This window comes from Dyadobacter psychrotolerans (assembly GCF_004349265.1).
In the GTDB taxonomy this organism is placed as follows: domain Bacteria; phylum Bacteroidota; class Bacteroidia; order Cytophagales; family Spirosomataceae; genus Dyadobacter; species Dyadobacter psychrotolerans.
Genome location: NZ_SMFL01000001.1, coordinates 749,730 through 807,400, shown reverse-complemented (window position 1 = coordinate 807,400; position 57,671 = coordinate 749,730). Strand labels below are relative to the sequence as shown.

At 41.1% G+C, this 57,671-nt stretch carries 47 protein-coding genes and 1 riboswitch (2 of these 48 cut by a window edge); of the genes, 27 read left to right on the top strand and 20 right to left on the bottom strand.

Annotated elements, in window-relative coordinates:
- The 4 genes from E0F88_RS03390 to E0F88_RS03375 form a co-directional block, all read right to left on the bottom strand.
- Positions 1–41: the beginning of a PQQ-dependent sugar dehydrogenase gene (locus E0F88_RS03390; protein WP_131956651.1), read on the bottom strand. Its footprint begins 1,141 nt before the window's first position; only the first 41 of its 1,182 coding nucleotides appear in the window; its start codon is at positions 39–41; its stop codon lies off the left edge, out of view.
- A gap of 81 nt (positions 42–122) precedes the next feature.
- Entirely contained in the window at positions 123–1,136 is a 1,014-nt protein-coding gene (locus tag E0F88_RS03385) for an aldo/keto reductase (protein ID WP_131956649.1), read from the bottom strand.
- Positions 1,137–1,282: 146 nt separating this feature from the next.
- The gene (locus E0F88_RS03380; protein ID WP_131956647.1) at positions 1,283–3,565 is read right to left on the bottom strand and encodes a GH92 family glycosyl hydrolase; all 2,283 of its coding nucleotides are present in this window, start codon (positions 3,563–3,565) and stop codon (positions 1,283–1,285) included.
- A 169-nt stretch (positions 3,566–3,734) separates the two neighbouring features.
- Positions 3,735–3,935 carry a hypothetical protein gene (locus E0F88_RS03375; RefSeq protein ID WP_131956645.1) on the bottom strand — a complete coding sequence of 67 codons (201 nt, stop codon included), beginning with the start codon at positions 3,933–3,935 and terminating at the stop codon, positions 3,735–3,737.
- Positions 3,936–4,178: 243 nt separating this feature from the next.
- On the opposite strand from E0F88_RS03375, the gene hslU reads away from it, so the two are divergent.
- On the top strand, positions 4,179–5,576 hold the full coding sequence (hslU, locus tag E0F88_RS03370; RefSeq protein WP_131956643.1) for an ATP-dependent protease ATPase subunit HslU: 1,398 nt from the start codon (positions 4,179–4,181) through the stop codon (positions 5,574–5,576).
- A gap of 65 nt (positions 5,577–5,641) precedes the next feature.
- Here hslU and E0F88_RS03365 read toward each other — a convergent pair whose 3' ends face one another.
- The 4 genes from E0F88_RS03365 to fmt are packed head-to-tail and all read right to left on the bottom strand — an operon-like array spanning position 5,642 to position 9,246.
- The gene (locus tag E0F88_RS03365; protein WP_131956641.1) at positions 5,642–6,640 is read right to left on the bottom strand and encodes a phosphotransferase enzyme family protein; all 999 of its coding nucleotides are present in this window, start codon (positions 6,638–6,640) and stop codon (positions 5,642–5,644) included.
- Positions 6,641–6,653: 13 nt separating this feature from the next.
- A complete protein-coding gene (locus E0F88_RS03360; protein WP_131956639.1) occupies positions 6,654–7,745 on the bottom strand; it encodes an alpha/beta hydrolase in 1,092 nt (363 codons plus the stop codon).
- Positions 7,746–7,793: 48 nt separating this feature from the next.
- The gene (locus tag E0F88_RS03355) at positions 7,794–8,291 is read right to left on the bottom strand and encodes a dihydrofolate reductase (protein WP_131956637.1); all 498 of its coding nucleotides are present in this window, start codon (positions 8,289–8,291) and stop codon (positions 7,794–7,796) included.
- 34 nt (positions 8,292–8,325) lie between these two features.
- The gene (fmt, locus tag E0F88_RS03350; RefSeq protein WP_229213660.1) at positions 8,326–9,246 is read right to left on the bottom strand and encodes a methionyl-tRNA formyltransferase; all 921 of its coding nucleotides are present in this window, start codon (positions 9,244–9,246) and stop codon (positions 8,326–8,328) included.
- 229 nt (positions 9,247–9,475) lie between these two features.
- Here fmt and greA point away from each other — a divergent pair, with 229 nt between their 5' ends.
- From greA to E0F88_RS03325, 5 genes are all read left to right on the top strand, one after another.
- Positions 9,476–9,955 (top strand): transcription elongation factor GreA, encoded by a 480-nt coding sequence (greA, locus tag E0F88_RS03345; protein ID WP_131956635.1) that lies wholly within the window; start codon positions 9,476–9,478, stop codon positions 9,953–9,955.
- A gap of 100 nt (positions 9,956–10,055) precedes the next feature.
- Positions 10,056–10,379 (top strand): hypothetical protein, encoded by a 324-nt coding sequence (locus E0F88_RS03340; protein ID WP_131956633.1) that lies wholly within the window; start codon positions 10,056–10,058, stop codon positions 10,377–10,379.
- Between the two features lie 96 nt (positions 10,380–10,475).
- Positions 10,476–11,546: a M42 family metallopeptidase gene (locus E0F88_RS03335; protein ID WP_131956631.1), complete on the top strand. Its 1,071-nt coding sequence runs from the start codon at positions 10,476–10,478 to the stop codon at positions 11,544–11,546.
- A gap of 208 nt (positions 11,547–11,754) precedes the next feature.
- Positions 11,755–12,804 carry a PA0069 family radical SAM protein gene (locus E0F88_RS03330; RefSeq protein WP_131956630.1) on the top strand — a complete coding sequence of 350 codons (1,050 nt, stop codon included), beginning with the start codon at positions 11,755–11,757 and terminating at the stop codon, positions 12,802–12,804.
- Between the two features lie 96 nt (positions 12,805–12,900).
- Entirely contained in the window at positions 12,901–14,166 is a 1,266-nt protein-coding gene (locus E0F88_RS03325; protein WP_131956628.1) for an exo-beta-N-acetylmuramidase NamZ family protein, read from the top strand.
- 9 nt (positions 14,167–14,175) lie between these two features.
- Here E0F88_RS03325 and E0F88_RS03320 read toward each other — a convergent pair whose 3' ends face one another.
- Entirely contained in the window at positions 14,176–14,934 is a 759-nt protein-coding gene (locus tag E0F88_RS03320; RefSeq protein ID WP_131956626.1) for a LytR/AlgR family response regulator transcription factor, read from the bottom strand.
- Positions 14,935–15,254: 320 nt separating this feature from the next.
- Positions 15,255–16,040, bottom strand: coding sequence for a phosphatidylinositol-specific phospholipase C/glycerophosphodiester phosphodiesterase family protein (locus E0F88_RS03315; RefSeq protein WP_131956625.1), 786 nt, complete (start codon positions 16,038–16,040; stop codon positions 15,255–15,257).
- Between the two features lie 268 nt (positions 16,041–16,308).
- Between E0F88_RS03315 and E0F88_RS03310 the strand changes: the two genes are divergently transcribed.
- A complete protein-coding gene (locus E0F88_RS03310; RefSeq protein WP_131956624.1) occupies positions 16,309–18,003 on the top strand; it encodes an amino acid permease in 1,695 nt (564 codons plus the stop codon).
- 48 nt (positions 18,004–18,051) lie between these two features.
- Here the strand turns inward: E0F88_RS03310 and E0F88_RS03305 are convergent, their stop codons facing one another.
- Complete coding sequence (locus tag E0F88_RS03305) at positions 18,052–18,504, bottom strand: hypothetical protein (protein ID WP_131956622.1); 453 nt, start codon at positions 18,502–18,504, stop codon at positions 18,052–18,054.
- A gap of 209 nt (positions 18,505–18,713) precedes the next feature.
- Between E0F88_RS03305 and E0F88_RS03300 the strand changes: the two genes are divergently transcribed.
- The gene (locus E0F88_RS03300) at positions 18,714–20,129 is read left to right on the top strand and encodes a DUF1800 domain-containing protein (protein WP_131956620.1); all 1,416 of its coding nucleotides are present in this window, start codon (positions 18,714–18,716) and stop codon (positions 20,127–20,129) included.
- Positions 20,130–20,141: 12 nt separating this feature from the next.
- Positions 20,142–21,341 (top strand): DUF1501 domain-containing protein, encoded by a 1,200-nt coding sequence (locus E0F88_RS03295; RefSeq protein WP_131956618.1) that lies wholly within the window; start codon positions 20,142–20,144, stop codon positions 21,339–21,341.
- Positions 21,342–21,356: 15 nt separating this feature from the next.
- Here the strand turns inward: E0F88_RS03295 and E0F88_RS03290 are convergent, their stop codons facing one another.
- A complete protein-coding gene (locus E0F88_RS03290) occupies positions 21,357–22,697 on the bottom strand; it encodes a sensor histidine kinase (protein WP_131956616.1) in 1,341 nt (446 codons plus the stop codon).
- Between the two features lie 15 nt (positions 22,698–22,712).
- Entirely contained in the window at positions 22,713–23,384 is a 672-nt protein-coding gene (gene hxpB, locus E0F88_RS03285) for a hexitol phosphatase HxpB (RefSeq protein WP_131956614.1), read from the bottom strand.
- Between the two features lie 49 nt (positions 23,385–23,433).
- Positions 23,434–23,529: riboswitch (TPP riboswitch) on the top strand.
- A gap of 92 nt (positions 23,530–23,621) precedes the next feature.
- On the opposite strand from hxpB, the gene thiM reads away from it, so the two are divergent.
- The 6 genes from thiM (at position 23,622) to E0F88_RS03255 (ending at position 27,591) form a co-directional block, all read left to right on the top strand.
- Positions 23,622–24,413 (top strand): hydroxyethylthiazole kinase, encoded by a 792-nt coding sequence (gene thiM, locus E0F88_RS03280; RefSeq protein ID WP_131956612.1) that lies wholly within the window; start codon positions 23,622–23,624, stop codon positions 24,411–24,413.
- Positions 24,410–25,057 (top strand): thiamine phosphate synthase, encoded by a 648-nt coding sequence (gene thiE / locus E0F88_RS03275; protein ID WP_131956610.1) that lies wholly within the window; start codon positions 24,410–24,412, stop codon positions 25,055–25,057. The genes thiM and thiE overlap by 4 nt, the downstream gene beginning before the upstream one ends.
- Positions 25,054–25,875 (top strand): bifunctional hydroxymethylpyrimidine kinase/phosphomethylpyrimidine kinase, encoded by an 822-nt coding sequence (gene thiD / locus E0F88_RS03270; RefSeq protein ID WP_131956608.1) that lies wholly within the window; start codon positions 25,054–25,056, stop codon positions 25,873–25,875. The genes thiE and thiD overlap by 4 nt, the downstream gene beginning before the upstream one ends.
- Positions 25,872–26,522, top strand: coding sequence for a thiaminase II (gene tenA, locus E0F88_RS03265; RefSeq protein ID WP_131956606.1), 651 nt, complete (start codon positions 25,872–25,874; stop codon positions 26,520–26,522). Before thiD ends, tenA begins: the two co-directional genes overlap by 4 nt.
- Positions 26,523–26,669: 147 nt before the next feature.
- Positions 26,670–26,951, top strand: coding sequence for a 2TM domain-containing protein (locus tag E0F88_RS03260; protein WP_131956604.1), 282 nt, complete (start codon positions 26,670–26,672; stop codon positions 26,949–26,951).
- Between the two features lie 139 nt (positions 26,952–27,090).
- Entirely contained in the window at positions 27,091–27,591 is a 501-nt protein-coding gene (locus tag E0F88_RS03255; RefSeq protein ID WP_131956602.1) for a pyridoxamine 5'-phosphate oxidase family protein, read from the top strand.
- Between the two features lie 74 nt (positions 27,592–27,665).
- Here E0F88_RS03255 and E0F88_RS03250 read toward each other — a convergent pair whose 3' ends face one another.
- Positions 27,666–28,205 carry a YciE/YciF ferroxidase family protein gene (locus E0F88_RS03250; RefSeq protein ID WP_131956600.1) on the bottom strand — a complete coding sequence of 180 codons (540 nt, stop codon included), beginning with the start codon at positions 28,203–28,205 and terminating at the stop codon, positions 27,666–27,668.
- A gap of 250 nt (positions 28,206–28,455) precedes the next feature.
- Between E0F88_RS03250 and E0F88_RS03245 the strand changes: the two genes are divergently transcribed.
- On the top strand, positions 28,456–29,370 hold the full coding sequence (locus E0F88_RS03245; RefSeq protein WP_165939979.1) for an LEA type 2 family protein: 915 nt from the start codon (positions 28,456–28,458) through the stop codon (positions 29,368–29,370).
- Positions 29,371–29,603: 233 nt separating this feature from the next.
- Entirely contained in the window at positions 29,604–32,753 is a 3,150-nt protein-coding gene (locus E0F88_RS03240; protein WP_165939978.1) for a sensor histidine kinase, read from the top strand.
- 20 nt (positions 32,754–32,773) lie between these two features.
- Here the strand turns inward: E0F88_RS03240 and E0F88_RS03235 are convergent, their stop codons facing one another.
- The 3 genes from E0F88_RS03235 to tnpA form a co-directional block, all read right to left on the bottom strand.
- Positions 32,774–34,711, bottom strand: coding sequence for a glycoside hydrolase family 127 protein (locus E0F88_RS03235; protein WP_131956594.1), 1,938 nt, complete (start codon positions 34,709–34,711; stop codon positions 32,774–32,776).
- Between the two features lie 148 nt (positions 34,712–34,859).
- Positions 34,860–36,236, bottom strand: a complete 1,377-nt coding sequence (locus tag E0F88_RS03230; protein ID WP_131956592.1) for a sigma-54-dependent transcriptional regulator — start codon at positions 36,234–36,236, stop codon at positions 34,860–34,862.
- Between the two features lie 4 nt (positions 36,237–36,240).
- Positions 36,241–36,687 carry an IS200/IS605 family transposase gene (tnpA, locus tag E0F88_RS03225; RefSeq protein ID WP_131956590.1) on the bottom strand — a complete coding sequence of 149 codons (447 nt, stop codon included), beginning with the start codon at positions 36,685–36,687 and terminating at the stop codon, positions 36,241–36,243.
- Positions 36,688–38,092: 1,405 nt separating this feature from the next.
- Between tnpA and E0F88_RS03220 the strand changes: the two genes are divergently transcribed.
- Complete coding sequence (locus E0F88_RS03220) at positions 38,093–39,340, top strand: efflux RND transporter periplasmic adaptor subunit (protein WP_131956588.1); 1,248 nt, start codon at positions 38,093–38,095, stop codon at positions 39,338–39,340.
- A gap of 59 nt (positions 39,341–39,399) precedes the next feature.
- On the opposite strand, the gene E0F88_RS03215 is transcribed toward E0F88_RS03220, so the two are convergent.
- Positions 39,400–39,756 carry a four helix bundle protein gene (locus E0F88_RS03215; RefSeq protein ID WP_131956586.1) on the bottom strand — a complete coding sequence of 119 codons (357 nt, stop codon included), beginning with the start codon at positions 39,754–39,756 and terminating at the stop codon, positions 39,400–39,402.
- Positions 39,757–39,886: 130 nt separating this feature from the next.
- Here E0F88_RS03215 and E0F88_RS03210 point away from each other — a divergent pair, with 130 nt between their 5' ends.
- The 7 genes from E0F88_RS03210 to E0F88_RS03180 all read left to right on the top strand — a co-directional run bounded on the left by E0F88_RS03210 (position 39,887) and on the right by E0F88_RS03180 (position 52,437).
- A complete protein-coding gene (locus tag E0F88_RS03210; protein ID WP_131956584.1) occupies positions 39,887–40,564 on the top strand; it encodes an ABC transporter ATP-binding protein in 678 nt (225 codons plus the stop codon).
- A 153-nt stretch (positions 40,565–40,717) separates the two neighbouring features.
- Entirely contained in the window at positions 40,718–41,293 is a 576-nt protein-coding gene (locus E0F88_RS03205; protein ID WP_131956582.1) for a lipoprotein 17-related variable surface protein, read from the top strand.
- Between the two features lie 124 nt (positions 41,294–41,417).
- The gene (locus tag E0F88_RS03200) at positions 41,418–43,847 is read left to right on the top strand and encodes an ABC transporter permease (RefSeq protein WP_131956580.1); all 2,430 of its coding nucleotides are present in this window, start codon (positions 41,418–41,420) and stop codon (positions 43,845–43,847) included.
- Positions 43,848–43,937: 90 nt separating this feature from the next.
- On the top strand, positions 43,938–46,361 hold the full coding sequence (locus tag E0F88_RS03195; protein WP_131956578.1) for an ABC transporter permease: 2,424 nt from the start codon (positions 43,938–43,940) through the stop codon (positions 46,359–46,361).
- Between the two features lie 55 nt (positions 46,362–46,416).
- Positions 46,417–47,094 (top strand): hypothetical protein, encoded by a 678-nt coding sequence (locus E0F88_RS03190; RefSeq protein ID WP_131956576.1) that lies wholly within the window; start codon positions 46,417–46,419, stop codon positions 47,092–47,094.
- Between the two features lie 10 nt (positions 47,095–47,104).
- Positions 47,105–49,483, top strand: a complete 2,379-nt coding sequence (locus E0F88_RS03185; protein WP_131956574.1) for an ABC transporter permease — start codon at positions 47,105–47,107, stop codon at positions 49,481–49,483.
- A gap of 497 nt (positions 49,484–49,980) precedes the next feature.
- Positions 49,981–52,437 carry an ABC transporter permease gene (locus E0F88_RS03180; protein WP_131956572.1) on the top strand — a complete coding sequence of 819 codons (2,457 nt, stop codon included), beginning with the start codon at positions 49,981–49,983 and terminating at the stop codon, positions 52,435–52,437.
- 2 nt (positions 52,438–52,439) lie between these two features.
- On the opposite strand, the gene E0F88_RS03175 is transcribed toward E0F88_RS03180, so the two are convergent.
- Positions 52,440–52,823, bottom strand: a complete 384-nt coding sequence (locus E0F88_RS03175) for a type II toxin-antitoxin system VapC family toxin (protein WP_131956570.1) — start codon at positions 52,821–52,823, stop codon at positions 52,440–52,442.
- The gene (gene vapB, locus E0F88_RS03170; RefSeq protein WP_220466209.1) at positions 52,823–53,128 is read right to left on the bottom strand and encodes a type II toxin-antitoxin system VapB family antitoxin; all 306 of its coding nucleotides are present in this window, start codon (positions 53,126–53,128) and stop codon (positions 52,823–52,825) included. Before vapB ends, E0F88_RS03175 begins: the two co-directional genes overlap by 1 nt.
- Positions 53,129–53,266: 138 nt before the next feature.
- On the opposite strand from vapB, the gene E0F88_RS03165 reads away from it, so the two are divergent.
- Both E0F88_RS03165 and E0F88_RS03160 read left to right on the top strand, forming a co-directional pair.
- Positions 53,267–55,687: an ABC transporter permease gene (locus E0F88_RS03165; RefSeq protein WP_131956568.1), complete on the top strand. Its 2,421-nt coding sequence runs from the start codon at positions 53,267–53,269 to the stop codon at positions 55,685–55,687.
- 37 nt (positions 55,688–55,724) lie between these two features.
- A protein-coding gene (locus E0F88_RS03160; RefSeq protein WP_131956566.1) for an ABC transporter permease crosses the window boundary here: on the top strand, positions 55,725–57,671 show its 5' portion. Its footprint extends 468 nt past the window's final position; 1,947 of the gene's 2,415 nt are visible here — the first part of the coding sequence; it begins with the start codon at positions 55,725–55,727; its stop codon lies beyond the right edge, outside the window.

The following is a 57,671-nucleotide window of genomic DNA, read 5'->3' as shown; positions in this document are numbered from 1 at the left end:
ACAGGAAGGCTCTTATTTAGCAATGTAATGTTGTTCTTCATGAAATCAAGGTGAGTGAAAAGTTGGTTTAAGTTGTAGACTCAAAGGTAATAAAAAGAAAGAGGTAGCTGTGCTACCTCTCCTTATTTAACCAGTTCCAATTTATTTAAATGCTCTGTTATCAGATTAATTTCCTCTGTGCTTAGATCGATGTCCATCGCAGCAGCATTTTGAAGGGCCTGTTTAGCGTCTCTGGCACCAACCAGCGCAATGGTAATTCCGGGCTGCTCAACTGTCCAGCGTAAAACAAGCTGTCCCAATGTGGCATTTTTCTCCTCTGCGATTGGTTTAATTTTGTCCAGGAATTCGTTAACCAGTTTCAGGTTTTCATCCTTGTAAAAATAAAGTGAGGCGCGGTGGTCATCAGCTCCAAATTTATATCCGGGCTTCATTTTTCCGGTTAGTAAGCCACGTTCCAGCGGACTGTATGCCAAAATTGCTTTTTCGTGTTCCAGGCAGTAGGGAATAGTATCCTTTTCTATATCCCGTTTTACCATACTATATGGAACCTGATCAGAAACCAGATTGATGTATTTGGATGCTTCACGCATCAGGTCAGCGCTATAATTACAAACACCGGCATAACGAATTTTTCCTTGTTTGATCAGTTCGGAAACAGCACCCATTGTTTCCTCAATAGGTGTAGTTTTATCGTGCCAATGAATTTGGTAAAGGTCAATGTAATCCGTGCCTAGTCTTTTGAGACTGTCTTCACATTCCTTTATAATACTCTCTTTTCCGGCGTACTTGTAGATATCAATGTTGTTACCGGCATTGTCCTTACTGTGCATGGCAAGATCACCTTTCTTAAGATCCCAGCGCATTCCATATTTGGTAAGAATCTGAACCTTATCGCGTGGGATATCCCTAATTGCCTCACCTACAATCTCTTCACTAAGTCCCTGTCCGTAAACGGGGGCAGTGTCAATTGAAGTTACACCCGCATGGTACGACTCCTGAATTGCTTTTACGGCCTCACTTCTTTCTGTTCCACCCCACATCCATCCACCTGCGGCCCATGCACCAAAGGTTACGACCGATAGTTGGAGATCTTTATGTTCCGGATGATCTGAATTTCCTATTTTTCTGTAAATCATATATGTAGCTTTTTGCTAATAGCACTAGGCTTTTAACTAGTTTGTGAGATGAATATGAGTTCAATAATTATGCCAACTTATCGAAGTAAAACTTACTTTGATAAGTTGGCATAATTTAAGGAAAGCTAATGGCTAATCGCCAAAAGCTACTTACTCAATGAAAACGGCGCATTCTCAGGCTTAACACCCCAGGTTTTTGATGGCTGACTTGCCAGATTAAACTGAATAGTTCCGCCTTTCAAAATATCTGCGTGTTCAAGATAGGTTTGTCCGTAAGGTTTTCCATTCATTGCTGCAGACTGGATGTACAAATTTTTATCACTCGTTGCCGGTGCCTGAACAACAAATTTCTTTCCGTTTTCAAGGGTGATGGTTGCTTTTTTGAAAAGCGGGGAGCCAATTACATACTGTGTAGTACCTGGTGTTACCGGGTAAAAACCCAATGATGAAAACACATACCAGGCGGAGGTTTGACCGTTGTCTTCGTCACCGCAATAGCCATCAGGAGCGGCCTGATACAATTTGCGCATCACTTCCCGCGACCAGTATTGCGCTTTCGAAGGCGCTCCTGCATAATTGTAGAGATAAATCATGTGCTGGATCGGCTGGTTTCCATGCGCATAATTTCCCATGTTCATGATCTGCATTTCCCGTATTTCGTGAATCGGGAAACCATAATAGCTGTCATCAAAAATCGGAGGCAGCGTAAATACGGTATCCAGTTTCTGAACAAATGCTTCCCTTCCGCCGACCAGTCCTATCAAACCTTTAACATCCTGAAAAACCGACCAGGTATAGTGAATGCTGTTTCCCTCGGTAAATGCATCTCCCCATTTGAAAGGATTAAATGGGGTCTGGAACTTGCCATCTTTATTCTTTCCGCGCATCCATTTTGTTTCAGGGTCAAAAATGTTGCGATAATTCTGGCTGCGTTTCAGGTAAAGGTCCACTTCTTTCTGTGGCTTTTTAAGTTCTTTTGCCAGTTGAGAAATACAAAAATCAGCATAAGCATATTCCAACGTCCTGGCAGCATTTTCATTTACCTTAACATCATAGGGAACATATCCAAGTTCATTATAATATTCGTGTCCAAAACGGCCTACTGAACTGACAGGGCCGGCATTTTCCGTATTTTTAATGATTGCTTCGTAAAGTTTATTGATATCATAACCACGGATTCCTTTTACATAGGAATCCGCAATCAATGAAGCTGAGTTCGATCCGATCATACAATCGCGGTGACCGGGACTTGCCCATTCTGGTAAATACCCGCTTTCGTCATATGCATTGGCAAGTCCTTCCATGATATGCGAATTCAGGGTCGGGTACATCAGAGTAAAAAATGGAAAAACAGCACGGAATGTGTCCCAGAAGCCATTGTCTGTGAACATATAACCCGGTCGCACTTCACCATTGTAGGGGCTGTAATGCACGATTTTGTTACTTGCATCAAATTCGTAAAACTTTCTTGGGAAAAGAAGAACTCTATAAAGGCAGGAATAAAATGTCCGTATCTGATCCGGGTTATCACCTTCCACTTTTATTTTTGAAAGTTCATCATTCCAGGCTTTACGGCCTTTTTCACGTGTTGTGTCAAAAGTGTCAGAAGCAAGTTCACGTTTCAGATTTAGCTCTGCCTGTTCGGGACTTATAAAAGAGGATGCCACTTTCAGTCCAACCTGTTCTCCTTTTTTTGTTTTAAAACCAATAACTGCGCCGACATGATTTGCTTTTAATTCAAGCGTGTCTTTTGCTAAGGTCTTTCCGTGAAAGGCGGAAGAAAATGTGAAAGCTTTATCAAAAACCAAAACAAAGTAATTCTTAAAATTGGCCGGAACGCCACCGCTGTTTTTGGTGGTGTAACCGATGATCTTTCTTTCAGCCGGAATAATTTTCACATAGGAGCCTTTGTCAAAAGCATCCAATAAAACATAAGATTCATTTGATTCGGGAAAAGTAAAGCGGAATTGTGCGGCACGTTCAGTAGGCGCAATTTCGGTGGTGACATCGTAGTCAGCCAGATATACCTTGTAGTAATTTGGCTTTGCAACTTCCGCCTTATGTGAGAACCAACTTGCACGGCTTTCTTCATCAATTTTTAATTTTCCGGTCATCGGTAAAATAGAAAATTGCCCATAATCATTGATCCAGGGACTAGGCTGATGGGTTTGTTTAAAACCTCTGATTTTTTCGGCATCATACATATAACTCCATCCGTCGCCCATTTTACCGGTTTGAGGCATCCAAAAGTTCATGCCCCATGGCATGGCTATGGCAGGATAAGTATTTCCGGAAGAGAGGCTGAACTTAGACTGTGTTCCCATCAAAGGATTTACATAGTCAACCAGATTCGTTTCGGGAGTTAACGATTGGGCCGAAAGCTGGCAGCCTGAAATAATAAGGAAAAGGCAGTAAAGAATTTTTTTCATTTTTTTTGGTTAATTCTCTGGATATGGAAGTCTGCGGCAGGAATTAACGACGTCCTGCATTAAACTAAATGCAAGTTAGTAAAAGATTTACTGTGCAAGCTTTGAGGGATATTGTTAAGGAACGATAAGAAGGTGGGTGGTTTGTTGCTTAGGGGCTAACTGGCTAGTATTATAAGCCGTTATCCTTACGGACTTTCCTGACGAAGGTTTCAGTTACTCCAGCAAAGTTTGCTATTTCAGAAATGGAGAATTTTCCGGATAAAAGAAGTTTCGTTACAACTTCATAACTTCTTTTATCGGCACCCTTTTCAATTCCTTCTTGCAGAGCTTCTTCTCTGGTTAGCATTTTAACGGTTTCGATGATTGCCATAGTGACCTGGTTTCCGGTTAGCGACGCAACTTCCTTATCAAAGTTATTATTTATTACGTAAGTATAATAATACTACCTCGCCTGACATTTTGTGCAGGCATAGTTCTTTCTTACTTTGCAGCAGGGTATATACGGAGGAATAATTGATAAAGTAACTAACAAGTCTTTGTCAGGAGATTATGGCCTTATTTTTGGAGATGTACCTTTAAAATAAAATTATAAGCCAAGTTTTTATAAATCACAATGACCGAACACTTAAATCGCTTAACTCCACGCCAGATTGTTTTTGAACTGGATCAATACATTATCGGACAAAATGACGCAAAACGGAATGTTGCCATTGCATTGCGTAACAGATGGAGGCGAATGAACAGTCCTGAGGATATTCAGAAGGAAATTATTCCAAACAATATATTAATGATCGGCGCGACCGGGGTAGGTAAAACCGAAATAGCACGCAGACTTGCTAAAATTGCTGATGCTCCTTTTGTGAAAGTTGAGGCATCCAAATTTACCGAGGTAGGTTACGTGGGCCGCGATGTAGAAAGTATGGTTCGTGACCTTGTCGAGCAGGCGGTTGCCATGGTGCGCACCCAGAAAAAAGAGGATGTAAAAATTAAGGCGGAACAGGCTGTTGAGGACATTATCCTTGATGCCCTGATTCCTCCTGTACATGGAGCCGGTATCAAAGTTCGCAGCGAAAATGCTTTGGATGATAACACAATGCCGGAAGATGACGGAGAGCTTAACCAGCGTACTCGTGAGCGTTTTCGTGAAAAAATCAGAAATGGTGAATTGGACAGCAGAAAAATTGAGATTGAAGTTCAGCAAAATCAGGCTCCGAATGTGGGGATGATTGGTGGAGCAATGGACGATGTTTCCATGATGAATATTCAGGAAATGATCGGAAACATGATGCCTAAGCGCGGGAAAAAACGCAAAGTTACTGTTGGCGAAGCCAAGAAGCTTTTACTTGACGAAGAAGCATCAAAGCTGATCGATATGGACGAGGTGAAACTGGAAGCCATTCAGAAAGCAGAAAACCTGGGAATTATTTTTATTGATGAAATCGATAAAGTCGCCTCCAGCCGGTCGGGTGGCGGCAGCGGGCCGGATGTAAGTCGCGAAGGTGTACAACGGGACTTGCTTCCAATCGTTGAAGGGAGTGCTGTAAATACCAAACACGGGGTGATCAATACGGATCATATTCTGTTTATCGCAGCCGGTGCTTTTCATGTTGCAAAACCTTCCGATCTGATTCCCGAATTACAGGGACGTTTCCCAATTCGTGTGGAGTTAAACAGTTTGACGGAGTCAGACTTTTATCAAATTTTGAAAACGCCCAAAAATGCTTTGACAAAACAATACGAAGCCATGATGGAGGCTGAAGGCGTGGAACTGGTTTTTGAAGATGGAGCACTTCGGGAAATGGCCAGAATAGCTTTTGAAGTAAACAGTGAGGTTGAAAATATCGGGGCCCGCCGTCTGCAAACGGTGATGAGTTTGTTACTGAACGATTTTATGTTTGATATTCCTGATGTAATCGGCCCGGATTCTCACATTGCAGTTACAGCAGAAATGGTGAGCGAAAAGCTTTCACACCTGATCAAAAACAGAGATCTGAGTCAATACATTTTGTAAGTATTAGCGGCATTAACGCAAAATAAAAAGCGCAATGGGTTACAGTGAAATGTGTCTGTTGCGCTTTAGAATTTACAATATTTTTCTACCCAGCTGCGTATCCAGCCCATTCGTTCTTTTTTGAATCTGAGCGTGTAAAATGTGTTCGACCAGTCTTCAAAATGCAGTTGATAGAATTCAAGGAAAAACAACCAGAAGGCAAAACCCAGATAGGGGATAGCTGCAATTTCTGCCTCCGAAACGGGACGAATCTCCCGATAAGCGTTTAAAAATATTTCAAATTTTTGGTCTGCTTCTTCCTGTGTTTGCTTTTTGAAATGCACCTCAAAAAAATAATGCATGTAAAATGTCATTAAATCATTGGCCAGCAATCCCTTTCCTGCAAAATCGAAATCAAAAAAAGTAATATTGTCCTGCTCATCAAAATGGAAATTATGTGGCAGGAAATCGTAATGACAATATCCGTAACTGAATTTGGAAAGGTCAAACTGATTAATTTTGTCAAGCACTTTTTCTGTTGTGCTTTTTAGCCACTCATATTCTTCAGGTAATTCCTCAAACTCAGGCTGAATGTATTTTAACGGCTTAATTAGAGTTGTTTGTACATCGTAGGTTCTTCGTGGAAATTTCAGACTGACTTTGGAAGTAATATTATGAATAAGCGCCATTTCTCTTCCTATGGTTTTCAGTCTGCCATCGTAATAATCATGCGTTGGTTTTCCTGCTGCAAAACTAAACAGAATGCCATGTCTGACTCCTTCTGCTGCTTCAAAAGACTGGATCTGTCCGTGGTTTAAGTCGGAGATCGGATAGGAAATTTTGGCGTTTCGTTCCTTCAGGATATTAAGAAGTTCTGCTTCTGCCTTTATTTCATCCAGCTTCCTGTGCGAATCCCTGTACAGTTTAAAGATATATCTTTCATCACCATTTTGCAGCAAATAGGTGTCACTGACATTCCTGATCAGCAGCCGACATGTCAGATTTTCAAATCCATACGCCTGCTCAAGGTAACTTCCCAATGCACTTGATAAAAGCGTGGAATATTGCGTAGGAAAAACAGACATAATGCTCGGGTTTCTATTCGAAAAACAACCATTTTAAAGCGAGGGGAAATTCTTCACTCCAGCGCTTTTCATTATGCTTGCCTTTTGGATCGATGGAAGTGTTGATTTTTACACGGCTATATCCAAATCCTTGTCCACGCAGTGTTTCCTGAAGCTTGTTCACATTCGGGATCATATTGGCCCCCTCTTTACCACCAGCGTAGATATAAATCCTGGTCTCAAAAGGTTCGAAAAAGTGGATTGCGTCAAAATAGATACGCTGAGAAATCCACAGTGACGGTGAGAAAATCATCAAACGTCCAAAAACGTCAGGAAACATCAGGGCAGCGTAAATTGCAAGAAGTCCGCCCACAGAACTTCCGCCCATGCCTGTGTTCAGCCTGTCCGGTTTGGTACGGTATTCTTTGTCCACGAAAGGTTTCAGCGTGTCTTTTACAAAACGAAGAAATTGCAAACCCAGCCCTTTTCCCAGACGCGGATTGTCGTAAGGTGAAAATTCCTGAATACGCTCCTCTCCTGCGTGATCGATAGCAACGATAATCACATTGGCTTTATCTTCTCCTGCAAGCTTTGTTAAACTTTTGTCAATCTCCCAGTTGCCATAGGGAGAACCTTCGCCAAACAGATTTTGCGCATCGGTCATATAAAGAACGGGATAATGACGATCCGGGTTTTCGTAATAATCGTGTGGCAAAAGCATGTGCACACGCCTTTTTTTATTGAGTTGAGGTATTTCAAATGTTTCAGAAAGAACCTCAATAATGGGCGACAAACTTGCTTTTTCAGTGCTGTCGGTTTCCCAGCGGGTTACAAAATCCTTCACAATGCCTTCGTTAGGATCAATAACCCGGTTGCCCTGTGGCTGACCGTAATTGTCCAGTTCCATCTGATCCCAGCCACCTCGGGTGTACTTATATTCAAGCGGATAAGGAAGTTCTAAATCAGCCGGAAACTGAAAGCTATAATGTCCGACTGCGTCTTCCTCCATTTTATATTTTTCCAGATCAGGCAGCCATTTGCAAAAATTTCCGGTGATATATACCGGTCGTTTATCTGTTGGAGGAGTTTTTAATTCAATTCTTAATGTATCTATTGCTACTTGCATGCTTTCTTAGTCACTGACTTGGGTTATTCAGGCCGCAAATTTATGTTTTTAATCCCGCTTTCTTGCGTAATCAACGAAGTTAAATGTAAATTTATGTTTATCATCTGCCTGATGAACAGTGCGTTCTGTCTCAATCCATTCGTCAGGATTTGTAATATTAAAATAAGTATCTCCCGAAATAATTGTATTAACCTCTGTAATATAAAGACGGTCGGCCAATGCTAACGTTAAACTATATAGTTCTCCGCCTCCAATAATGAACGTTTCGTCCGTTTCCAGCTTTTCGGCTTCTTCCAATGCTTCCCGCACGGAATGGACAGCAATTACACCTTCCATAGAAAAATTCCGGTCGCGGGTTACAACGATCGAAGTTCTGCCGGGCAGCGGTTTTCCTATGGAATCAAATGTTTTTCTTCCCATAATGATAGGATGGCCAAAGGTGAGTTTCTTGAACCTTTTCAAGTCATCCGGGAGTCGCCAAAGTAACTGATTGTCTTTGCCGATTACTCTGTTTTCTGAGACTGCAACTATGATTGATATCAGCATTTATTGATGAAATTTGCCTTGAAAAAGTAATCAATTAGATTTTAGTGCCTCTTAAAAATTCTCCTGTCTCCATTCGTTTTTTACCTTCCAGCTGCAAGACTTTAACCGATAGCCAGCTATCAGAAGCACGGAAATACAAATAAGTTTTATTGTCAGTTTTATATTCTCCGGGTTGTGCATCACCTTCATCTGCAATGACTTCCGTTTTGAAAATTTTACAGGATAGTCCGTTTAACGTAGTCCAGGCAGCAGGGTAGGGTGAAAGTCCTCTTACGAAGTTGTGAATTTCGTACGCCGGTTTGGTCCAGTCTATCTCGCAGGTTTCACGGAAGATTTTTGGAGCAGATTTCAAAACGGGAGGTTCGTCCTGATCTTGCTGTGGATAATTTCCATTTTCGATTGCTTTAACGGTTTTTACAACCAGTTCGGCACCTTTCAGCATCAGTCTTTCATAGACACTTCCGGCATCATCATCTTCATGAATAGGTTCGGTATCTCTGAAAATTATTTTACCAGTATCAATTTCTTTTTCTATAAAAAATGTAGTCACGCCTGTTTCCGTTTCTCCGTTGATAACAGCCCAGTTAATCGGCGCGGCCCCGCGATACTGAGGAAGAAGGGAACCATGCAAATTGAAAGTGCCATAGGTTGGCATACTCCAGACAACTTCCGGCAGCATCCTGAAAGCAACTACAACCTGGAGGTCCGCTTTATAAGATTTTAACTCTTCAAGAAATTCAGGATTTTTTAGCTTTTCCGGCTGTAAAACAGGGATTCCCTGCTCTTCTGCATATATCTTTACGGGAGATGCAGTTTGCTTCTGCCCCCTTCCCGAAGGTTTGTCGGGCACGGTAATTACAGCAACTACATTAGAATTGCTTTCTACAAGACTTCTTAAACTTGGAACCGCAAATTCGGGCGTTCCCATAAAAATTATTCTCAGTCGTTTTGACATAGATTGTTAGCCCTTTTAATAAAAATGGTTGTTCCCATTTACAAATATTGTTATTTTTGTCGTTCTTACAGAAAAATATGACGAAGATTAAAATACATATCAGCCGAAAAGATAAGGTCTTCTAACCTGCTGCTACGAGTTATCAAATACTCTTGTAGAGCGGTCTTAGAGCCGTTCTTTTTTTTTATCAAAATTTCAAAAACAAAAGACTAATAAACAATTTAAGGTCATGGCTAAAATTTCATACTATACGGAAGAAGGATTAAATAAGCTGAAGAATGAGCTGAATGATATGAAAACCAAAGGCCGCACTGCCATTGCTGCACAAATTGCAGAAGCTCGTGATAAAGGAGATTTAAGCGAAAATGCAGAATACGATGCCGCCAAGGATGCTCAGGGAATGCACGAAATGAAGATTGCCAAGCTGGAAGAAATTATGTCCAATGCGCGGGTGATTGATGAGTCGTCCATTGATAATTCTCAGGTGGCTATTCTTTCTGTGGTTAAAATTAAAAATCGCAAAACCGGAATGGAAGTTGCCTATACACTCGTTTCGGAAGAAGAAGCAGATCTTAAAACCGGAAAAATTTCAATCGGATCTCCTATCGGAAAAGGCTTGCTTGGCAAAAAAGTTGGCGAAACCGCAGAAATAAAAGTGCCTGCCGGACTAATGGAATTCGAGGTTCTGGACATCGCCAGGTTTGCATAATAAATAATAGTTTAATTACTTGTGTTGGATTGTTAAATGGTAACATCATTTGGCAATCCAACATTTTCCTTTTAAGCCTGCAGCAATTTATGGCCGGATTATGAGATTCAAGGGTTTTGTACTGAACGTGTCCTTTCTTTGGGTAGAAGCCATGGCGCTTTTTCCCTTTGTTCTGGTAAAAAGAAAAAAACCGGGAACCGTTCTCATCAATCATGAATGTATCCATTTAAGGCAGCAATTGGAGATGGGCCTGATCCTTTTTTATATTTGGTACCTGGCCGAATATTTAATTCGTTTGATCAGATACCGAAGACATTATTTAGCATATCTTCATATTTCATTTGAACAGGAAGCTTACAGAAATGAAGCCAATTCGGAGTACCTGAGAAGCAGGAAATTCTGGTCGTTTTTGAAGTATGTTTGATTGAGAAGGAAGGAGTTAAGGAGTTAGAAAAGTAGGGAGTTAAGACATTAGAGAAATAGCGATTTAGTAATAGTGTAATCACTTTAAACAAACAGCATGTCAGATAAGAGCACAGAATTTCTTTATAAATATTTAAACAATGCATCGCCGACAGGTTTTGAGTCGACGGGTCAGCAGATCTGGCTGGATTATATCAAGCCCTATATTGAAGAACAGATTATTGATGTTTATGGAACAGCAGTAGGTGTTATCGGACCGGGACAGGAATACAAAGTTGTGATCGAAGCGCATTCGGATGAAATTTCCTGGTTTGTCAATTATATTTCTGACGATGGCTACATTCACGTTCGCCGCAACGGAGGTTCAGATGCAGCCATTGCTCCTTCCATGCGTGTGAATCTGCATACAGCAAAAGGTGTCGTTAAGGGCGTTTTTGGCTGGCCGGCAATACATGTTCGGGACACCGCCAAAGACCAGGTGCCGAAAGTACATGAGCTGTTTATAGACGTCGGCGCATCCAAAAAAGACGAGGTTTTTGAAATGGGCATCCATGTAGGAACTGTCGCTACTTTTGCCGACGGTCTGGATGAAATGAATGGCCGTTATTATGTTGGTCGTGCACTTGACAACCGCATGGGCGGATTCATGATCGCGGAAGTTGCGCGTATGCTGCATGAAAATAATGTCCGGCTTCCTTTTACGCTGTATGTTGTGAATGCAGTACAGGAAGAAATAGGCTTGCGCGGAGCAGAGATGATCTCCCGCCGTTTGAAACCGGATCTGGCTATTGTTACCGATGTAACACACGACACCCAGTCGCCGATGTACAACAAAAAAGAACAGGGGGATCTGAAAAGCGGTAATGGGCCTGTAATCTGTTACGGACCGGCGGTACAAAATAACCTCCGTGATTTACTGATTAAGGTTGCAGACGAAAAGAAAATTCCATTCCAGCGTCAGGCAGTAAGCCGGTCAACAGGTACGGATACTGATTCTTTTGCGTATTCAACAGAAGGAGTTGCCTCTGCATTAATTTCGCTTCCGCTGAAGTACATGCATACAACCGTTGAAATGGTTCATAAAGAAGACGTAAAAAACGTGATTCAGTTGATGTACGATGTTCTTTTATCGCTTAAAGGAGATGAGGATTTCAGGTATATAAAGTAGAGGTCAAGGGTTATGGGAACGGGGCATGGAGTTTTTTAACTTCGTGCCTTTTTTTGTTTAATATATTTGGCCAAAAGTTTAGTAGATTTTAAATGCTTCATTTATAAATGTTTAACAAAATTTAGATTAAAATTGTGATTTAAGGTATCATTATAAATAATAATTTTGTTATTTTTGGTATCATTAAACAGCAAAATTTCTTGTTTATATGGAAAGGGCCAGGGGAAGAGGAGCCGGAATCAATTCTCATAATAAGTTTCATAAACTCGAAACGGAATATACTTCTGAGGACTGGCAGCAGTGGGAAGATCCGGAAGTTAATCCCAAAACGCAGTTTATAGAAGAGCATTCTAAAACGCTGCTGAGTGTTTCGGATAGTCCGGATTTGCGCAATTATAATTCCATAAATCCATACCGTGGCTGTGAGCATGGATGTATCTACTGTTACGCGCGTAACTCTCATGAGTATTGGGGTTATTCCGCAGGTTTGGATTTTGAGACAAAAATTGTCGTCAAAAAGAATGCTCCTCAGCTTCTTGAAAAACTATTTAATTCAAAAAATTACAAACCGGTTTCCATCATGTTGTCGGGTAACACCGATTGTTATCAGCCTGGTGAGAAAAAGTACAGGTTAACACGTCAGTTATTAGAGATCTGTTTACGTTACAGAAATCCGGTAAGTATCTTAACCAAAAACGCATTAATACTTAGGGATCTGGATGTGCTGGAAAAGATGGCTAAACTGAATTTGGTTCATGCCGCCGTTTCAATTACTTCACTGAATGAAGATCTACGCCATGCATTGGAACCGCGAACTGTTACAGGAAAACGTCGATTACAGGTTGTAAAGTCTTTGCACGAAGCGGGCGTTCCCATGGGTATTATGACGGCACCAATTATTCCCGGGCTCAATGATCACGAAATTCCTTCCATTATAAAAGCTGCTGCCGAAAATGGTGCTGCCTGGGCAGGTTATACTGTGGTAAGACTGAATGGTTCCATCGCAGTTTTGTTTAAAGAATGGATTCACCACCACTTTCCTGACCGTGCTGAAAAAGTGCTGAATCAAATCGCTGAATGCCACGGAGGTAAACTGAATGATTCACGCTTCGGGCTTCGGATGAGCGGAGAGGGGAATTTTGCTGAGAATATACGCCAGCTTCACGATTTTGCCTGCCGGAAATATTTTGGAGAAAGAGAATTGACAAAGACAGATACTTCGCAATTTATGCGGGGCGGACAGCTGTCTATGTTTTGATATGCTTGCTAAGTTGCCGGGGATTTCACTAATTAGTACTAATATTTTACATTCGTAGCAATTCGTGTAATTCGCAGTTAAATTTTGCTTTTTCAAATGAAGACATATCTGGTATCCATTGTATTTCTGGCTTTTGTAAGCCTGCTTAATATAAATTGTGTGAGCTCTTCCTCTCACAAAAGTCCGGCAATTGGCTATGCCGACTCAATAAATACAGAAAAAGGCACTGCAAAAAAATCCATTATTACTGCTGCCGATCAGGTACCGGAGTATTTGGGTTATTTGAAAGGTAAACGAATCGGAATTCTTATCAATCAAACTTCTATCATTGGAAATAGACCAATGGTCGACAGTTTGGTAGCTTTGGGTGTTAACGTAGTGAGGATATTTGGCCCGGAACACGGCTTCCGCGGAACGGCAAGCAACGGCGATAAAGTAGGGGACAGCAAAGATCCAAACACCGGAATTCCTGCCATTTCACTTTATGGAAAACAAAAGAAACCTACAAAAGAGCAACTCGCAGATATTGATCTGATGATTTTCGATATACAGGATGTGGGCGCGCGCTTTTATACTTACATCAACACACTTGGACACATGATGGAAGCCTGTGCCGAAAATAATCTGGAAATGCTGGTTCTGGATCGCCCTAATCCCAATGGCTTTCTTATCGACGGCCCTATTCTGGACGACCATCTTCGTTCCGGAATTGGCATGTACCGCATACCAATCAGTCACGGATTAACGATTGCCGAATTTGCGCAAATGATAAACGGAGAAGGTTGGCTGCCGAATAAAATGAAATGTAAAATAAAGATCATTAAGATCGCAAATTACGATCACGATATGCCATATGTGCTGCCGGTAGCGCCTTCGCCAAACCTTAATACGCAGCAATCAGTAATGTTATATCCACACATTTGTTTTTTTGAAGGAACGATACTGAGCCAGGGAAGAGGTACCTACATGCCGTTCACCGTTTTGGGAGCTCCGTTACTAAAAGGTAAGTATGATTTCTCGTTTAAACCTCAGAGTATTAAAGGGATGAGCGAAACACCGCTTCATCAGGAAACAGAATGTTACGGACTGGATTTAAGAAAATTTGATACTTCTGTTTTTCACAAAACTAAACAGCTGAACCTGAAATGGATTATGGATTTGTACAAAGCCTATCCGGATAAAGCCCGTTTTTTTGACATGAGTCAAAGCAAACAAATGGGAAGTTTTGATAAACTGGCAGGATCTGAAAATCTTAAAAAACAAATTATTGCAGGAGCCTCGGAGGCAGATATAAGAAAAAGCTGGGAGCCGGGTTTGTCGGATTTTAAAGCAATGCGGAAAAAATATCTGCTGTATCCCTGAAAAATAAGTTCAGGAAAAAGTTTTGATCTTACTTAAAAGTTCGGTGCGGTTGTCTGAGGTAATCGGTATCTCAATGTCATCTATCATAACGTGGATATAGTTGATTGCTGTAATTGCATTCAGGTTAATTATGAACGACTTATGCACACGAAAAAACAGGTTGGGCGGTAGCTGGCTGATCATGTTTTTCATCGTTTCCCTGATCGTGTACTTCTTTTTAGTGGTATGCAGTTCCAGATAGTTATCATCGCTGCGGATGTATAACAGGTCCGCAAGCATGATTTTGGTAAACATGTGTTTTTCTTTGATAAAAAGCGCATCTTTAATTACCGTCGTATCGAGCTCATCCCGTTCGGTTTGAACAGCCGGTTCAGATAAATCCGGTTCTTCAAGTACGTTTCCTTCCTTAAAACTTTCAAATGCCAGTTTTACTGCTGTGTATACAGTAATTTTTTGAAAAGGCTTGTTTAAAAAGGCATTTGGAGAGGTTTTCAGTGCGGCATTCACAATAGCCATATCTTCATGGCTCGTAAGAAATAAAAAGGGGATATCGAGATTTTCTTTAATGTATTCACCCACATCAATTCCTGTTTGATAACCGTTCAGGTTAATATCCAAAATTGCGAGATCGTAAGAGTTGCTTTTAAGTAATTCTATGGCACTGGCATAGTCAGTTGCGACGTCATTTGCATTGTAACCGAAGCCGGTAAGTGTGAATTGTAGATGCTTAGCAATGATGTTTTCGTCTTCAACTATTAATATTTTCATTTCAACTCAGGTATTGAAGATTAGGAGTTTTGCCGAAACGCCTAAAGAAAGCTTGTTGGATTACAATAGAAATAAAATGTGATATTAGTTTTACGTACGTTATAAACGCAATTTAAGATTTTTTTATGCTAATATTTTTATAAAATTATTGCTACAATCGGATTTGGAATGAAATAGTAATATTTATACCTAATATGTTTATTAAATCGCAGTAATTGGCAAAATGGTTGCAAAAAACGGTGATTTATCTCAATCCGCTAGATTTCTTTCTACAAAAATAAATTTTAGTATGTACTACTATTTTTAGGATGGAAGCCAATTTATCTCGGTGCCGTTCTCAGGTAATCCCCAAGCTGCATCACTTTATCGGTATTCAAATAATCAGCTTTAAGGCTCATCATGGTTTTCCAGGTTTGAATATTATCGGGAGTGGCCCAAAACCTTACTTTCTTCCCAAGCTGATGTGTCTGTTCAATTACTTTGATAACAGCTTTTTTTTCTTTTTCCGGTAGGTCGCCTTCGCCGTTCCATTTGGAATACTTTTGAAATGCCTGACTTATAAGACCAATTCTTTTAAGCTGGTCCGGGGTATAGGTATTTTCAGGACGGCCGTCAAAGAAAATGAATGAAGGGTAACGGTCGAATGCTTCAGGAGATGGCGTGTTTCCGCTTACCACAATTTTAACAGGACCTTTCGGTGCCAGAATTTGCTCATAGGGATTTAATGTTGCCACAAGTGCTTCCAGAGTTTCCTCAGCAGGTGTTTTTAGGTCGATTAGAAGCTGAAGTGTCAAATCCTGCTGGGCGTAAATATTTCCTTTGTTCTTTTCGATTTGTGATAAAATAGGTTCAAGATACAATCTTTTAAATGTTCGGTCCGGAGTGATATCAACACGGTTATGTGCAGCATACAACGCGCCGTCTACCAAAAAAAGATCCGCTTCAATAGATCCAAATTGTTGTTCATAAGCCTCAAAAAACGGACGTTTTTGTTCGTAGTCGTTATGAGAATGTGCCTGGGCGGTCGTGTAGGCGGTGATTGTCTGGGCAGTTAAACTGTGGGTCCAGAGAAAAAATACCGATATGGAAATAAGGATAAATTTCATGGAAGTGGTGGTTTAAGATAGCGTTAGCAAAGTGTAAATATATCGTTTTAAAGAGGATTAAGGAAACAGATAACGCTTCAAAATGGCGCTGTTTGTTATTTTCGTTAATATCAAAATAAAATATTTATTTTATGTTTAAGTGTAAAATTATCTATTGGTTTTTTGTTTGAAATCAGACTATTTGTGGTTTTATGCAATGATGATTAAAGAATATTCTTATTTTCGCTGCTTAATTCATTAACGATGCCGATAAAACTTTAATCCCTGCATGAAAAAAAATACTTCGCTCTTTCGTAAAAAAACAGTTGATCAGATTCTAAATGATGCGAATTCCAGAGAGCATGGGGGATTAGCCAGAATATTAGGAGTAAGGGATTTGGTTTCACTCGGAATTGCCGCGATTGTAGGAGCCGGGATATTCAGTACAATCGGTTTGGCAAGTTACAATGGAGGTCCGGCAGTTTCCCTGCTGTTCATTTTTACCGCGATAGCCTGTGTTTTTACTGCTCTGTCTTACGCACAGTTTGCCAGTACGGTTCCGGTTTCCGGCAGTGCTTATACGTACGCCTATGTAGCCTTTGGTGAATTGTTCGCATGGATCATTGGCTGGGCACTTATTCTTGAATATGCAGTTTCTAATATGGTTGTCGCAATTTCCTGGTCTGAATATTTCACGAGTATGCTCAAAGGTTTTGGAATTGTGCTTCCCGGATGGCTGACGATGAATCCGGTTGCCGCTTCGGAGTCATTTCAAAAACTTCAGTCGGAAGGTGTTGCTGCCTTAACTACCTACGAAAAGATGGCTGCCCTGGCTTTTGAAACCGCGCCCAGACTCGGCGATATCCCAATCATTTTTAATCTTCCTGCCGGATTGGTTACCCTCTTGGTGACGGCACTTGTTTATGTAGGTATCCGTGAGTCGCGAACTGCGAGTAATATTATGGTTATTCTAAAAGTGGGCGTTGTGCTTTTGGTAATTTTTGCCGGTGCGTTTTATGTAAAACCGGAGAACTGGAGTCCCTTTGCTCCCAACGGAATGAAAGGCGTTTTAAGCGGAGTGGCCGCCGTGTTTTTCGCGTTTATTGGTTTTGATTCTATCTCTACCACCGCCGAGGAATGTAAAGATCCGCAGCGGGATATGCCAAAGGCTATGATTTACTGCCTTATCATTTGTACAGTACTTTATGTGTTAATCACGCTTGTCCTGACTGGTATGGTTAACTACAAAGAACTGAAAGTCAGTGATCCACTGGCATTTGTTTTTCAGAAAAACGGTCTTGACTTTATGGCCGGCGTTATTTCTGTCAGTTCGGTTATTGCGATTACGAGTGCATTGCTGGTTTATCAGCTAGGGCAGCCAAGAATTTGGATGACGATGAGCCGTGACGGACTTTTGTGGAAGAAATTTGCCAAAATTCACCCAAAATATCAGACTCCTTCTTTCGCAACGATTGTAACAGGTCTGGTTGTAGGTATCCCGGCTTTGTTCTTCAAAATGGACTTCTTTGTTGACCTTACCAGTGTTGGTACCTTTTTTGCCTTTATACTTGTTTGCGGAGGTGTTTTATACCTTGACCACACCGGAATTTCTGAGCGCTCAAAATTCAGGGTTCCCTATGTTAACGGCAATTTTCTGGTGGGTTTCGGTTTACTGGCAGCTATTGCGGGAATCATATTTTATGGCCAAAATGTTATCGTCGAATGGCAGGGGCTGTCTGTCGGGGAAATTTTTGAGCATAAACTGCTAACCATCATTTTCTGGATCACCTGGATCACGCTTTCTGTAATGAGCTTTAAATATAATTTTTCGCTCTTACCGGTCATGGGAATTCTTACGAATCTTTATTTAATGACCGAACTTGGTGCTTCTAACTGGTTTATTTTTGTAATCTGGCTCGCAATCGGTCTGGTTATTTATTTCAGTTATGGCTACAAGAAAAGTAAACTGGCCCAGGGAGAATAACAGTATACAGACTTTCCAAGTCTTCAAGACCTGGAAAGTCTAATCCCTTTACTGCTTAATTTTTTTAATCTGAAGAGAAATGGAATAATCCTGTTTCTTTTTGGTAGTGTCTGTTTTGGCAAAGGTGCTTACTGATTTTAAAATAAATCTGTACTGCTGCCCTGCAAAGCTCTGATCAAGAGAATCAATCACCCTAAACGAAGACTGCGAATTCCCTCCCCGGCAATCTCCAAGACACAGATTTACATGTTTTGAAATCTTCCCTTCTGTGCCTACACCATCCAGAGCAAGGTCCACCGTCGCATTTCCGGCCCAGACACAATTTACACCCTGGGGACAACGACTGTCTGTAATTTCAAAGAACGTCAGTGTAGAACGGGGTACATCATTTAAAACCACAACTTCTTTAAATTTTATCTCGTCCTCTTTTTTATCTATGGATGTACTTTGGCAGGAAATCAGTGCCGATGCCAAAACCAGAATAAGTGATAAATTTTTCATTTGTAATCTGTTTTTAAATAAGATGCAATAAGTGTGGTATTGGTTGTAATGGTGATAAATATCAACTTTCAGGCATTAATTTATAATTTAAACCGTTGTATTCCAATAGCCCGGAATAATTTTAGTGGTTTGTTAAAAGAAGCTGAATTAGTTCCATGCTGTAAACCTTGGCTTGTATAGATACGTCCATAATTACCAAAAGGATTGTTATGAAAGACTCGGAACCAGATAGTAAAATACTTCATCTCTACCGGCGTGCCGGCCTTAGCTCCCTGCCTGAGACAAAACGTACGCTGAAGCAAGCCATCGATCAGCTGTTTAAAAACAGTGAAAAATATACTCCGATACAATTAATATCTATTGCTGATAACATTTCTGCAAAACCCATCGAAGAGGTTTTGATGATGGGAGAGGCCGCAAAAGAGACGGCAAAACGTGAACGTGGAAGAGTTGAACGCGAGCGGGTCCGTGATTTAAACGTTGCCTGGGTGGAAATGATGGCAAAGGACAGCGGCGTACTACGGGAACACATGTCGCTATTCTGGCACGGGCACTTTGCATGTCGTTCGGAAGATCCGGTTTTTGTTCAGAATTATATCAATTCTATCCGTAAAAATGCACTTGGCAACTTCGGTGAAATGCTGATGGCTGTTTCGAAGGAAGCGGCAATGCTTCAATTTTTAAACAACCAGCAGAACCGGAAAAATAGCCCTAATGAAAATTTTGCACGCGAAGTGATGGAGCTTTTTACGCTGGGAAGGGGAAATTATACCGAGACAGATGTAAAGGAAGCAGCGAGATCATTTACAGGATGGGCATACAATTCTCTGGGCGAATTTGAATTCCGGGAAAAAGTACACGACCATGGTGTGAAAAATTTTCTTGGAAAACAGGGCGCTTTCGAAGGAACGGATATTATCAATTTTTTGCTTGAACAAAAACAAACGGCAAAATATGTAACTGCTAAAATTTACCGCTCATTTGTGAGTGAAATAGAGAATCAGGATAGAATCAACCAGTTATCTGAAGAGTTTTTTAAGTCGGGTTACAATATTAAAAATCTGATGTACAGGATTTTTACTTCTGAATGGTTTTATGAAGACTCTGTAAAAAATGCTTTGATTAAATCTCCCGTAGAGTTGATGGTGGGTATTCAACGTAATCTGGGAGCTACTTTTAATAATAAACAGTCAACACTTTATATACAAAGGGTACTGGGGCAGGAATTGTTTTATCCGCCCAACGTTGCAGGCTGGCCGGGCGGAAGAAACTGGATTGACAGTTCAAGTCTGATGTTTCGAATGCAGCTGCCAAATCTGATGATCGGCGAATCGGAGGTGAAGGTGAAACCCAAAGATAGTGGTGATGTTAATGACAAGGCAGTCAAACAGCAGGATAAAAATACAAAGGCAGATGTAAACTGGGACCGCTGGGTTGCCAGGTTTGAAAATGTAGCCGTGGACAAACTGCCTGGTGTAATCGCAGGTCAGTTGCTCGCAGAACAACCCAGCACAGAGGTTATTGAAATCGTTGCAAAACGTGCCGGATCAGAAACAGACCGCATAAAACAGATCAGAAAAATTACACTTACCATCATGGCACTGCCGGAGTATCAGGTTAGTTAAAACAGGGTTGATATGGACAGACGCGATTTTTTGAAACACTCGGCACTGGCAACGGCAGGAACCATGCTGATCCCCAGTTTTCTAAAAGCTCATCAATACAATCTCAACAACGAGAGTGGAAAAATCCTGGTGGTTATACAATTGTCCGGAGGGAATGACGGGCTGAATACAGTCATTCCATATCAAAACGACATTTATTATAAACAACGTCCCTCGTTGGCAGTTGAAAAAATTAAAGTGCTTTCATTAAATGATGAGATCGGGCTTAATCCGGCGTTGGAAGCACTTCGTGGCTTGTACGACGATGGCCGTGTTCGCATTATCAATAACGTTGGTTATCCTAATCCGGATCGGTCCCATTTCAGATCGATGGATATTTGGCAAACCGGCAGTGATGCAAAGGAATATTTAAGCAGCGGCTGGCTGGGGCGTTATCTGGATTCGGCTTGTACGGGTTGTGCAGGTACGCCGCACAAGATGCTGGAAATTGATGACACCTTAAGTTTCGCTATGAAGGGCGAAAAGGTTAATGGCATGGCCCTGCTGGATCCGAAAAAGCTTTACAACCAAACCAAAAACGGGATGGTGGAAAATCTTGTAAAAACTTCCCCTGTTAACACAGGTCATGATCCGGTAAGTTATTTGTACAAAACACTTGCGGATACAAAGTCAAGTGCTGATTATTTATATCAAAAGGCAAAGGTGCAAACCAGCTTGACAGAATTTCCAAATAATGAGTTAGGTAAAAGTTTAAAAACGATCTCGGAATTGATTACTTCCGGAATTGATTCAACAATCTATTACGTTTCACTTTCCGGATTTGACACGCATGTTGGGCAGCGTGGCCAGCAGGACAGGCTTTTGAAATTATACTCCGAAGCGGTTGCTGCTTTTGTTAATGATCTTAAAAAACAGGGACAGCTGGACCGGACAATGGTGCTGACTTTTAGTGAGTTTGGTCGTCGGGTGAAGCAAAATGGAAGCGGCGGTACGGACCATGGTACTGCCAATAATTTGTTTCTAATAGGAGGGCCGGCGCGTAATTCAGTAGTTTATAACGAAGCGCCTGATCTGACGAATCTTGATGGCGGTGATCTTAAATATTCTGTCGATTTCAGAGATGTTTATACTTCATTGCTTCGTGACTGGTTGGGTGCCGATGCAAAGTCTATTTTAGGTCAGGATTTTAAAGGTCTATCAGGATTGATTTAAATCAAAATGGTTATTTTAAAAAACCAAAGTAAAAACCGTTCCCTTACCGACTTCAGAGGCTACGTTTAGTTGACCTCCGTGTTGTTGTAAAATCTGCCTGGAAAGGCTAAGCCCAATTCCTGAACCGGTTTTTTTTGTGGTATAAAAAGGAATAAAAATATTGTCAATTGCCTCAGGCTCAATGCCGTCTCCGTTGTCCTGCACTTCTATAAAAGTGGTGTTGTCGTTTTGATAAGCTTCAAGAGAAATCACACGGTCGGTTTGGGTAGAGAATGCCTCGGATGCATTTTTTATCAAATTAATTAAAACCTGCTGAATCTGGCTGGCATCGACTTTTACAATCAGGTTTTCTGGTTTCACTGTCAATTTCCACAGTACTCCGGCAGTTGTCAGATCTGTCTGTAGCAATTGCAGAACTTCCTGTAACAATTCGGCAACGTTCAGATTTGAAAACACAGGTTTTGGCAAGGTTGTAAAATCTCGGTAAGCGTTCACAAACTGCATCATACCTTTGCTCCGTTTTTCCAGTGTTTGTAAAGCTTCTTTCAAATCATTTACGGCCTCCTGATCAGTAGTGGATTTTTCAATATCTTCATTTACAATCAGCCGCATTGTACCAACAAGGGACACAATAGGTGTCATCGAGTTCATAATCTCATGACGCAAAACACGCGTCAGGTTTTGCCATGATTCCACTTCCTGCTGCTGAAGTTCTGTCTGGATATTTTGCAAAACCACAATCCGTACCCACATTCCTCTGAGCTGAATAGCCGCTCCCTGCAGGGCAAGGGGTTGGTCGGAAGGCGTACGATAAAGTTCACGCACACCGGAATCCAGATTGGAAAGCAGTTCAAATAATCTTGGATGTTTATCCTGTAGTTCGCTAAGCTGATGCAGTCTGTAAATTCCCAGCATCCGGAGTGCAGCATTATTGATCAGATTGACCTGCCCCGTGCTGTCAAAAGTGATAAGTCCCGTCCCAATGTGCTGAACGATGGTGTTGAGGTACTGAAGGTTGGCTTCCTTTTCAGCCCGGGCCTGACGAAACGCGTGCAACACTTCATTAAACTGCTGGTTGAGTTCCTGAAACGTTTTACCCATTTTATTATCATGCCGGAAGTTGATCGTAAAATCTGAATACCGTACCGATTCCAGAAAATAAGTCAGTTTCCGGTTGACATTGGTAACATACTGATATAAAAGAGAACCCTGGACAAAGATGAAAATTCCACCCAGAATATAAATTAATGTTACATTCGTTTTTAAGGAAGCCAGCCATATCACCACGAAAACGCTCACGATAATCAGTGTTATCCTGATAGCTATTACAATGCTGAAATGGCGAAGTCCGATCATTAATTTAATAAAAAACTAGTTGAGAATATTTTGCGGCTGTCCGCACATTTCTTCCAGAATGTATTTGTCCAAAGAGGAAATTTTATAATGCGCCAGATTAAATTTTGGATCTTCAAAAACCTCCATCGCCGGTACTGAAATCGTGATCATTCCGGCTGCGTGGGCAGAACGAAGGCCTGCATGAGAATCTTCAAAAGCGATACATTCCTCAGGTTTAACACCAAGTTTTGCTGCCGTTGTCAGGTATACCGCCGGATGTGGTTTTGTAAATTCTTCAAGCTCACCAGAGTGCCAGGTGTCAAAGTAATCAATAATTTCCAGCCTTTTGAGAACACCTTCAATTAGCACCATGTGTGAGGCAGATGCTACGGCCAGTTTAAGACCCTGTGCTTTAAGATTTTTGATAATATCTATTGCGCCGGGCATGGCAACTGCATGATTGAGAATATTTTTATGTGCATGCTCTAGAATTTCCCGTTCAAGCTCTTCAAAGGTTGGCGTGTTCCATGGCTGTATTTTGTAGCAAAATTCCAGAAAAAGCTTGATAGACAATCCGGTGGTTTGAAGTTTCAGTGCGTGTGTCAATTGGAAATTTACTTTTTGCATGACTTCACGGGCAGCATCGGCCCAAATCGGCTCCGAATCAATCAGCAACCCGTCCATGTCAAATATGGCAGCTTTAATCATTATGTTTTAACTTTTAGTTTCTGCCCAAAACTACTACATTCGTAATTAAGAATGGCTTTAGGGGTGTCCGAAATACGGACTGAGATTTATACCCTTTGAACCTGACACAGTTGATGCTGTCGTAGGAAAAAGCGTTTAGAAGGCAAAGTGTTGTCTTTTTTCTCTTTGGTTGGTTAAATTATTTTTAGTACAAACCGCCTCCCTCTTGCCCGTTCTCTCAATTTAATAATAGAGATAATGGATATTAATTTTGAACAAAACCTGATCAATTTAAGGAGTCAAGCCCCTTTGGTGCAAAACATCACCAATTTTGTAGTGATGAATTTCACTGCCAATGCGTTGCTTGCCGCCGGAGCTTCACCCGTTATGGCGCATGCTGCTGAAGAGGTAGAGGATATGGTTGCCATCGCCGGAGCTTTGGTCGTGAATATTGGCACACTCTCACCTCCATGGGTAGCGGGAATGAAGCTGGCAATGAAACGTGCCGCAGAATTAAACAAACCCATTGTTCTGGATCCTGTTGGAGCTGGTGCTACGCCATATCGCAATGCTGTTTTGAACGAACTTCTGACAATTGCATCTCCAACAATAATCCGTGGAAATGCTTCTGAAATTATGGCTTTGGCCGGTACAAATATCCGGACGAAAGGTGTCGACAGTACCGCTGTTTCACTCGATAGTCTGGAAGCTGCAACTGCATTGAGTTTAAAATATGGTTCAGTTGTCAGTGTAAGCGGGGCGACGGATTTGATTGTCAGCGGTCAGAAAATAGCTTATGTTGAAAATGGTGTACCGCTGATGACCCGTATTACCGGAATGGGCTGTTCAGCATCCGCGATCGCCGGCGCTTTTGTTGCCATTCAATCTAATCCTTTTGAAGCGGCGATTTTTGCGGCTGTAATGATGGGTGTCTGCGGAGAAATGGCTTTTCAAAAAACACAGCTGCCAGGATCTTTTCAAATTGCATTTCTGGATGCGCTGGCAGAAATAACTCCTCAGAATCTTCAGGTTTCATCCAGAGTAAAATGAAAGAAAATATCTTAAATCAGATCCAGTTATATCTGGTAACCGACGAGGCCGCCTGCCTGGGCCGGGACTTTTATTGGGTTGTTGAAGAAGCGGTGAAAGGTGGTGTGACGATGGTGCAGCTTCGCGAAAAAACGTTGGGAACCCGTGCTTTTATCGAACGTGGTAAACGACTGAAAGATCTGCTGGCGCCCTATCATGTGCCTTTAATCATCAATGACCGGGTGGATGTTGCCCTGGCCATTGATGCAGATGGCGTGCATGTGGGGCAAAACGATATGCATTACAATATGCTAAAAGATTTGTGGCTGCCGGAAAAAATTGTCGGGATATCAGCGGAAACACGTGAAGATGTTTTTGAAGCAGAAACCTGGAAAATTTCCTACCTGGCTGCCAGTCCGCTTTTTTTTACCGCTTCCAAAACAGATACTGAAACACCGTGGGGTAAGGAAGGACTGAAATGGATGAGGCAAAATTCGAGACATCCTTTGGTTGTAATCGGTGGCCTAAACGACAAAAATGCAGCAGAGGCTCTGAGAAACGGAGCAAATGGCATTGCAGTCATTTCTGCGATATGCAGTGCTGAATCTCCTTTCCAGGCTGCAACCCAATTAATGTCCATTTTTAACAAATCGAATTTAAAATGAAAAGATATCCAACCGTGTTGACCATTGCGGGATCGGACAGTGGAGGAGGGGCGGGAATACAGGCGGATCTAAAAACGATTTCAGCTTTGGGTGCCTACGGAATGTCAGCGATTACGGCCCTTACCGCACAAAATACAGTGGGTGTCCGCGCCATTCATCCCGTTCCGGCTGAATTTCTGAAACAGCAGCTTGAAGCAGTTTTCGAAGATATCACCATTGATTCGGTAAAAATAGGAATGATTAATACTGTTGAAGTGGCCTTGATCATTGCCGAAATATTGGACAGATTTAAACCTGGTTTCGTCGTTTTTGATCCTGTTATGGTTTCAACAAGCGGAGCCAAGTTGATTCAGGACGAAACCGTGGCAGTTTTGTGGAAAGAATTGTTTCCCAGAGTTAACCTGATCACACCTAATCTTGACGAAGGTGAAATTTTAAGTTCAAAGAAAATTGAATCGCTGGATGATATGAAAAAAGCAACTGACGAAATGCTGTTGAAAGGTTGCAATGGGATATTGCTAAAAGGAGGTCATTTGGTCGCCCCAACCTTGTATGATGTTTTTGCACAGAAAGGCAAGGAAATGCTTATTCTGGAAAGTGATTATATCGAAAGTGAAAATGTGCACGGAACCGGCTGTACTTTATCTTCCGCCATCGCAACTTATGTCGCCCTTGGGAATTCAATTACTGAGTCAATTCTTCTGGCCAAAAATTATGTATCGGACGCAATCGGGGCTGGGAAAAATGTCAAAACCGGTCATGGTCACGGACCTTTAAATCATTCTTTTTCCCCAATAAAAATGCAGATAAAGTTATGAAATTTACGGATCAACTTTGGGAAGAAGCATTGCCGGTTTATACCGAAATTGAGAATCATCCTTTCAATCAGGAACTTAAAGACGGGACTTTGCCGGTTGAAAAATTCCAATTCTACATTTATCAGGATTCGCTTTATCTGGCCGACTTTGCAAAAGCGCTTGCCACTGCGGGCACCCGTGCCGGTAACAGTAGCGAACTGCTCGAATTCCTGCAATTCGCACAGAATGCAATTTTGGTTGAGCGGGCTTTGCATATCGGTTACTTTAAGGAATATGACATCGATTTGAAATCCGGAAAGGCGCCAGGCTGTTTTGCTTACACCAATTATTTATTAGCAGCGAGTACTTTTGAAAGTTATGAAGTTGCAGTAGCGGCCCTGCTTCCCTGTTTCTGGATTTATAAAAAAGTGGGGGATTACATTTATGAAAATCAAGCGAAGCCAAACTCCTATCAAAACTGGATCGATGCATACGCGGGAGAAGACTTTGCAAAATCGGTTGAAAATGCACTTAAAATTTGTAACCAACTGGCGCAGAATGCCTCTGAGTCTACCAAATTGAAAATGAGAGAAGCCTATTTGACAGCTTCGCGGCTAGAGTATGTCTTTTGGGACAGCGCTTACCGGCTGGAAGAATGGCCGGTTTAAAGTGTGCATTTTAGTTGATCTGTCCGTTACTGATCTTCATCCATCAAATCCGTTGGTTCGTCTTAATTGTCTGTTCCGGGTTAGTTTTAGGTTTTAAATTTGAATCATAAATAAAAAACCTGGTCAAAATCTTAAACAAAAAACGCTATGGAAACGCCACGAAACGAATATCTCTGGAGAAAAGCTAAACAAAGAGCAGGTTTTAAAATCCATCTGCGTAGCTATCTGATCGTAAATGCAGGACTATGGCTGATCTATTTTTTGTCAATGGGTAACCACTCATTACGTCATTTTTATCCCTGGCCAATCTGGCCTATGCTGGGTTGGGGAATCGGACTTGCTTCGCATTACTTCACAGCCTACGGCAATCTGGATGAGAAAGCACTGGCAGAAAGGGAATATGAAAAATTAGTAAAAGAGCAAAGATAAATGTAACATACATATATTGAAAGGCCTGTCAGTAAAACGACGGGCTTTTTGTTTTGAGTTTGTTTTAAGTTATATCAGGATGGAACAGTTATTGTATCGACCCAATCATTTATAAGTATGAACAAACAAACAGAAAATTATGGAAAAGGACCTGCAGGATATAGAAGCAATAAAAAAATTAAAGTCATTAGCGGAAGACATTCGTTTTTGCATGTATACTACTTATAAAAACGGCAAAATTGAATCCCGCCCAATGACGACCCTTGACATTGATGGGGAAGGAAATGCGTGGTTTTTTACCAGTCGTCAAACGGAAATAGGAAGTGATACCAACTGGAAGGAATCGGTGTCGCTGATTTATTCTGATCCTAAAAATAACTCTTATGCAAGCGTTTCAGGTAACGCTTCGGTGGTTGAAGATGAAGCAAAAAAAGAGGAGTTGTGGAGTTTTATGTCAAAAGCGTGGTTTCCGGGTGGGAAGGATGATCCGGATTTGGTCATGCTTAAAGTAACAACGGACGAAGCGGCATACTGGGACAGCACTTCTTCAAAGATGGTGGTATTTTTCTCCATGTTAAAAGCAGCCGTAACCGGTACTACACCCGATGGCGGTGATCACGGGAAATTAGATCTGGTTTAAAATATTAGCATATAAAAATAGCCCATCCGAATCAATTGATTTAGATGGGCTATTTTTATACACTTCTTTATCTGCTATTCAGCGTGTGCTTCTTCGTTTACATACATTTCCGCCAGTTCAGTCAGTTTGTGATCGGTTGTTCCTTCTTCATCCAGGGTAGTTTGAAGTAAATCCGCTACTTCCGGATATCCAAGTGTCCTGGCTATGTTACGCAACGTACCGTATGAAGCGATTTCGTAATGCTCTATTTTTTGAGCTGCCATAATCAGGCCACAGTCACGAACCATGGTATCTTTATCGGTGCTTTCAATTATCTCTGTGCCTTCTTCGAGCAAACCTTCCATAGCAGCACACTTTTTAGCCTGTGCTTTTTCATCAATCATACCGAATACTTCTTCAAGGCGGCTTACATGTCCTTCTGTTTCAGTAGTATGTGTTTCAAAAGCAGATCTTAATTCTTCTGATGTTGCAGCTTTTGACATCTTAACCAGCGCTTTTGCCAGATGTTTTTCAGCCCAGTAGATATCTTTTAAACCATCTACAAAGAGCTCTTTCAATTTTTCGCCGTCACTTTCAGTAATTTGTTTTGTGGACTTATTTTTGGTCGTTTTCATGATTGTATAATTTTAGGTTACACGGTTTATTGACAATGAGAAATCTCATTTCGGCTGGTGGTTTTAAAATTCTGTACCAAACAAAAATTATTAAAAAGGCTCATTATAAGGTAATTAATGAAGACATAAGTACACATATACGTTGTAAACATGAGGGCATCTGGGGACTTGCGCAGGAAAGACGTTACCAACTGAGGTTGTAAGAGGAATGATTTTTGATCACTATACTTTCAAACTTAAACCGGTGATTATGAACCTCAAAAGACCATTCAAAATTCTGTTAATTCTTATTGTTTTTGTAATTGCGGGAGTTGTTGCATGGCATTTTTACAAGAAAAATCATGAAAATCCGGTATCCGGTTTGAAACCAAGAGTTGAAATGGGAATTGGCCGGATCAGCAACATTACAGACAGCACCATTGACTTGTCGCTGAATTTGCTGGTACACAATCCGCTTCCAATTGGCTTTGACGTAAACGGTTTTGACTATTTTGTTCAAATGAATGGCGTGACAATCATTCAAAATAAATATGAAGAACCGCTGGCACTTAAAGCGAATGATAGCACGATGGTAACTTTGCCTTCAAAATTAAAAATTGCCGATCTGTCGAAGGAAGGTGATAAGGAAAGCAGCAAAGGAGAAGACAGTGCCGATTATCACTTTGAAACGGTTTTTCATTTTCAAAAACCTATTTTGGGAAAAGACAGTCTGACCTTATCCATGGATAAAAGATTGCCTTTGTACCAGCTCCCGAAAGTTGAGGTTGTAGATTTTGATATGGAAAAATTCAGGCTGAGTAAATCCGATGTAATTATAAAATTGAAATTTAGTAATCGCAACAGCTTTCCTATACAATTCAAAAACCCATCTTACGTAGTTGATCTTGGAAAGCAAAAACGTCTTGCAGAAGGGAAGGTTAAAGACATGACGAGAGTGAAAGCGCACAGCAGCGAGATCTATGAAATTCCTCTTGCCATAAATATGGGGAAAGTACTTAAAGCTGCCGGACAAATTATTACAAAAGGCAAGGAACTTCCCTTTACCCTTTACTTTAAAAGTAAACTGGTTTCTGACAATGATATTTTTAAGGACAGTGATGTAAATATCATCGTAGACGGAGAACTTCGGGATATAGATACCGTTAAAAAGAACCTGGCGAACTAGCGTCTGCGTATATATGTCGAAGTTTGGAACTTAGTAGTCTTACAGTTTTTTTAAGTAAAAAAAGATAATGTTACATCATTTATTAAGCATTCGAAAAGTCTTGACAGATAGTTCTATTACGAAATGTATATCAAATAAATTATATGTAAATCTGATCGAAAAATGTTACCTCATCAGATGTTTTAGGTCCTATCACCGGGTAGATGCTCATCGATACGGACTTAAACTTCAGGATGATGTTAACGAAAATCTTCATACTTGCCGTTTTAACATTTTTATTCACAAAAGGTAAAATTTCAGCGCAGGATTTACATGGTAATCAGGAGCCTGAATATCATGTAAAACAATATACGGATGAAAACGGACTGCCGCAAAATAGTGTAAGAAGTTTAGCCAGGGACAAAAATGGTTTTCTCTGGATTGCAACGGAGAATGGTTTAGTACGCTTCGACGGACACAATTTCTATGTTTTTAACAAATCTAATACCGGTCAGAAAAATACTCGTTTCCATACAATACAACCAGACATAACGAGACCGGAAAGGTTTTATGGAGTTTCTAATGATTTTGAAATGCTGCGGATTGAAAATTCTGTTGCTGTGTCGGACTCATCGTATCTGCGTAAAATCAAAATGGTCCCACACATTAATGAGGGTCATAATGTCAGTCTGCTTGCATCCGGTTCACCCAATTATTTATGGGAAGAAGCAGATCCCCTTTATTATATCATCTTGTCGCCCAATGCAGAAGACCGTTTTTTTATACTTCACCGAAACAGGATTGAATTTTTTGATAAATGGAAAAAGGCTGGTGAACTTCAAATAAAAAGTCCTCTTTTTCGCAATTACTTTAGCCTGGGTGGAAATTTGTACAAGGTTGAAAATGATAATACGATACTTTGTATTGACACGAAAGGTACAAAGCGATTTTCGTTGACAGGTGACATTCTTGAAGATCCTGATTATCAGAAGCCCGGTAAAACACTGAAAGTTTACTGGAACAATATTTCCGATCAGGTATTTATTCTTCTGAACCAAAATTTTTATTATCTCAGCCAAATTGCGGACAGCACTTTCCGCACTCAGCTTATTCTCAGAGGCTTTGATTTTGAGACAAATAACATCATTACCGTTCACTACGACCAGTTCAGAAGCAGAATATTTCTAGGAAGCCTCACAAGAGGTCTTTTTGTGTTTTCTGAAAAAATGTTCAGAACACTCAGGTTTGGTGAGAGAGACATGGATAATATTTTTTATGCCCAAACCCTTTTTGATCATAAAAACGTGCTTACTCCTGGCGGAATAATATTCGGAGACGAAACAAAGCAAGGACTTTGGAGGCAACATGAAGCAGTTTTACCTGCTGTTCGTAAAAATTTCAAACTTGACGGGCGAAGTATTTTGACTGATCAAAACGGATTTATCTGGATCAAATCGGGTGAATTATTATACAGGTATGCACCAAAAGGCCAAAAGCTTTTACATTCCTGGAATCTGCATGATGAAATAAAAACCATTTACCAGGGTTGGGAGGGAAGGATATGGATCGGTTTGAAATCGAAGGGCCTTTTTTATATCCGGCATGGCCAGGAAAATCTACACCCGAAAGCATTTAACACTTACACTATCAAAAACATTGTATTTATCTTACAGTCAAATAATAGTTTATGGCTGGCAACGGAACAGGGTCTTTATAACGTGTCACTTAAAACAGGAAGAACTGCTGTAATCAAGGGAACTGAAAGGATGTTTGTAAGGAGCCTGTATATTTCCCCTTCATCCACGGGACTGTTTTTTACAACCTATGAAGACGGAATTCTCTATTACAACCGGAACAAACTTGTTCAGTTTCCGCCGGATGTTAATGGCTATTTAGCTGCCGCTCATTGTATTACAGAAGATCAAAAAGGTTTTTTCTGGATTACAACCAACAAAGGTTTGTTTCAGGTTTCTAAAAAAGACCTGCTGAATTATACCAGGTTAGCCGGAAGCGGAAAGGCTGAAATACGGACTCCATTTTACCTTTATTATGCCAAAGATCATGGTTTTAAAACAAACGAATTTGATGGAGGCTGCCAGCCGTGCTCAGTAAAATTACCGGACGGACATTTTTCGCTTCCTTCTTTAAATGGTCTGGTCTGGTTTAAACCGGAGGATATAGAGTCCGAGCAGCCGGATGGGAAATTGCTTATCGACAGGCTGGAAGTACACGGAAAATCGAGGTTCATAACAAATGATACGATTACGCTGCCCGTTAACCCTAAAAATATAAGTCTTTCTATTGCCACGGCGTATTTTGGGAATATAAACAACCTTCTGCTCTCGTATAAAATAAGTGGCGACGCATTAACCGGTAAATCGGAGTGGATAAGTTTAAAGGCTGGTGATCCCGTAATCCGCTTTTCCGAACTCGGATCAGGGGCTTATTTTTTGCAGGTAAAAAAAGTCAGCGGTTTTGGCAGTGGTAATGAAATTGTCAAGTCGCTTACCATTATAGTGAATCGTAATTGGTATGAAAAATTATGGTTTCAGCTGATTTGCGTTGGTGTAGCTTTATTGATAATTTATCTCTACATCAGGTTTAGAATAAGACATTTACGAAACCGAAATCAGGAGCTGGAAGAAAAAGTAATGTTAAGAACCCAAAATCTTGAACAGACTTTGCTGGCGCTCCGGGATTCAGAAAAGGAACTGAACAGGCAAATGCACATCCAAAGCAGGCTCATTGCTTCAATCAGCCATGATATTCGAACACCCTTGAAATACATGATTTCTTTCACGGAGAGAATTAATGGATTTATCAACAACAAGGAATATGATACAGTTTCTGATATTGGCAAAAGCCTGACAACCTCGGGTAAAAGGATGTACCAATTGTTGGAAAACATGATTGGATATATAAAAACGCAGGTATATGGTGAGCATTTGCAAAAGGAAAATATATTGTTACGCCCTTTGGTAAAAACAAAAGCCGAGCTTTTTTCACAGGCCATTCAGGAACAATCCAATAAATTTATATACGAAGTACCTGCAAAGCTTTCGGTGGAAACCAATGTGCAATTGTTTGGAATTGTGATACATAACCTGATTGACAATGCAAATAAATATACGTACCAAGGTGTCATAAGGGTTAGTGTAGAAAATCGTGGAGGCAGTCTGCATTTCATCGTCGCTGATTCCGGTCCCGGGATGCCGGATAATCTGATGGACTGGCTAAATCAATCGTCTAACGATTTCATCGAAAAATCAGCGACCGTTTCAGAAGATTATCATGGCCTTGGTCTGTTGATCGTCAAGGAAATTTCGGCGCTTCTACACTTGACAATCCTTGTTGAAAAAGAAAATGGTACAAGGGTTCATCTGATTTTTAATTCGGAAAAGTAAGATGGATTTGAAACATGGCTTCACTTTGAATCAAACCAGACAGTCATTTCATTTGCTCCTCTGTTTGCCCAGGCAAAATATGGGATTAGCGTAACATCAGCTGATTTCAGTACCATTACCCCTCCCAAAAATTCTTTCCTGAATTCCGGTGTAAAAGTTTGTCCTGCGTTGACTTTAATCGAAAGTACCTTGCCTTCATTGTCATCCCCTTCTGCGCAGTACAAAACAGGACCCCGTTCAATTGCAATTTTGCCTTTATCTGCTTTGATATTTTGATTAGCGATCACTTTTTTTACAGGCATATCCAGTGAAAGTGAAATGATGTCGCCTTTTTTCCAGGTTCTTGTGATTTCTAAATAACCCTTTTCGACCGTTGCCTTTATGGGTTTACCATTTATTTTTAATTCAAAGGACAGCGGATTTTTGTCCGTATAGGTATACAGATCACCTGGAATTACGTTTCCCTGCACCCAGCCGGGGATCCGGATCGAAATCGGGAAAGTCAGTGACTTTTCCGGATTTACAGTCATTTTGACGTCACCATTCCATGGATAATCTGTTTTTTGAGAAAGCTTGACTTGTACATCACTAATTTTTGTATTGATTTCGCTGTCGGCAAAAAGATTTACAATCAATTCATTTCCCTTTTTAGCGTAAATATAAGCAGGCATGGAAGGGAGAAATCTTGATACGTTCGTAGGGCAGCAGGCAGTGCCAAACCAATCACTTCTCAATGCGCCACTGCCTTTTCCGAAATCGTTGGTCCCGTTTGAGGCCATAGGATTAACATAAAAAAATTGATTGCCTTTGATGGACATTCCACCCAGAAAGCCATTGTAAAGAACGCGCTCGAAAACATCCATATACTTGGCTTTTCCTGTATACAAATACATTTTATGGTTCCATAACATGTTGGCAACTGCGGCACAAGTTTCGGCGTAGGCATTATCGTTGGGCAATACATAAGCGGAATCAAATGCCTCCCCATCTTCACGTGCTCCAACACCGCCGGTAATGTATTGCTTTTTTAAAGTTGCATCATCCCAAATGTTATGTATTGCAGCACTGTATTTTGGATCATCTTCGATTGTGAGCATATCGGTAATTGCAGTATACAAGTACTGGGCACGAACCGCATGTCCGACAGCTTCTTTCTGTCTTACAACCGGTATCTGATCCTGGAAATAGGATGGGCCTAACTTATGGCCATCAAGAAAGAGCGGGCGTTTATCGGATCTTCCCCGCATATCAATGAAAAATCTGGCAAGGTCAAAATATTCTTTTTTGCCGGTAGTGCGTGAAAGTCTGATCAAAGCAATTTCTGCCTCTTCATGGCCAGGTACTACAACAAGCTGACCCGGATTTGGTCCGAAAGTCCTGACGAGATGATTAGCGCTTTTAATTGCTACATTCAATAAAGACTTTTTACCGGTTGCTTCAAAATGCGCAATGGCTGCTTCATAAAGATGCCCCACATTGTAGAGTTCGTGGCTTCCGTTTTCAAAAGAGTAACGGTATGGGCCGGCATTCCAGTTGTAAGATCCGGTTGTATCCTTATTGATCGTTCGTATGGTGTAAAGATAACCATCCGGTTCCTGCGCAGCTTCAAAAAGTACGATCAGGCTATCGAGGTATTTATCCAGCCTGGCATCATATCGGTTTTGCAGTGAATATGCAGCGCCTTCCACCGCCTTGAATACATCAGAATCATCAAAAAGAGCTCCTTTGAATTTGCCTTGTTGTAAACCTCCCGCAATCGCAAAATTGTCAAAACGACCGGATTGTGCACATTGTTCCAAAACGTGTGGTATGGTTACATTACTTGCAATTTGCAATCGGGTGTGCCAAAAGCCTTGCTGCGTTTTAACATCTTTCAACGGAACAGCTTGTATGTTTGTCTGAGAAAAGACAGGATAGAATGATAGTACAGAAAGCAGCAAAACAAGATACTTGGTCATTTTAAATCAATTAGGTAAGCGTTGCAGCCAGACCGTGAGTAAGCACTGGCAACATGGGAACCTGAAAAAAATGTACCAAAAGGGGCTCCTGATGAATTCATCAGGAGCCTTTCTTATTTGCTGATCGTTCAATATTTACTTCAATATCTTAAAGACCATATTTTTCCATTCGCCGGTAGAGCGCCGCTCTGCTTAGGCCGAGTTCGCGGGCAGCATCTGTTATGTTTCCGTTGAAGCGTTTCATGGCCTTGACGATAAGTGTTTTTTCCATGTCTTCAAGGTCAAAACCGGTTGCAGTGGATGCCTGGCCGCCGGAGCTTTTCAGAAAGAGGTCGTCTGGTTGCAAAGTTTTTTCCTGAGAAAGAATAACCGCCCGTTCAATGGCGTGCTGCAATTCACGAATATTTCCGGGCCAGTTATACTGCTGCATTTTTTTGATCAAAGCACTGCTGATGTCCGTCACAGGCCTGTTGTACTTTTTGCTAAATTGTTTTAGATAAAAATCTGCAAGAACTGCAATATCTTCCTGGCGTTCACGCAGAGGCGGGAGATCGAGCTCAATCGTATTAATCCTGTAAAGAAGATCCTGACGAAACACCTTTTCCTCCACCATTTTCTCAATATTCATGTTCGTTGCGCAAATCAGCCGTACATCCAGAGGGATCGGTTTGTTGGATCCAACTCTTGTAACGCGTCTTTCCTGTATGACTGTCAGTAATTTAGCTTGTAGCGGCAAAGTCAGGTTTCCGATTTCGTCAAGAAAAATGGTTCCGCCCTTAGCTTCTTCAAACCTGCCGGCCCTGTCTTCTTTTGCATCTGTAAATGCACCTTTAACATGGCCAAAAAGTTCGCTTTCAAACAAAGTCTCACTTAACGCGCCGAGATCAACGGTTACAAAAGGTTTATCTGCCCGTTTGGAATGTTGGTGAATATGTTTTGCCAGCTGTGTTTTTCCGGTTCCGTTTTCGCCCAGCACCAGTACGTTGGCATCCGTTGCGGCTACACGTTCGGAAGTATGCAGGACCTGCTTCATCGAGTCGCTTGAAGCTATAATTGTGTCTGCGGAAGGCTTGCCCTTTTTACTGTCTTCTTTCGTTTTTTCTTCGTTTGCAGTACCTGTAGCTGCCAAAAGAGAAGCGCCACTTTGAAGTGCTGCTTCAATTGTGTTGAGCAATTTATCATTCTCCCAAGGTTTTAAGACAAAGTCCGTCGCACCCGCCTTTATTGCTCTGATGGCCATTTCAATATCCCCATAGGCGGTGATCATGATCACTTTTGTTTTAGGGTTGATGTCCAGAATCCGGTCGAGCCAGTGAAAACCTTCACGTCCGCTATTAACATCCCTGGTGAAGTTCATGTCCAGCAGGATGAGGTTGTAATCATTGTTGGTAACCAAAAAAGGCAGCTTTTGTGGATTTTTTTCAATATCCACTAGTTTAGCATGGCGTTTTAATAGAAGTTTCGCGGCGCTGAGCACGTCGACGTCATCGTCGATAATGAGGATTTTTGCTTCTGAGAGTAACATTTCTTTAAGTTAAATATTTTTCGTCGAACCTGATTTGCTGTTCGTTTAACATGGCTATAAATTCTTCCCTAAAAGTAATCTTTTTGTGATGTTGTTCCTGATTTTTAACGTATTCAATTAATATATTTACTTCTCCGAAAGAATAAGTAAATGCTCCATAACCTTCCTGCCAGCCTGAGAAGCCGGTAAATAAATTATTTTCTTTGAGAAATACGGAACTGCTGATTTTTATGTCTTTAACCAGCGAGGATAGGGAAACAGAAGGGTGAAGGCTTGTCAAGATGTGTATGTGATCACTTACACCGTTGATTCGATATAGATGACAATTTTTATTTTTTAGAATACCATAAATATATTTAAACAACAAAGGACGATTTTCCTTCAACAGAACAGGCTCACGTTCTTTTGTACTGAAAACGATTTGATAAAGAATTTGTGTGTAAGTGCTCATTTTAGTTTGTTGGTTTGAAGTAAGGTTTTGTTGTTTTCATGACGTTGGTTTTGAGGTAATGTAACAGGATGAGTCTTTCAATCCCGTTGTTGAAAGCGTTGCTAGTCCGTTCAACCCTTCCAGGGTTGTTTTGTAGGACCGCGTTATCTTTCCTCCGGATTACATCCGGGGCTATTCAGGTTTAAGCCCTGTCGGACTTTTGCATAGTATCTTACTCTTCTATGACGCTCTTGAAGACCCAACCGTATACCTTAGTTCCATGACGCCAGTCCCGAAGGGATATCACTTTAATAGCTCCGGATGCAATCCGGGGTTAAATAAAATCCATTTAAATCGTCACAACCCTGAAAGCGTTGCTAGTCCGTTCAACCCTTCCAGGGTTGTTTTGTAGGACCGCGTTATCTTTTTCCGCCGGATTACATCCGGGGCTATTCAGGTTTAAGCCCTGTCGGACTTTTGCATAGTATCTTACTGTTCTATGACGCTCTTGAAGACCCAACCGTATACCTTAGTTCCATGACGCCAGTCCCGAAGGGATATCACTTTAATAGCTCCGGATGCAATCCGGGGTTAAATAAAATCCATTTAAATCGTTACAACCCTGAAAGCGTTTCTAGTTCGTTCAACCCTTTCAGGGTTGTTTTGTAGGACCGCGTTATCTTTTTCCCCCGGACTACATCCGGGGCTATTCAGGTTTAAGTCCTGTCGGACTTTTGCGTAGTATTTTACTGTTCTATGACGCTCTTGAAGACCCAACCGTATACCTTAGTTCCATGACGCCAATCCCGAAGGGATATCACTTTAATAGCTCCGGATGCAATCCGGGGTTAAATAAAATCCATTTAAATCGTCACAACCCTGGAAGGGTTGAAAGCGTTTCTAGTTCGTTCAACCCTTCCAGGGTTGTTTTGTAGGACCGCGTTATCTTTTTCCACCGGACTACATCCGGGGCTATTCAGGTTTAAGTCCTGTCGGACTTTTGCGTAGTATTTTACTGTTCTATGACGCTTTTGAAGATCCAACCGTATACCTTAGTTCCATGACGCCAATCCCGAAGGGATATCACTTTAATAGCTCCGGATGCAATCCGGGGTTAAATAAAATACTTTAAATCGTCACAACCCTGGAAGGGTTGAACAGGTATCCCATTTGTAATTCACAACAAACATTTTGCGATATGTCCGTACACGTACAGAAATGTCCGATAATGAACAGATTTGCAAATCGTTTTAATGGTTATTTAATTGGTTAACAGATGTTTAATGTAGTTTTATATTTCTGGCATAGTGATTGGATACAATAAGGAGGATTTGAACAGGATATCAATTATTATTACAATATAATGGAAGTTAAAACACCTAACTCGACTCACTCCGGCAACGGATTTACCGGTGGGTCATCTAATATGGATAAGATTAAGCCTAAGAAGTTCTGGACTACACAGCGAATCGGTATTATAGCCGGCAGTTTATTACTCGTTGGATTCCTGGTTTATCAGTTTTTTCTTTCGGACAAGAGAACCAAACTAAATGTAGATCAGGAGAAATTGACAGTTTCAACGGTTTCTCAGGGTAAATTCGATGAATTTATTGTGGTTACAGGGGTTGTTCAGCCACTGAAAACAATTCAGCTTGATGCTATCGTTGGAGGATATGTTACTGAAAAACTGATTGAAGGGGGTAACATGGTAAAGCAGGGCGAAGTACTTCTTAAACTGGAAAACCAGAATTTGAAACTAAGCTTTTTACAATCGGAAACAGAAGCCAGCCGCCTGGTAAATGATTTGCAAAATACCCGTCAGAGCCTTCGTATCGCCCGTTTTAACTTACAAAAAACATTAAGTGAACTTGATTTTCAAATTGATCAGGCGAAGGATGCGCATGACAGAAATATTAAGTTATACAAAGACAAAGTAATTCCAGATGCGGAATACCTGAAAACAAAACGTGAATTCGAACGCCTCACTAAACAGCGTGACATTGAAGTAGAATCTCAAAAATATCAGGAAGAAAACTCTAAAATGCAGATTACGCAGCTGGAAGGAACGTTGGCCAGTACACAGAAAAACGTAAACCTTTGGAGACAAACGCTTGAAAATCTTTCTGTAAAAGCTCCTGTGTCCGGATTGCTGTCATCGATGAATGTGGAAGTTGGTTCAAACATTAACCAGGGACAAAATATTGGTCAGATCGATGACCTGAACGGTTTCAAAATGCGTGTAAGTGTTGATGAGCATTACATTTCCAGAATTTTTGCCGGACTGGTTGGCTCTATGGATTTTAACGGAAAAGAATACGAGCTTAAAATCATCAAAATATATCCCGAAGTGGCAAGTGGAAGATTTGAGGTGGATATGGCATTTGAAAAAGGTGCTCCTGAACTGATAAAAAGAGGCCAGTCGGCGCCGATCCGTTTGCAACTTGGGCAGCCTTCTCAGGCAACATTACTACCGGTTGGCGGATTCTTCTCTGAAACAGGAGGTAACTGGGTGTATGTAGTGGGCGAAGACGGAAAACGTGCGGCAAAACGCAAAATTACCTTAGGTCGAAAAAATCCTGAGTACTTTGAAGTTTTAGAAGGTCTTAAACCAGGTGAAAAAGTAATTACAAGTTCGTATGAGAACTTTGGAGATAATGAGGTTTTGGAGTTTTAGTTAGCTGTAAGCTTTTAGTGATTAGCTTATAGCGGCAATACTCTGGATTGTTACATTGACTATTTTGAGTTTAATTTTCTGATAAAGGCGTTTAGTATATTTTTTATCACAATGAGCTGGTTATCAATAGATTCATAAATGGGGAAGGGAATGCACTCCAAATCCTTGGCTAAGAGAAGTTGGTATTCAAGCTCATTAGCTGAACCATTTGCAATAACAAGATAGTGAGAAAGCTCTTTGTCTGAAAGCCTTCCGCAACCTTCTGAAATGTTTGAGAGAAGCGAGATTGCGGATCTTCTGATCTGACTGGTTAAACCATACAGTTCCTTTTTTGGAAAGGCCTTGGAAACTTTATAAATCAAAAGAGTTAAGGTGTGGCTTTTTTGCCAGACAGTCAAAGTTTTGAAATTTCGCATTTTACAAGGTTTGATGATAAATTAGTTAGATTCCGAAAATGAAAAAAGGTAACATCATTAGTGATTAAGATAAATAGTAATTCAATTTAAAAGGCTAAAAGCCAATCGCTAATAGCCAATAGCCAAAAAAATGATAAAAATTACAAACCTGCAAAAGATTTTCTCTACTGAAGAAGTAGAAACGACCGCCCTGAATGGTATCGATATGGATATCAAAGACGGCGAGTTTGTGGCCATTATGGGTCCGTCCGGTTGTGGTAAGTCGACCTTACTCAACATTCTCGGATTGCTTGACAACCCAAGTGAGGGCTCTTACGAGTTTTACGGAACAGAGGTTGCAAAGATGTCGGAACGTCAGCGTGCGCAAATCCGCAAAGGAAACATCGGGTTTGTGTTTCAAAGCTTTAATTTGATCGACGAACTAACGGTTTATGAAAATGTCGAACTTCCGTTGTTGTATTTGAAAACACCTCCTGCCGAACGTAAGGAAAAAGTGGAAGCTGCCCTGAACCGGATGAATATGATGCACCGCCGGAATCACTTTCCGCAGCAGCTTTCAGGAGGGCAACAGCAGCGGACTGCCATTGCAAGAGCCGTAGTTGCTAATCCAAAAACAATACTTGCAGATGAGCCTACCGGTAACCTTGACTCCAAAAACGGAGAAGAAGTGATGAATCTGCTGAGCCAGCTGAACAACGCCGGAACAACAATTCTAATGGTAACGCACTCGCCGTATGATGCAGGATTTGCACATCGGATTGTAAATCTGTTCGATGGAAAAATCGTGACAGAAAAAGTACACGTTTAATAGCTTTTAGCGGCTGGTTTGGAACTGCCGCTTTGTAGCTTATGGCCTTCGTTTGTATACCGCAAACGAGGGTTTCAGGTTCGCAGACTACTTTGAAGTTCAAATTTAACCTGGCTAAAGGCTACCGGCTAATAGCTAAATACCAAACCAGCCATGAAAAAAATTCTGACCATTTTACTTGCCGGTGTATCGACACTGGCCTCTGCTCAGCACAAAATAGACCTGAACCGTAGTGTTGACGACAACGGGCGAAACCTGACGATTCGGGTTAACGGTACAATTGATGGTAAAGCCATCGATTATGAAAAAACCTTTAGTGTTGCCGGACTTAGCAGGGAGGAAAAAGCCGAAATTAAAGAAAAGGTTTTTGATTCTCTTGGCATAAATGTTGAAACCCCGGCTCCACCACGTGCCCCTCGGGCGCCTAGGTCATATCAGGCACAGCAGCCATCAGGGCATCTTTCCGCAGGCGTTTCCGAAGGTTTGTCTTCTGTAATTTTATCTGATAGTGAGCTAACAAAAGACAATTCTGCTGCAAAAGCGAAGCCGTTTTCAAAGGAAGTGAAATTTAATGATCAAACAGGTGAGTTATATCTTCGCTATCAGTTTATGAAGGGCGGCGAAGAATTCATTTATGAAAAAACCGTTGATGCCAGTTCAAAATCTTCCAGGCAACGTGATAGTATCATAAAAAGCTTCGAAAACGAGATTGAACTTCCGTGTAAGTAAAAAATATTTTCTCTTCTTCTTCTTCATTCCTCCTCTTCTTCCGAAAATCAGGGGGGGAGAGGAGATTTTTCATTTCCCGTTTAAGCAGGCAAATAGTTTATTTTTACCGCTAAAAAATTTAAAGATGCTACGAAACTATCTAAAAATCGCATGGCGGAATTTGGGTAAAAACAAGTTTTACACTTTTCTGAATGTTTTCGGATTAGCACTTGGATTGGCAAGCTGCCTGCTGATTACTTTGTATGTACTGGATGAATTAAGCTACGATAAATCTTTCAACCATGCAGACCGGATATATCGGGTAAATTCAGACATCAAATTTGGCGGCGCCGAAATGAAACTGGCCGTAGCTCCTGATCCAATGGCTTTTACAATGTTAAAGGATTATCCGCAGGTGGAAGCCGCGATGCGAATACGGGAAGATGGAAGTTCTTTGGTGCGTAGGACTGGTACTACCGAAAATTTGCAGGAAGCATTAGTCGTTTACGTAGATTCTAGTTTTTTTAAGGTATTTCAAATTCCGATCGTTGCGGGAGATAGTCACCGGGTGCTCACCCAACCGAATACGATGGTCATCTCAGAACGTGATGCTGAAAAGTATTTTGGTAAAGAAAATCCGATAGGAAAAACGCTGCTGCTTGACAACAACCAGTCTTACACGGTGACAGGCGTTATGGAAAACATTCCTTCGCACTCTCACCTGGGTAGTTTGAACATGCTGTTGTCTATGAGTACCAACAGGGAAAGCAGGGAAGATAATTGGGGAAGCCATAATTTTAATACATACTTGTTGCTTCGGGAAGGTGTTGATGCGGCAGGCTTTGAAAAAAACTTTGATACGATTCTTGAAAAGTATACAGGCAAATGGACTCAAAGCGTGATGGGTGCCACGCTTAGCGAATTAAAAAAATCGGGAAGTTATATCAAATATGCTTTGATGCCGGTGACTGATATTCATCTTCGCTCAGACCGGACAGCAGAACTTGGGAACAACAGCAATGTTCAATACGTATATATTTTCAGCCTGGTTGCTGTTTTTCTGCTCGCAATCGCTTGTGTCAATTTTATGAATCTTGCCACGGCGCGTTCTTCAAACCGGGCGAGAGAAGTAGGTGTTCGCAAGGCCCTGGGTTCAGAAAGATCGTCTCTTGTAAATCAGTTTCTGACGGAAGCGGTCATGTTAAGTTTTCTTGCATTAGCATTGGCGATTATTCTTGCAATCCTTGCTTTACCGCTTTTTAACAATCTTGCCGGTAAGGAAATTGCCTTTCCCTACCAAAATGGGCTCTTTTGGGCGGCGTCAGTTGTAACAGGCATTGTCGTGGGTATAATGGCGGGAAGTTATCCCGCGTTTTTCCTGTCTGCATTTCAGCCTTTGAAAGTGTTAAAAGGCGCTGTACAACTTGAAGGTAAAGGCGGATATTTACGAAATTCACTTGTTGTTTTCCAGTTTATGATTTCGGTGATGCTCATTATCGGTACAGGTGTTATTTACAAGCAGCTGAATTATATACAAACGAAAAAACTGGGTTTTAATAAGGAGCAGGTGTTGATTGTAAAAAATGCTTATGCATTGAATCGCCAGTCACAGGCTTTCAAAGAAGAAGTATCTCAATTGCCCAATGTTGAAACCAGTACAATCACAAGTTTTTTGCCCACGCCTTCAACCAGAAGTGATTACGGGTTTTTTCCGGAAGGGCAATTACAGCAGGACAAAAGCGTAAGTATGCAAAAGTGGGATGTTGATTATGATTACGTCAAAACCCTGAACCTGGAAATGAAGGCGGGCCGTGCGTTTCAAAAGGATTTTCTTTCCGATTCTTCCGGAATTTTAATAAATGAAACTGCCGCTAAAATTCTTGGTTTTGCAGATCCTGTTGGTAAAAGAATTTTTATCATGCCGGATGAGAAAACCCGTGAACGCATCACTTTTACCATTTTGGGCGTGGTGAAAAATTTTCACTTTGCATCCCTTCGCCAAAATATAGGTGCATTGAGTATGGTGTTGAAGCCAAGTAAGGGCCTGGTAGTGGTAAGATTAAAGGGAGGTGATTATACCAAAACGATCGGCCAGATTGAAGGTTTATGGAAAACCATGGCACCCGGACAGCCCTTCAACTACCAGTTCATGGATCAGGATTTTGATAGCCAATACCGAAGTGAGCAACGCGTCGGGCAAATTTTTATCACTTTTGCAGTCATATCCATCATTATAGGCTGCCTTGGACTTTTCGGTTTATCAGCCTACACAGCTGAGCGCCGGACCAAGGAGATCGGAGTAAGAAAAGTTTTGGGAGCCAGCGTTGGCAGTATTGTTGGGTTGCTTTCCAAAGATTTTATAAAACTGGTACTTCTTGCCATAATTTTTGGCAGCCCCATTGCCTGGTACGCGATGAATACCTGGCTGCAGGATTTCGCTTATCACGTCGAAATTTCATGGTGGATGTTTGTGTCAGCCGGGATACTGGCAATAGTAATTGCACTTTTAACAATCAGTTTTCAAAGTATTAAAGCTGCCCTGATGAATCCGGTGAAATCGCTTAGAAGCGAATAGCTGTTGGCGATTAGCAGGTAGCATAAAGAATGAAAGTAAATATTTATTCAAACGAGCTGATAGCTATCTGCTAAAGGCCAATAGCTGAAAATGTTAAAAAACTACTTCAAAACCACGTTCCGGTATCTCAACAGAAACCGGCTGTTTACTTCGCTGAATGTAATTGGTCTTTCTGTTGGGATCAGTGCATGCTGGATCATCTGCCGGATTATCAGTTATGAGTTTAGTTATGATATCAAACAGCCGCACAGCGAACGGATCTTTCGGGTTGTTAGCCGCTTTAAATCTGAAGGAAATGAAAGCGGTAACGGCGGGGTGCCTGCGCCCCTCGCATTTTCTGTCAAACAGCAGGTGCCGGGTATTGCGATGTCGGTGCCTATCTGGGAAAATTGGAAACAAAGCGTGAAAATTCCAGATGGAAAAACCTTTGATTCTCCTGAAAACCTGATGAGCACGACAAAGGAATACTTTAAAATGGTTCCTTATCAATGGCTTGCGGGAGATGCCGGGCATGCGCTTGAGGCGCCGGGGCAATTGGTAATTACCAAAAGCAGAGCTGAAAAATATTTCCCGAATATTTCACCCATAAATGTTCTTGGAAAAACGATACTGTATGAAGATTCCATTCCTATGCAGATATCCGGCGTTGTTGCCGATCTTGACTATCCAAACAGTTTTGTCGGGCAGGAGTTTTCTACTTTAATACTGCCAAAGGAGATTGAAAGCAGATGGGGAGGTGTCAATTCTAACAACATGATGTATGTGACATTGCTGCCCAATGCTTCCTCCCATAAGGTTTTGAAGCAGCTCAATGCGTTTTCCACTGAGAAAGGTGCGGAAGGAATGAAGAAATACAAATTCGAGCGCTGGCATACGCTTATTCCCATGAAAGAAGTTCATTTTTCGCCGGAATACAACGACAGAAGCCATAAAGCAAGCAAGAAGGTTTTATACGGGTTGACTGGAATCGCAGCCTTTTTATTAATTCTTGCCTGTATCAACTACATCAACCTGACAACCGCTCAGGTTCCGCAGCGTGCCAAAGAAGTGGGAATACGAAAAACATTAGGCAGCTCGCGCTGGCATTTGATTCGCCAGTTTTTATCCGAAACGCTGGCCATCTCTATACTTGCACTTGGTTTATCATATTTGCTTTCGCTTTGGGCACTGAACTCTTTTAAAGATCTGATTCCGGAGGGTTTTGGAGGTTATATTAATTATTGGCAGATCAGTGCTTTTTTAATCGTTCTCGTGCTTGCCGTAACCTTGTTTTCAGGTGTATATCCTGGCTGGCTTATTACCCGTGTGCAGGCAGCAAGTATTATGCGGAGCTCAGCGACGATTCAGGTTGGGAAAAACAGTTTCTCTTTAAGAAAAAGCCTTATTGTTTTTCAGTTTGTTGTCGCTCAGCTATTTATTGTCGGTACACTAGTCGTGAGAGAACAGCTTCATTACCTGATGAATAAGGATCTGGGGTTTGACAGAGAAGCCGTCGTGATGGTACAGGTGCCCTGGTGGAAGCTTCGGAATAATCCTGCATATAAGGATCGCCAGTTTACGATGCAACAGGAACTTGAAAAACAGCCCGGGATTGAAATGGTTGCACTGGGAGATCCACCTATGAATCAGTCATTTAGTAGTAACACATTTATCTATAAAGAGCCTGGTGGCAAGGTAAACGAACGAAATTTGTATCGTAAACACCTGGATACAACGCTTTTGGGATTATATAAAATAAAACTACTGGCGGGGAGAAATATTGCTTATTCGGACACCGTTCGTGAATATATGCTGAACGAGACCGCTGTGAAAGAGCTGGGTTTCAAGTCTCCGCAGGATGCCGTTGGGAAATATGTTAAAGAAATGGAGGGGACTTTGATACCCGTTGTCGGTGTGGTGAAGGATTTTCATATCGGTTCATTTTATCAAAAAATAGAACCGGTGATTTTATTGTCAGATAAAAGTAATCTTACCACGCTGAACATCAAATTAAGTTCCTCTGATCCGGCACAGTGGGAAGCTGCCTTAAAACGGACGAACGTAATATGGGATAAAATGTACCCGGCACAGCCCTTCAAGTATGAGTTTTATGACAGTACGCTGGATGAAATTTATAAAGACGAAAGAAATATGTCCAGAATCATCAACCTGGCGACGGCCGTGGCAATTGTGATTAGTTGTCTTGGACTATTTGGTTTATCGACCTTAACTACCTATCAGCGTATCAAGGAGATAGGGATTCGAAAAGTGCTTGGCGCAACAGTAACAAATATCGTTGCCTTACTTTCCAAAGACTTTGTAAAACTTGTATTGATCGCGATCATTATTGCCTCGCCTGTTGCCTGGTATTTTATGGATAAGTGGTTACAGGATTTTGTCTATAAAATCGACATCGAATGGTGGATGTTTGCACTTGCCGGCGTAGCGGCCATAGTCATTGCACTGCTGACAGTAAGTTTTCAAAGCATCAGAGCGGCTTTGATGAATCCTGTTAAAACACTAAAAAGCGAGTAAGGGTGCAGCAATGGATTTCTTCGTGTATGCCGTTAAATATAAAATATATCCCTTTATGAAGTTCCTGATATTTCGTTTTAAGAGATTAATTCTGTCGTTAATCATCACCACATGCCATATCACTGCTTTTGCTCAAAAGGTGGACGTCGATTTATCCGGGCTTGTGGTGGACAAAACTATAAAGGGTTATAACCGCCAAGTTACTATTATCCCATCCGGACCAAAAGGTTCTTATATTCATTTAAATGAAAATGAAGGGGCGGGAATGGCCTGGCTGGAAGGCGTACAATTTTCGGACGGGACAATCGAATTTGATGTCAAAGGTAGAAATGTCCTTCAACAGAGTTTTGTAGGGATTGCCTTTCATGGATCTAATGACAGTACTTACGATGCCGTATATCTGCGTCCGTTTAATTTTAAATCCCAGGAAGAAGAAAGACGAAATCATTCGGTTCAATACATATCTCTTCCTAAATACGACTGGCCCAAACTAAGGTCCGAATTTCCGAACAAATACGAGCAGCCAATTAGCCCGGCTCCCGAGCCGGAAGATTGGGTTCATTGTCGCCTGGTTATCAAAAATGACGAAATAAAGATATTTATTAATGACAATTCCACTCCAAGTCTTACTGTAAAAACGCTTGGTAATCACAAAGGAACCAAAATAGGTTTTTGGGTTGGTAACGGTTCCGACGGTGATTTTGCAAATTTGGATATCAGAAAGAATGTATAAAAGAAATCCCATGCTAAAAAACTACCTAAAAATCGCTTTCCGGAGTCTGTGGAAAAACCGGATGTTTACGGCTATCAATTTGCTGGGACTTTCGCTGGGATTGGCCAGTGCGGGAGTTCTGATCATGTTTACGCAAAGAGGAATTACGTTTGATTCCTTTCACAAAAATAGCAATCAGATTTATTTTGTCCAGACGGAAGGAAAAGAAGGCAGGTACAACCAGACTGTTTATCCAATCTTGGATCAGATGGTAAAAACCATTCCCGAAATCGAAACGGGCACACATGTACAGGGCTGGAATAATGTCTGGATTAATTTTAAAGGCAAAGATATTCAGGGAGATACAAAGTATGTGGACACTACGTTCTTTGATGTTTTTTCATTTAAGCTGCAATACGGTAATCCTAAGACAGCACTAAAACGGAGAGAGTCCATTCTGTTAAATCAGGATATTGCCAATGCACTTTTCGGAGCCAAAAATCCGGTGGGCGAGGCGGTCACTGTAAATGATACGATCAACTTTACCGTTACCGGCGTACTGGAACCAGTCCCACAGAATTCTTCGATTCAATTTGAAGTACTGGTTCCTATTGCAAATCTGGAAGCTAATAAGAATTTCGCAGCAAACGCAGATTGGTATAACACCTTTGCACGAGTTTATCTTAAACTAAAAAACGATACTGATGTTCCAAAACTGGAAGCAAAATTTCCTGCTTTTGCAAAAACGCATTTTAGTGATGAAGTAAAGGAACGGAAAATCCGGGTCGCTCCTTTGAAGGAATATATTCATTACGAAAATCCATCATTTAAGTGGTTAATTTATGGTTCAGTTGTCATAGCCGGTTTCATCATATTGATCATCAGTATCAATCTGATCAACCTAAACACGGCCATTTCTTTCACCCGGGTTAAAGAAGTAGCAGTCCGTAAGGTTACAGGTTCAACTTTAAGACAAATTCTTATTCAGTTTTGGACTGAATCCGGAATTGTGTTGATTGTGTCTCTTTTTATATCCATAATTTTTGCGGTATCGTACCTGGTTCCGCGATTCAATGAATTTCGTAAAGAGCGAATGCAGCTTGTTGTCAGTTGGGAACAGGATTACAGTATCATCCTGACACTTACCGGAATCATTACACTCATCGCCATTATAGCAGGAACCTACCCTGCATTATACCTGAACAGTCTTGATATCCGTGATACCATAAAAGGAAAACTAAGCAACAAACCGCAATCGGGCGGATGGAAACGCGGCAGCCTGATTGTCATCCAGTTTGTTATTTCCTTTGGTCTTGTGATCGGCGCCATTACAGTTCGCAAGCAGATCAGTTTCATGCGGGAAGCCAATCCTGGTTTTGATAAAACTGCTGTTGTTGTGGTTCAGGCTGATATGCAGTACAAAAATGAAGAGTCTGCGATGAGTCAGTTTAAGCCGATTCTTGACAAATTAAATCAGAATTCCAATATTAGAAGCATATCCACATCGGGTGTGGTGCCGACTAAATACTGGAGTAATTACAACACCTATTTGCCGGAAGGTGGAGAAAATGAAACGCGGTTTAAACATGTGGGTACCGGTGCACGTTATGCCGAAACTTTTGGTATAAAAATGATTGAAGGCCGGGATTTCTCTGATGAGCTCGATAAAAACCAGGCGTATAAACATGTGGTAATAAACGAATCCGCCATGAAAGCGTTGGGTTGGAAAACAGCGGTAGGCAAGCGGCTCAGACAAAAGAATAATCCGGAAGTTTATACGGTAGTGGGTGTAATGAAAGATTTTCACTATCAGGATTTAAAAGAAAAAATTGAACCTCTTTTACACTGGTACGAAGGACCTGCGGGATTAAACAGCTATCTGACAATTAAGTTTAATAATCCTGAACAGGCAAGGGGCGTGTTGGCAGATCTGGAAGCCAGCATGAAAAAGATTCCCTCCAAAAAGCCTTTTAAATATTTTTATCTGGCTGACGAGCTAGACCGGCAATACAACCATCTGGACGGAATCCTGAAGATGCTGAATTTTGTCACAACACTTTCAGTCATCATTGCATTGGCAGGAATATTCGGACTTATTACTTTGGCGGGAAATCAGCGTAGAAAAGAGGTGGGAATCCGGAAAGTATTGGGTTCAAGTGTTGCAGGGATTGTGGTTTTATTGTCAAGGGACTTTGTCCTGCTCGTACTGATTTCCATCGTAATTGGCATTCCCGTGGGATATAGTTTTATGGTCAGTTACCTTTCAAGCTTTGAGTATCACATCAGAGTGGAATGGCATATTTTTGCTTTGGTTGGTGTTGCTGCATTGGTTTTAACAATCCTTACGGTCAGCATACAAAGCATCAGAACGGCATTAATGGATCCGGTAAAGAGTTTGAGGAATGAGTGAAGTCTTTGTATTTTAATGTGCTTTACGTAACTTTTTAATAAACTGAAAATCTGGTTGGAGGACTCCCATCAAAATGCTCCGATAGTAAAACAAAAAATACTTGAACTGACAAAAGCATTGTACCAGAATCCCAGGCGCTACAATTCCGATAAACTAAGACTCGATAAAAATCCTGATTTTAGAGCGTTTGAAGTTTCTAGATTCCGCATTTCATTTTTTGTTGACCGACGAAAATAAAATGGTAGTTATCCTGCGCTTACGAAGTACAATACAGGAACCATTGGGTTATTAGCATTAAGCATAGCATCACCAGTCCGTTACCGAACTCAGGTGTCCGATTTCGGACACCTTTTTTATTTAAAATTCAGATAAAATATTGATATTCAAATGTTTGAAGTCTATTGAAAGTATCTGGTACAATTATTCAATAGCAGTTATATTTATTAGCCATAAATCTTAGATTCACATTTTTTGCTTCTTGTGAAATCACGTCAGCCATGATAAAAAACTATCTTAAAATCGCATGGAGAAACTTACTGAAAAGTAAGCTTTTCTCCGCTATCAATGTTTTCGGTTTGTCTGTTGGTATGACTTGCTGCATGCTGCTGTTGCTCTACATTCAGAGTGAAGTTTCATTTGATAAACATCAGGAACATGCCACGGAGCTATACCTGGTAAGAAGTGAAAACGTAAGATTCAGCGGCGATAAGATGGACAATCCGCGTGCTCCGTCTCCTTATGCGCAGGCGCTGAAACAGGAGTTTCCCGAGGTTGTACAGGTTACCAGAGTCTGGCAGAATTTTCTGGAAGGTAAGACTTTGTTTAAAGTACAGGAATCTGGAAAAACGGTAAAAACATTATTTGAAAGCAAAGGGCATCATGTCGATTCAACTTTCTTTGATATGTTTTCATATCATTTTCTGGAAGGAGATGCAAGGACGGCACTCAATGACCCGCATTCAGTTGTGTTGTCCGAAGATGTTGCCCGCAAACTATTTGGAGATGCTTCTGCAATAAACAAAATTGTCAACATCGGCGGAACGGAAGGTAACGCAGAAAATTTTAAAGTCACAGGCGTTTTTCAGGACGAAAGCGCCCGTTCGCATATAGATTCCCGTTATTTTATGCCGATAACCTCCGGCTGGGTGGGAAACTATTTAAGGCAGCCAAACCTGGATTTTACAAACAATAATATGTTTTATACTTACATCAGATTAAAACCAGGGTCTGATCCTGAAAAATTCAACCGGAAGCTACCTGCCTTTGTGGATAAATATGCAGGGAAAGATTTAAAAGCAGCAGGTTACGAGAAGCACATGACTTTGCTGCCTGTTTCAGATATTCATTTGTTTAATAAGATTACTGATATTCTTACGCCGACCACCAGCACCACTTATTTGTATGTGTTAGCCAGTATTGCCTTGTTCACTTTGCTTATTGCCTGCATCAACTTTATGAATCTCGCAACGGCCCGTTCTGCAAAGCGTGCTGCGGAAGTGGGAATCAGAAAGGTTATGGGTGCAGGAAAAGGAGGATTGGTTGGCCAGTTTTTAGGCGAATCCATGGTGCTTACCTTTCTGGCTTTAATTTTTGCAGTCGTAGCGGTTGTGTTTTTTCTTCCGGTTTTCAATCAGTTGGCCGACAAATCCCTCACTATAAGTGCCCTGTTTAAACCTGAAATAGCCGCGGCGTTTATCTTTTTGGCCGTGATCACCGGTTTGCTGGCAGGAAGTTATCCTGCATTTTACCTTTCTGTTTTCAATCCGCTGGATGTTATCAAAGGCAAATTTGTGAACTCCGTTTCAGCAACGGCACTGCGCCGGGGATTGGTTGTTTTCCAGTTTGTGATCTCCATCGGGCTGGTTGTGGCAACGATGGTAATTCAGGGTCAGATCAGTTTTATGCGTGATCAGCCGCTTGGTTTTACCAAAGATCAGCAGATTGTGATTCCGCTGAGAAGCGACCAGGCGAAGAAATCTTACATTTCACTTCGTAATGAAATCCTGCAAAATAACCAGGTCGCAGGCGCATCCGGTACATCTTATTATCCTGGAATCAAGAATCCAAGTGATATGTCGGTTTTCCGGTCCGACCAGAGTGTAAACGATGCAGCTGTAGTAAAGACCAATTGGGTTGCACCGGATTTTATGAAGGTTATGGGATTTGAAATGGTTGCCGGACGTATGCTCTCGGCCGAGTTTCCCGGTGATACTAATTTTAGGATGGTAGTTAATGAAGCGACTTTAAGGAAATTTGGTATTCCTTTAAACAAAGCTATCGGGGCACAGCTTGCTTTTGGAGGTGATAATGGAAGTAATCGAAAACTGGAAATTGTGGGTGTCGTAAAGGATTTTCACTTTGCAGATCTTCATCAGGTCATAGAGCCTTATGCGTTATTCCCGAATTTTAACAGCGATTTTAATTACATCATTGCCCATGTCAATTCTGCCGATGTAAGTTCTGTAATTCCATTTATGGAAGCTAAATGGAAAACGATGGTTCCTGACGAACCGTTTACTTATAGTTTTCTGAATGAAGACTTTAATACAAATTATAAAGCCGATGCACGTACCTCACGCATCGTAAATTCCTTTACTGTCATTTCCATACTGATTTCATGTTTGGGTTTATTCGGACTGGCCACTTTTGCAGCACAGCAGCGTATCAAAGAAATCGGCGTGCGTAAAGTTTTGGGTGCTTCAATCGGAAGTATAGTTGGGTTGCTCTCCGGTGACTTTATCAAACTGGTTCTGATATCAATTGTTATCGCTACACCGCTGACCTGGTATGCGATGAACAAATGGTTGCAGGATTTTGCCTACAAAATCAGTATTCAGTGGTGGATGTTTGCTGTTGCAGGGGTTTTAGCTGTTGTCATTGCAATGATCACGGTAAGCTCTCAGGCAATTAAAGCTGCTTTAACAAATCCTGTGAAGTCTTTAAAGAGCGAGTAGTTTTACCAGCATACCTCAACTTCATATTTCTTTAATTCTGGATCTTTACCGATTATGGTTAAGTTGTCACAAATTGCTTGTGCGATTATAATTCTGTCAAAAGGATCCTTGTGATGAGCAGGAAGATCTATAATTTGATTGTTATGTTGAATTGTAATTGGCAAAATTTCGAAGCCATTTTCAAGTGCCAATTGTTCCAATAAAGCAAAAGGGAAATCCATATGTAGCTTCCCAATGCTTATTTTAATTGCTATTTCCCAAAAGCTTACTATACTGAGAAACTTGCTGGTATCCGGGTTTTCGATTATTTTTCTTCCATGAGAAGAAAGTTCGTTGTCGCCATGTATAAACCAAAGAAACGTGTGTGTATCTAATAAATAATTCATTACATATATTCTTTGAAATCATCCAATGGAGCATCAAAATCGGCTTCCATCTTTATTCTACCTTTTACACTTCCAAATTTGGGATAAACCTTAGCTTTGCTTTTTAAAGACTTTTCAATTAAAAAATCTACGAAGTCATTTACCTGGTTTTTTAAATCCTCAGGTAACTTTTCAAGTTTTGTATGTATGGTTAATTCGCTCATAACTTTATTATTAACATTACACAAATATAATAAACGTGCTTCATTTTTTTGCAACGTAGCCGGATAACTCATAACCGAACAAAACTGTTCACTTTCGGACATTTATGCCAGGTTAATATGGTATTAAACATCTGTTAATCAATTATTTATATTTATCTTGTCGTTCTGGTATAATTATTCAGGAATAAGCCAGATACAATGCTGTTGCTACCGCCAACGGCTTATAGACAAAATCCAGCCATGTTTAAAAATTACCTTAAAATCGCTTTCCGCAATATCTGGAAAAGTAAGGGTTATGCCTTTATCAATGTTGTCGGACTTTCAGTCGCGTTTTGCATTAGTGTTTTCCTTTTCCTGACGGCCTACTTCCAATTGACCTTTGATAATTTTCATCAGGATGGTGATCGTATTTTCCAGACTTACATTTTTTCAAATGTGCCTGAGAAAGCTGAAAAAGCAAGCTCGATGCCGTTTCCTCTAACTACGGCTTTAAAGGCAGAATTTCCGGAGATTGAAGCAGTGTCCAGAATCGTAAGTGGAAGTGATGTCGTGGAATATAAAGGGAAGTATTTTGATAAACAGATCAAATTTACAGATTCTGATTTTTTTAAAATTTTCTCATTTCCGTTGATAAAGGGAAGCAAAGAAACGGCGCTTCGCGATTTAAGCAGTATTGTTATCAGTGAAAATATGGCTAAGGCTGTATTCGGAGTGGAAGATCCGATGGGTAAACAACTGCAGCTGGGCATGGATGCTAACAAAAAGCAATATGTGGTTACCGGTGTTTTAGGTGATTTTCCCGACAATTCCTCCATACAGTTTGATGGTTTTGTACGCTCGGAAAATTCCATTGGGTATCAACAGTCCAAAGATCAGTGGGATGCATTTTCACATAAAGTTTACCTGAAATTAAACGCAAATACCGATCAGGATACCTTTGAAAAACGTCTTAAACCGTTTACACAAAAATACTTCACCGATAATATCGCAGCCCTGAAAAAGCAGGGAGCCAAACCGGACGAAAAAGGAGACCTGTTTGCTTTGAGGTTACAAAAATTAACAAATGTTCATTTTGATACCGATATCTCAGGCAGCGGCGGTGCCCCTATTGCATTGGTTTATGCACTGATGGGAATTGCATTTTTTATCCTGCTGATTGCCTGTATCAATTTTATCAACCTGAATGTCGCCAGATCGTTTATCCGTGCCAGAGAAGTAGGTGTCCGGAAATCTTTGGGTGCATTAAAAACCCAGCTTTTCGTGCAGATCTGTGGAGAAGCGGCAGTCATTTGTTTTCTTGGTTTTGCCGTTGGCGTAGTTCTCTCCATACTTTTTCTGCCAGCTTTTAATTCCACCTTCCAAAGCAAACTCAGCCTGGACTACATGTTTCAGCCGGACAAAGTTGCTTTGATTCTTGGCATTTTTGTGCTTGTAACACTAATTGCCGGCGGTTATCCGGCCTGGCAAATGTCCAGGTTTAATGCAGTTGAAGTTCTAAAAGGAAAGGTATCACTAAAAAAGCCTGGTATACTCCGCAATTCACTGATCATTACACAATTTACACTTTCAAGTCTCCTGATATGCTGTACAATCATTGCCATTCAGCAGGTTAGTCATTTGAGAACCCAGCCGCTAGGTTTTCAGAAAGAAGAAGTAATCAGTATTCCTGTAGGCAATAAAGTAAATGGCAGGGAGGCTTTGCAGCGTATGCGTAACAAACTGGCCGGCGATCCTAATGTGATTGCACTCACAGGAAGCGGAGTTAACCTTGGTGTGGGATTGGATCGCAGCACATCGCGCAGTACCATGGGTTTTACCTACAATGAAAGGGAAATTTCGACCGACTGGCTGCAAATCGATTATGACTTTTTAAAAACATTAAATATTAAACTTCTGGGTGGAAGAGAATTCAATCCTGCGTATCCAAGTGATTCGATTGATAGGGTAATCATCACCGAAAGTATGGCTAAAATGATTGGCGAGCCTGACCCGGTAGGGAAATATTTCCAAACAGATACCGCCGGTGCAAAAATTCAGATTATTGGTTTAGTCCCTGATTTTAATCTGTATTCTTCAAAAACCGAAAAGAAACCAATTACGATGCACATTTCTCATGAAGAGCAGCCTGGTTACATTTTCGTGCGGGTTACACCGCAAAGTCTGAATGGTTCAATGGACAAACTCCGGGCGGTTTGGAAGGAAATTACACCAGAATCGGAATTTAAAGCTTCCTTTTTAGATGAGAATACAAACAACTGGTATAAAGACGAGGAGCGACTTTCTAAAATATTCAGTCTGGCTTCCGGTATTGCCATTTTACTTTCCTGCCTGGGATTGTTTGCCGTGGCACTGATCGTAATTGAGCAGCGGACAAAGGAAATAGGCGTGCGCAAAGTATTGGGTGCCAGTATTTCGAATCTCGTATTTGTTTTATCAAGAGATTTTGTAAAAATGGTACTGATTGCCATCCTGATCGCAACTCCTCTCGCCTGGTATTCCATGCAGAAATGGCTTGATAATTACCCTTATCGTATTGAGATTAATCCGTTAATCTTCATTGGAGTTGGCGTTGCAGCAATTATTGTAGCCGTAGCAACGGTCAGCTTTCAAAGCATTAAAGCAGCTTTAATGAATCCCGTTAAAAGTTTGAAATCAGAATAAGCAACAAACAGACAAAGGCCTTTGAGCCCCGATAGCCATGATCAAAAACTATTTCATTACTTCATTACGCAACCTCCGGCGTAACTGGAACTTTACAGTCATCAACATCACCGGTCTTACCCTCGGGTTGGCTTGTTGTCTGCTGATCTTTTTTACGGTGCGTTACGAAGTGAGCTTTGATAAGCATCATCAGAATACCGATCAGGTTTACCGTATTATCCGTCATACAAAAGCAAACGGTGAGAAAGGTTACAACCCCGGCATACCTCTTCCTGTTCTTGAAGCAATGCGAAACGATTTTCCGGAGATCAAAAACCAGGTTACCTGCACCTATGGAATGCGCGAAACGCTGGTGACAAACATTGAAGGGGTATCAAAAAAGAAATTTGTTGACCCGTTTTACGCCGTTTCTTTTGTTGGGCCGGAATATTTTAATCTGTTGGATTATACCTGGCTGAAAGGATCTCCCAAAACATCGCTGACCAATCCCGGATCCGTTGTGCTGACCGAGCGTCAGGCGCAAAAATACTTTGGCGATGCAGATCCGATGGGTAAGACGATCCGGATCAATAATAAAATGAATTTCATCGTAACCGGCCTGATAAAAGATTCGCCGGTTACCACCAACTTCCCGTTTACAGTCATGCTTTCGTTTTCTTCTTTAAAAGAGTACGGATCCTTCACCGAGTGGAACGACTGGATTTCGAGCTATGGCGGGGGACAAATGTATATCAAACTTCCTGCTGCAATCAGCAAAGATCAGTTTGAAAAACAGATGGTTACCTTTAGTAAAAAATATCTTGATGCAAAAACTGCAGCCGACCTGGAATTCTTACTGCAGCCGGTCAAAGATATTCATTTTGCTACAAAAATGAGCAACTATGCCGGACGAACAATCAGCAAAGGGATGATCTGGTCGATGGTTCTGGTTGGTGTTTTTATACTGATTACAGCCTGTGTAAACTTTGTTAATCTTGCCACGGCTCAGGCTCTGCGCCGTTCTCGCGAAGTCGGCGTAAGGAAGGTTCTGGGAAGCACACGTTCACAGCTTTTACGTCAGTATTTCTCAGAAACGGGTGTTATTACTTTTCTTTCTGTGATCTTGGGACTTGTTGTAGCGCAGCTCGTGCTGCCCTATGTTGCCAACATTCTCAACATCAAATCAGAAGGTGTATGGTTTATTAAAGATCCTTCGATCATTATCTTCCTGCTTATTCTAATGATTACCACAACGTTCCTTGCAGGCATTTACCCTGCCATGATCGTATCCGGTTATCAGCCGATACTCGCTTTAAAAGGCAAAGCACATTCGTCAGGCAGCCATCAGTCCAATCTGCGCAGAGGGTTAATCGTTTTACAATTTGCCATTTCACAGGCCGTTTTGATCGGGACTTTGATCGCTTACAGCCAGATGAAATATTTTAAAACAATGGACGTCGGTTTTGATAAGGATGAGATTGTAAACGTAGTGGTTCCTGAGCATGAACATGGAGAAATCGAAAAACTGGCAGCACAGCTGAAAGGAGAATCCGGTATTAACTCTATCAGTTTCAGTTCTTTTACACCCATGTCTCAAAGTAACTGGCAAACCGGTTTTACCTTTGAAAACGATACAGATTTTCTGGATTTTGACATTGTTATGAGACCGGCAGATACAGCCTGGGCCCACACATACGGACTGGAAATGATCGCCGGAAGAATGTATTTTCCATCAGACACCATTCGTGAATATGTTGTCAACGAGGCATTTGTTCAAAAGCTTGGGTTCAAAAGTCCGCAGGAAATTATTGGTAAAAGAATGGCGATCGGGGGTTCTGATTTTAAACTGCCTATTGTGGGTGTTGTTAAAAACTTCAACACATTTAGTCTGCACCGTGAAATTATCCCATGCGTAATGACCACCCTGAAAGATAACTACGGAATGCTGAGTGTTAAATTGGCGAAAAATGCAGGCAAAACACAGATAGACAGGATTGAAAAGGTT

Excerpts from the sequence above, each read along its gene's own strand:
- E0F88_RS03385 (WP_131956649.1), bottom strand. The coding sequence starts at position 1,136 with ATGATTTACAGAAAAATAGGAAATTCAGATCATCCGGAACATAAAGAT.
- E0F88_RS03380 (WP_131956647.1), bottom strand. The coding sequence starts at position 3,565 with ATGAAAAAAATTCTTTACTGCCTTTTCCTTATTATTTCAGGCTGCCAG.
- E0F88_RS03375 (WP_131956645.1), bottom strand. The coding sequence starts at position 3,935 with ATGGCAATCATCGAAACCGTTAAAATGCTAACCAGAGAAGAAGCTCTG.
- hslU (WP_131956643.1), top strand. The coding sequence starts at position 4,179 with ATGACCGAACACTTAAATCGCTTAACTCCACGCCAGATTGTTTTTGAA.
- E0F88_RS03365 (WP_131956641.1), bottom strand. The coding sequence starts at position 6,640 with ATGTCTGTTTTTCCTACGCAATATTCCACGCTTTTATCAAGTGCATTG.
- E0F88_RS03360 (WP_131956639.1), bottom strand. The coding sequence starts at position 7,745 with ATGCAAGTAGCAATAGATACATTAAGAATTGAATTAAAAACTCCTCCA.
- E0F88_RS03355 (WP_131956637.1), bottom strand. The coding sequence starts at position 8,291 with ATGCTGATATCAATCATAGTTGCAGTCTCAGAAAACAGAGTAATCGGC.
- fmt (WP_229213660.1), bottom strand. The coding sequence starts at position 9,246 with ATGTCAAAACGACTGAGAATAATTTTTATGGGAACGCCCGAATTTGCG.
- greA (WP_131956635.1), top strand. The coding sequence starts at position 9,476 with ATGGCTAAAATTTCATACTATACGGAAGAAGGATTAAATAAGCTGAAG.
- E0F88_RS03340 (WP_131956633.1), top strand. The coding sequence starts at position 10,056 with ATGAGATTCAAGGGTTTTGTACTGAACGTGTCCTTTCTTTGGGTAGAA.
- E0F88_RS03335 (WP_131956631.1), top strand. The coding sequence starts at position 10,476 with ATGTCAGATAAGAGCACAGAATTTCTTTATAAATATTTAAACAATGCA.
- E0F88_RS03330 (WP_131956630.1), top strand. The coding sequence starts at position 11,755 with ATGGAAAGGGCCAGGGGAAGAGGAGCCGGAATCAATTCTCATAATAAG.
- E0F88_RS03325 (WP_131956628.1), top strand. The coding sequence starts at position 12,901 with ATGAAGACATATCTGGTATCCATTGTATTTCTGGCTTTTGTAAGCCTG.
- E0F88_RS03320 (WP_131956626.1), bottom strand. The coding sequence starts at position 14,934 with ATGAAAATATTAATAGTTGAAGACGAAAACATCATTGCTAAGCATCTA.
- E0F88_RS03315 (WP_131956625.1), bottom strand. The coding sequence starts at position 16,040 with ATGAAATTTATCCTTATTTCCATATCGGTATTTTTTCTCTGGACCCAC.
- E0F88_RS03310 (WP_131956624.1), top strand. The coding sequence starts at position 16,309 with ATGAAAAAAAATACTTCGCTCTTTCGTAAAAAAACAGTTGATCAGATT.
- E0F88_RS03305 (WP_131956622.1), bottom strand. The coding sequence starts at position 18,504 with ATGAAAAATTTATCACTTATTCTGGTTTTGGCATCGGCACTGATTTCC.
- E0F88_RS03300 (WP_131956620.1), top strand. The coding sequence starts at position 18,714 with ATGAAAGACTCGGAACCAGATAGTAAAATACTTCATCTCTACCGGCGT.
- E0F88_RS03295 (WP_131956618.1), top strand. The coding sequence starts at position 20,142 with ATGGACAGACGCGATTTTTTGAAACACTCGGCACTGGCAACGGCAGGA.
- E0F88_RS03290 (WP_131956616.1), bottom strand. The coding sequence starts at position 22,697 with ATGATCGGACTTCGCCATTTCAGCATTGTAATAGCTATCAGGATAACA.
- hxpB (WP_131956614.1), bottom strand. The coding sequence starts at position 23,384 with ATGATTAAAGCTGCCATATTTGACATGGACGGGTTGCTGATTGATTCG.
- thiM (WP_131956612.1), top strand. The coding sequence starts at position 23,622 with ATGGATATTAATTTTGAACAAAACCTGATCAATTTAAGGAGTCAAGCC.
- thiE (WP_131956610.1), top strand. The coding sequence starts at position 24,410 with ATGAAAGAAAATATCTTAAATCAGATCCAGTTATATCTGGTAACCGAC.
- thiD (WP_131956608.1), top strand. The coding sequence starts at position 25,054 with ATGAAAAGATATCCAACCGTGTTGACCATTGCGGGATCGGACAGTGGA.
- tenA (WP_131956606.1), top strand. The coding sequence starts at position 25,872 with ATGAAATTTACGGATCAACTTTGGGAAGAAGCATTGCCGGTTTATACC.
- E0F88_RS03260 (WP_131956604.1), top strand. The coding sequence starts at position 26,670 with ATGGAAACGCCACGAAACGAATATCTCTGGAGAAAAGCTAAACAAAGA.
- E0F88_RS03255 (WP_131956602.1), top strand. The coding sequence starts at position 27,091 with ATGGAAAAGGACCTGCAGGATATAGAAGCAATAAAAAAATTAAAGTCA.
- E0F88_RS03250 (WP_131956600.1), bottom strand. The coding sequence starts at position 28,205 with ATGAAAACGACCAAAAATAAGTCCACAAAACAAATTACTGAAAGTGAC.
- E0F88_RS03245 (WP_165939979.1), top strand. The coding sequence starts at position 28,456 with ATGAACCTCAAAAGACCATTCAAAATTCTGTTAATTCTTATTGTTTTT.
- E0F88_RS03240 (WP_165939978.1), top strand. The coding sequence starts at position 29,604 with ATGATGTTAACGAAAATCTTCATACTTGCCGTTTTAACATTTTTATTC.
- E0F88_RS03235 (WP_131956594.1), bottom strand. The coding sequence starts at position 34,711 with ATGACCAAGTATCTTGTTTTGCTGCTTTCTGTACTATCATTCTATCCT.
- E0F88_RS03230 (WP_131956592.1), bottom strand. The coding sequence starts at position 36,236 with ATGTTACTCTCAGAAGCAAAAATCCTCATTATCGACGATGACGTCGAC.
- tnpA (WP_131956590.1), bottom strand. The coding sequence starts at position 36,687 with ATGAGCACTTACACACAAATTCTTTATCAAATCGTTTTCAGTACAAAA.
- E0F88_RS03220 (WP_131956588.1), top strand. The coding sequence starts at position 38,093 with ATGGATAAGATTAAGCCTAAGAAGTTCTGGACTACACAGCGAATCGGT.
- E0F88_RS03215 (WP_131956586.1), bottom strand. The coding sequence starts at position 39,756 with ATGCGAAATTTCAAAACTTTGACTGTCTGGCAAAAAAGCCACACCTTA.
- E0F88_RS03210 (WP_131956584.1), top strand. The coding sequence starts at position 39,887 with ATGATAAAAATTACAAACCTGCAAAAGATTTTCTCTACTGAAGAAGTA.
- E0F88_RS03205 (WP_131956582.1), top strand. The coding sequence starts at position 40,718 with ATGAAAAAAATTCTGACCATTTTACTTGCCGGTGTATCGACACTGGCC.
- E0F88_RS03200 (WP_131956580.1), top strand. The coding sequence starts at position 41,418 with ATGCTACGAAACTATCTAAAAATCGCATGGCGGAATTTGGGTAAAAAC.
- E0F88_RS03195 (WP_131956578.1), top strand. The coding sequence starts at position 43,938 with ATGTTAAAAAACTACTTCAAAACCACGTTCCGGTATCTCAACAGAAAC.
- E0F88_RS03190 (WP_131956576.1), top strand. The coding sequence starts at position 46,417 with ATGAAGTTCCTGATATTTCGTTTTAAGAGATTAATTCTGTCGTTAATC.
- E0F88_RS03185 (WP_131956574.1), top strand. The coding sequence starts at position 47,105 with ATGCTAAAAAACTACCTAAAAATCGCTTTCCGGAGTCTGTGGAAAAAC.
- E0F88_RS03180 (WP_131956572.1), top strand. The coding sequence starts at position 49,981 with ATGATAAAAAACTATCTTAAAATCGCATGGAGAAACTTACTGAAAAGT.
- E0F88_RS03175 (WP_131956570.1), bottom strand. The coding sequence starts at position 52,823 with ATGAATTATTTATTAGATACACACACGTTTCTTTGGTTTATACATGGC.
- vapB (WP_220466209.1), bottom strand. The coding sequence starts at position 53,128 with ATGTCCGAAAGTGAACAGTTTTGTTCGGTTATGAGTTATCCGGCTACG.
- E0F88_RS03165 (WP_131956568.1), top strand. The coding sequence starts at position 53,267 with ATGTTTAAAAATTACCTTAAAATCGCTTTCCGCAATATCTGGAAAAGT.